Origin of the sequence: Clostridium sp. AUH-JLR23, assembly GCF_964238065.1 — a bacterium.
In the GTDB taxonomy this organism is placed as follows: domain Bacteria; phylum Bacillota_I; class Bacilli_A; order Erysipelotrichales; family Coprobacillaceae; genus Allocoprobacillus; species Allocoprobacillus merdigallinarum.
The window spans coordinates 1-57671 of record NZ_CAXSKY010000007.1 but is presented as its reverse complement, the minus strand read 5'-3'; the positions used below and the strand labels follow the sequence as shown (position 1 = coordinate 57671).

Sequence of the window (57671 nt, the reverse complement as noted above, 5' to 3'; positions counted from 1 at the left end):
GCTCATAAGTTTTGGCTTGTGAATACGAATAAGTTATTGAAATCTTATCAAGGAGCTGATGGATTAAAGACAGGTTATACCAAAGAAGCAGGCTATTGCATTGTTTCAACTGCCAAAAGAAATGGTTTAAGATTAATAGCGATTGTTTTAAAAGAAAGTGATCCTAAAGGCAGAAATCAGGAAGTATCACAACTCTTGGATTATGGATTTTCTTTATACGAAAACATCACTTTATTTCAAAAAAATGATGTCATTGAAAAAGTTAATATTGATAATGCCCGTATATCTCAAGTGGAAATCATAGCAAAAGTTGATATTCAGTATGTTCAAGATAAAAATGATACGACCAAAGTCACTTATCAGATGAATTATACAAATCTTGTGCCACCATTAAAAAAAGGTGAAGTGGTTGGTCATCTGTTATTGATGCGTGGAGATGTCAACATTGGTTCTTTTGATGTTACTGTGAAAACGGATGTTGAAGCCTTATCTTTTGTAGAAAAAGTCGTCAATCAACTCAAAGTTTTACTTTAAAAATCTATCTTGTGATGGATTTTTTATTTTGCATAAATATTCTAGTTTTGTTGAATAAGTTCTAGTTTTAGCGAAACGATTTTTTTTCATTTGGAATTGGTATATGATACCAAAGAAGGAGGAAGAGATATGGATAATCATATAGAGATTGAAAAAGCAAATCATCTGATTATTGTTCATTTTTATGGTGAAATTGATAGTGTTATGGCACCGGTTTATCGTGGACAGTTAAGTGATTTGATAGATGAGAGTGAAGAAGATGTGATTTTTGATTTTCAAAATACATCTTTTATAGATAGTTCAGGCATAGGACTTGTACTAGGGCGTTATAATCAGTTGAAATTTGAACATCGTACACTGATTTTAACAGGATTAAATCCTGTGGCTTATCGTCTTTTTGAATTAACAGGAATGTTTCAGATTATGCCTTATTATGAATCAATAGAACATTTAAAGGAGGGAACATTATGAATCAAATGGAAGTCAGTTTTAGCGCTATCTTGGATAATGAAAATTTTGCCAGAACAACGGTAGCGGCTTTTTTAACACCTTTAAATCCAACTATTGATGAAATTATTGAATGGAAAACAATTGTATCAGAAGCAGTCAGTAATGCTATTATTCATGGTTATAATCAAAATACAGAATGTTCTGTGGTTATGAAAATGAAGATTGATGGACGTCAGGTTCAACTGATTGTACAGGATTATGGTAAGGGGATTGAAAATTTAGAAGAAGTCAAAGCACCTTTTTATACAACTGCAAAAGACCTTGAACATGCAGGAATGGGATTAACCATTATTGAAACACTGGCGGATCAGTTAGAAATAGAAAGTGTTGTCAATATAGGAACAAAACTTATCATCACAAAAAGTTTAAAGAATCATGACACAATCTAAAACATTGGATCTTTTAAAAAAAGTCCGTTTAGGGGATGAACAGGCTAAAGAAGAGGTCGTTAAAGATAATTTAGGATTAGTTTGGTCAATTGTGCATAGATTTAAAAATAGTTATTATGATAAAGAGGATTTATTTCAGATTGGCTGTATTGGTTTGATGAAGGCTATTAATCATTTTGATACATCATATCAGGTTCAGTTTTCAACCTATGCAGTACCCATTATTATGGGTGAAATTAAACGCTATTTTAGAGATGATGGAACCATCAAAGTTTCTCGTTCTTTAAAAGAATTAAATATTAAAGTCACCAAAGCAAAAGAATACCTGCAAAGTCAAAACAATCAGGAACCAACGATTGAAGATGTCGCCAAGTATTTAGGTGTTGAACCACAGGACGTTGTAGAAGCCATAGATGCTTCTTATTATCCAACATCATTAAATGAACCAATTTATGAAAAAGATGGATCGACGATCAGTGTAGAAGATCGTCTGATTGATAAAAGTGATGAAATGTGGTTTGAAAAGATTGCTTTAGAAATGGAAATGGAAAAACTGGATGATAAAGAAAAAATGATTATTTATATGCGATATCAATTGGATTATAATCAAGATAAAATTGCGAAATATTTAGGTATTTCTCAAGTACAGGTTTCTCGATTAGAAAAGAAAATTGTGACAAAATTAAGAACACGCTTAAAAGATGGAAAATAGTATGCTATAATACATCAGAGGCGAGAAAAATGGAAAAAAGTGATTTTAAAAAATCTTTATTAGAATATATCAAAGTCATTATTATAACAGTGGTTTTCACACTGGGCGTTCTATATTTTGTTCAGATATCAAGAGTTGTGGGTTCATCAATGGAGCCGACTTATCAAAATGGAAATATCATTTTGGTTGATAAATTCTTTTATAAAAGAGGGAAACCCTCTTATAATGATATTGTTGTTGTGAAGTATCATGTGGCTGAGGGTGAAGATCAGATTATTAAAAGAATTGTTGGGTTGCCAGGTGATCGTCTTGAAATGAAAGATAATCAGCTTTATCGTAATGGTCAATTACTGAATGAAGATTATATCAATGGACCTATGGAAGGTAATGAAGATTTTTCTTATGATATTCCAGAAGGTAAGATTTTTGTGATGGGGGATAATCGTAATCACAGTGTTGACTCTAGAAATATAGGATATATTGATTTTGATGATCAGGTTGTTGGTCGTGTCTTTTTTAAGGTCTTTTGATAAGACCTTTTTCTTTTGGGAGGATTTATGAAAAAATTAAGATATGAACGTGTATTATTAGTAGGTGTGATTTTATGTTTACTCATTGGAACGATTGGATATATGTATTGTCATCGAAGTCGTTATTATGAATATCAGGGAGCTATGACAACTTATATAGGCACATATCATAAAGATGAAAAAATTTATACGTTTGATTTCAAAGGATTTCAAAAAGATAATCAATATTATTTATCTCTCAATGATTTATATAACTGGTTTGTGATTCAAGATCAAAATGCCAAGGTCTATGTTGACTATGGTAAACATACGATGGTTTATCAATTACATGATGTGACTTATCATATTGATTTTGGAAGAGATGAAATCAGATATAATGGAAATTGTATAAATGTAAGTAAAAATAATCAACATATTTATATTTCTCATAAAAATATATACCTTTCTGTCTATTATATAGAAAAAATACTGTTAAAAAATGAAAATCAAATCAAAATAGAAAATAAAACCGCTATCATTTCATAAATTTTATGATTTTTGTAGTCAAGATGGCATTTTTTTGATAGAATTGATTCATATTTGAAAGATGGAAAAACATCTCTCAAAGGAAAGGGTGAAAATATGGCATATAAATTTAATATTACTCGTGGTAATGCAATTTTAAATTTTTCTGAAGAATTCTGTCAAAGTCGTTGTCAATTAATTGAAAGTGAGTCTTTTGCGAAAGTTTTAGAAAAATATATTAAACATATTAAAAGAACTGATACAACTATTTACGAATATTTACATGCTATTGAAGAAGATGATGTTGACTTATTAAGAGATTTAAGAGATGTTTTTAAATTATTATTAGTCATGTCAGTAGAAGAAGTTTGTGCTATGCGTTCTCAGACAAAAGCATATTTTAAAGATCGTGATATGTTTATTGCTTTGGTTGAAGATATTTATTTATTCTGGCGTCGTTTACAAAGATATGCAATTGTTTTTAATGAAACAAAAAGAGCAGGTTATCAAAATGTTCAGTTTGCAGATGCACAAAGTGAATTTGAAGAATTGGTATTAGAAGTTTATCGTTCTATTCAATCAGCGATTGGAAAGAAAGATAAAGTTTTACGTCAGATTACTGCAGGGGTAAATGCTGGTTTAGCTGTAACGCATATGCGACCATTTTTACCATATGAATATCGTAATTTAGATGAAATTCCATTTATTGAATCTGTTGTTATTCATCCACCATTTATTGCTTATTCTAAACGTAATAAACGTGATGGAGTCTTTCCAGAAATCAAAACAAATCCTATTGAAGATAAAAAGTTCGATGCAGAATCATGGTTATGTTATCCTGCAAAAGTAGGAGATTTGTTATGTTTTGTTTACTTTAACGTGAAATTTATGGCACAAGGTGTAACATTATGTAACTTGTTTGATTTGGCTGATGAATCTGAATATCGTAATCGTAAACCAGATTTAATTTATGTTTATGGTTATGAAGATGGTGAAATGAATCAGGCTTTCTATCAGGATGAATCTAATGATATGATTGTTGCTTTATTATCAGCAAGTGATGATTTTGATTATTTTGGATATATGAAAAAAATGTGTTTAACATTGCATAATGTTCAAAAGATTAATCATCGTGAATTACCAATCCATGGAGCTATGGTTAAAATGACACTTCATAATGGTGAAACAAAAAATATCGTTGTTATGGGTGATAGTGGAGCTGGTAAGAGTGAAACAATTGAACAGATTAAAGTGATTGGAGCTGCTTATATTACAGACTTAAAGACAATCTATGATGATATGGGAGTACTTTCACTTGGTGATAAAGGAAAAGTGAAGACTTCAGGAACTGAAATTGGAGCTTTTGTCAGATTAGATGACTTGGATGCAGGATATAGCTTTAAAGAATTAGACCGTTCAGTCTTTATGAATCCAGATAAAGTCAATGCACGTATTGTCATTCCAATTACAGACTATAAAGATGTTGTGGCAAAACATGATGTTGATTTGTTCTTATATGCAAATAACTATGATGAAGATGGTGAAGCATTAAGTTTCTTTGATACACCAGAAGAAGCTTTAGAAGTCTTTAGAGCAGGAAATCGTATGGCAAAAGGAACAACAACAGAATATGGACTTGTAGGAAGCTATTTTGCGAATCCATTTGGACCAGTTCAAAGAAGAGAACAGACTGAACCTATTTTACAGGATTATTTTAAAAGAATGTTTAAGCAAGGTGTAAAAGTTGGTCAGTTGCGTACACGTTTAGGTATTAAAGGAAACGAACATCAAGGACCAAAAGATGCAGCTATTGCCATTTTAAAATATGTAACAGGTGAGGAAGAATTAAAAGAATTACCTGTTGAAGAATAATAGGAAACAGCAATGTTTCCTATTTTTTAAAAGGAGAAATATATGTGGATTATATTTGGAATATTAACTCTTATCATGACTTTATTGAATTTGTATATGTATAACGCTGGTAAAAATTATCATATTTTTATGGTTCTTTCCTTATTCTTGATGGCATTGACACTTTGCGATCAGTATCAAATGATAGCGTCTTGGAGTTTAGCAGGGGATTGGAGTGCTATTGCAGATGTTGCACCAACATTATCTATGATGCTATGGATATTTGTAATAGGTTCTTTTGTGGTGAATGTCATACCATTATTATTAAGTTATCGTAAGAATCGTTAATAAGTATGATGCTTTATTTATGAAAATAAAAAAGATTGTCTAAATATCAATGATATCTTGACAATCTTTTTTTATTAATAGATTCCTTGAGAAATCATAGCAGCTACAACCTTTTCAAATCCAGCAATATTAGCTCCTTTAATTAGGTCGTAACCTAAACCATATTTTTGAGCAGCTTTGACTGAAGAATCATGAATATCAACCATGATATCATGTAATTTCTGATCAACTTCTTCAGCGCTCCAGCTATAACGCATAGAGTTTTGAGCCATTTCTAATGCAGATACAGCAACTCCACCAGCATTTGCTGCTTTTGCAGGTCCTAAAGTTCCACCATTTTCTAAGAAGTAAGTAATGGCTTCAGGTGTTGTAGGCATGTTAGCACCTTCAATAATATATTTCACTCCATTAGCAACCAATTGTTTAGCTTCTTCTAATCCAATTTCATTTTGTGTTGCACATGGGAAAGCCATATCAACTTTTAATCCCCATGGTTTTTCACCAGCATGGAATTCACATCCAAATTTTTCAGCATAATCTTTAAGTTTGACATCATTTGAACTTCTGATTTTTAATAAGAAATCAATCTTTTCATCAGTTGTAATTCCATCAGGATCATAAACATACCCATCTCTACCAGAAATAGATACAACTTTTGCACCATATTCTCTTGCTTTTAAACATACACCCCAGGCAACATTTCCATAACCTGAACATGCAATTGTTTTACCTTCATAAGAATCATTAAAGTGTTTTAAAACTTCTTTACCATAATAAACAGCACCAAATCCAGTTGCTTCAGGTCGAATTAAAGATCCACCATATGGTAATGGTTTACCAGTTAAGACACCATTTTCATAGGCTCCTCTGATTCTTTTATATTGTCCATACATATATCCAATTTCTCTGGCACCTGTTCCAATATCCCCAGCAGGTACGTCAACGTCTGGTCCAATATGACGATATAATTCAGTCATAAATGATTGACAGAAACGCATGATTTCATTGTCTGATTTTCCTTGTGGATCGAAATCAGAACCACCTTTACCTCCACCAATTGGTAAAGTTGTTAATGAATTTTTAAAGATTTGTTCAAAACCTAAGAATTTAATAATTCCTAAATTAACAGATGGATGTAATCTTAAACCACCTTTATATGGTCCAATCGCATTTGAGAATTGAACACGATATCCTCTATTGACATGAACTTTTCCCTGATCATCTTGCCAAGGGACTTTGAACATAATGGCTCTATCAGGTTCTACCAATCTTTCTAAAATAGCCATATCCTCGTATTCAGGATGAGCTTCAATAACAGGTTCTAAGCTTTCCAAGACTTCTTCTACAGCTTGAATAAATTCAGGCTGATCAGCATTTTTTCTTTTTACATCTTCTAAAACTCTTTCAATATATTTCATAGTTTGAATCCTCCTTGAACTTATTATATACAATGATAAATAAAAAACAAGCATTTTAATAAAAAATTATTACATTTTTTGAAATTTAGATAAAATAATTCTTATTTTTTAGTATAAATAGAATTAAATGATAGATTTGTTTTGAAAATAATAATTTTTTATAATGTTATGAATAAAGTTTTCATTCTTTATAAAATATGTTAAACTACAAGAGGTGATAAAAAATGATGAAAAAATTTAAAGAATATCGTACATTTTTATTTTGTCTTTTCTTATTTATTATATTGATGATTTTGAGTCTTTATGCTTTTATGCAAAAAGCTTTACCACAGGCCATAGGTTGTCTTTTATTATCATTGATTGCACTTTTATTAATGACTGCAAGATATAAGATTATTTTATTTGATAATGAAATGATGATTTATGAGTGGAAAGTTGCAGCTATGTTACCAACATTGATTCCTTATCAAAATATTCAATCCATTCAAAAAAAGTCTAAGCATCATATTATTGTTGAGCATCAAAAAACAAGTCATATCTATGTTTTTAATAGTGATGCTTTTTTAAAAGCTTATAATGATTTCACTCAAGAGGATAAAACCAATGAAAATGAATAAACAATGTTTACCATGTCTGGTTAATCAGGTTGTCAAGATGGCAAGTATGACAGGATGTCTGGATCAGGATGAATTGTTTCACCAGTTTTTTGCCTATATGAGTCAGGTTGATTTTACAAAAACAAACCCTGAAATTATAGGTGAAGTTTTTGCCATGGTCAAAGCGTATATTCATCATGATGATCCTTACTATCAGTTAAGACATGATTATAATCAGATGTTTTTAAAACAACTGAATTAATTAGATAACCAGATTCATTCTTTTGAAGAGGCTGTTAAATATGCAATAGTAGGAAATATTATAGATTTTAGTCCTCTTCATCAAAATGTAAAACAAGATGTAACAAAGTATTTTCAAAATATAGATCAGTTATCATTAACTATTGACCATATTGAAGATTTAAAAGCTGATATTAAGACATCTTCATCTTTATTATATTTGGGAGATAATTGTGGAGAAATCTGTTTAGATAAATTATTGTTGAAAAGAATCAAGGATATCAATCCTGATATTACATTGTATTTTGCGACAAGAGGAGCAGCTGTGGTTAATGATTCTATATTAGAAGATGCCTATCAGGTAGGTATTGATGAATATGCAACCATTATATCTAATGGTGACAGTTCATTAGGAACAGTTCTTTCACGTGTCAGTGAAGAGTTTCTTGAAATCTATCATAAGGTGGATATAGTGATAGCAAAAGGACAGGCTAATTTTGAAAGCTTAAGTGAAGAAAAGAAAAATATTTATTTTTTATTGATGGTTAAATGTGGAGTGATCAGTCAATATATAGGTGCTTTAGAAAAATCGCTTGTCTGTCTATCTCAAAGAAAGAGAGGATAGCCAATGAAACTTCATGTGAAAAAAATAATAGATAGAGCTTCTTGGAAAACACAACAAAACAATCAAAAATACTATTTGATAGGGGCTTTGTTTTTATTTAGTTTACCAGTTGTCATGATCACTTATCATTTTTATATCATGTTTTTTCTTTTGTTTTTCATCATTATAATTGTTTTAATAGCTAGCTATATTCAAAATATAAAAAGCTTTTTTGATTTGAAAAGATTAAAGAGTGAAGTTGTGGATGTTGATGAAAACCAATGTTTTGTTTATCAAGATAAAGTTTTTGATTTTCATCAGTTAATAAAAATTCATTTACTGCGTCGCGTTATTTATTTGGAATTTGAAAATGATATCGTTGTTTTAGAGTATCAGAAAACTCTTTTCAATCAATTGAAAGATTCATATTCTCAATTGATTAATCAAAAGACAACCAAGATTGGAAGAATATCTTTTATGCTATTGATGATAGATATGCTTTTTGGTGTCATTATTATAATGAAAATAGTAGGGGGCATTATTTATTGTCTATCGACTTCAACAACGATTATAGATATCAGTCGATTATTTGGAGATATAGGGACTCTTGCTTTTATCTTTATTTGTGTTTTTTTAGCGAATATATTGAAGAAGTATAAGATTGTTTTTTATACAGTATCTGTGATAGTGGCATTTTGGTCATTGATGTCTCCAATGACACATGTAACACAATTGCTTGTTGATCAAGGTGCTATAGCTTATCGTGAAGATGTGAATGGGGTTCAGATTTATCGCGATGTTGCTTATGTGTTTGGAAAAGATGCGACCTTGATGTATGTAGATTCGATAGATGATATAGGAACTTTTCATGATGTTGTGTATGTTGAAAGTCAGCAACAATATCAATTCTATAGTTTAACGACACCACATCAAACACTTCAAGATTTATATGAGGAATATGAGGGTAGTTCTTATAGTCATCAGGATATCAATATAATGATTGATAAAAATGTCATTAAAATCAATTCAAAACCTTATCAGGCAGAGTTGATTGGTGATCATATGTTATATGTCAAGTTACAGCATCCTTATATCATTCAATTCAAAGATTTTCGATGTGAACTTTATCAGTTAGATAGAGGACATACAGTTGTTTTACAAGAAGATTATATGAATGATGTTACTTCTCAAGATAACGATATAGAAAATGAGGAAAAGAAAAGTCAAGAAGAGAACCAAGACAATGAAACAGTGACAGCTTCAACATCACAGCCAGAAGAAAAATCAGAAATAGAAAAAAGAAGAGAAAAACAAGATCAACAAAGATATCAGGCTTATCAACAGGCTATCCAACAAGATGATATGACATCTTTCCAGTCTACACAGGATGTTGTGAAAGTTCATGACGAAAATACGGATATTTATCGAGTGATTAAGTCATTGGATAGGGAAATCACACGAATCAATAATGAAGAAGGAACTATTCTAGATGTCCAAATTTTATCAATGTTGATTTATCATCAAAATAATGATGAATATGGTATTTATATTAATAGGCGAGTTGATTCTTCTGTTGAAGAAAGTCAGACGTTTCAAGAAATCATTTTCATGAAGAAATATGGTCATGATTATATTGGAACAAGACTTTATGATATAAGTTATATGCCAACTGATCATCCTACCAATAATGGTGAATATGAAACACGTCAAACAACTGACTATCTTTATCGCATTGATGGTCATCAGGTTGTGGAAAATGCATGGTAAAAAAAGAATTTTCAAAAAATTCTTTTTTTATTTATTAAAGTGTGTTAAAATGATAAAAAATGAGGTGATATTTATGAAAAAGACAATTTTAAATCAACAATTTCATCGCCATCACCATTGGAACACTTAGGGTTATATCTATGAAAGATACAGCCCGTTTTGCATATACTTTATAAATGGGTGTATCTAATGACTTATAGAAGGTTTGGACGAGTCATTAAGACTCGTCTTTTTTGTTAAAGGGGGATTGACATGGAAGAGTTTAAATATTTAATACCTGAAGAAAGTATTGATGCCATTATGAATAATGTGTCTAAGTTAAGAGATATTGAAAATGATTTAAGACATATTTTTGTTGAACATGGCTATTTAGAAGTTTTGATGCCATCATTTGAATATGTGGAACTTTATAATGATATGGATATTGGAATTGATGAAGAAAAGATGTTTCAATATATCAATTATGAAGGCAAAAGAGTGGCATTGAGAGTGGATTTTACAGTTCCACTAGCAAGATTGTATAGCTCACAAAAAGAAAATGGTGAAAAAAGATATTGTTATTTTGGGAAGGTTTATCGTAAAGAAAAAAGACATAAAGGAAGAAGCAGTGAATTTTTTCAGGCAGGCATAGAATTGCTTGGAAAAGCAGGTGTTGCGGGAGATTTAGAATGCTTAGAGCTTGTTTTAGAAACAATGCAGTGTTTAAGATTAAAGACATTACGCATTGAAATGGGATCGGCTCAATTTTATAACCGTTTAGTTGAAATCGTGGATGATGAGAAATTCATCAATATATTAAAAAGACGCGATTTAAGTGCTATGAAAGACTTTGTAGAGAGTCATCATTTTGATAATCATCTCCATGATTTGTTGTTGATGTTACCTCAAGCTTTTGGTGATATTCAAGTTTTATATCAGGTTCAATCACTGATAGATGATCCATTATTAAAAGAGGCTATTGAAGAGTGCATTCATTTATATCAACAATCAAAGATGAAAGACATTTTAACATTTGATTTAGCTATGACGCCAATGATGAAATATTATACAGGTATTATGTTAAAGGGGTATTCGCCTTATAGTGCTGAACCTATTATGAATGGTGGACGTTATGATAAACTCATGAATCATTTTCAAAGGCAGGTTCCTGCAATTGGATTTAGTTATGATTTAAGTCATATTCTCAAAGCTTTAGAAAAGGAGGAAGAAGCATGATTAAAATAGCCATTACAAAAGGGCGTATTGAAAAGCAGGTTTGTCAATTGTTATCAAAACAGGGATTTGATATGGAACCTATTTTTCATAAAGACCGTGAACTCATGATTGAAACTCCTGATGGTTTATCAATGATTTTTGCGAAAGCCAATGATGTTTTGACTTTTTTAGAACATGGGATCGTTGATGTCGGTTTTGTAGGAAAAGATACTTTAGAAGATAGTGATTTCCAGGATTATTATGAAATGCTGGATTTGGATATAGGAAAATGTTATTTTGCAGTCGCTGCTTATCCTGGTTACAAAGATAAAGTTTTTCATCGTCGTAAACGTATTGCTTCTAAATATACCAAAGTGGCTAAGGATTATTTTAACCAAAAACAGGAAGATGTTGAAATCATAAAGCTGGAAGGTTCAGTAGAACTGGGGCCTGTTGTGGGATTAAGTGATGCTATTGTGGATATTGTAGAAACAGGTTCAACGCTTAAAGCCAATGGTTTAGAGGTTATTGAAAAAATCAGTGATATTTCTACAAAAATGATTGTCAATAAAGTGAGTTTAAAATTTAAAAAAGAAGAAATCTTTGATTTGATTTATAAATTGAAAGGGGAGTAATAAGATGTTAAAAGTTTATGATTTACAAGGGCAGTTTAAGGATGTTGTGCAAAAGTTTTCATCACGTAAAACTGAAATGACCAAACAGGTCAATGATACTGTCATGAATATGATTGAAGATGTTGAAAAAAATGGAGATCAGGCATTAATGAAATATTGTCGAGATTTAGATGGTTTCATGATTGATAATCCTAAAGATTTGATTGTCTCAAAACAAGAAATCTTGGATGGTGTCACAAGTGTTGGTAAAGACTTTATGCGTATTTTAGAGCGTACTAAAGAACAGTTAATAGCTTTTCATCAACATCAGGTGGATAAATCATGGTCATTATATAAGGAAAATGGTGTCATGATGGGGCAATTGGTAAGAGGTTTGGAAAAAGTGGCTTTATATGTACCAGGAGGAACAGCAACGTATCCATCAACTGTTATGATGAATGCAATTCCTGCAAAGCTTGCAGGAGTTCAAAACCTGATTATCATCACGCCAGTAAAAGCTGATGGAAAAGTGAATCCTAGCATTCTAGCAGCAGCCTATGTTTGTGGGATTGATGAAATTTATAAGGTAGGGGGCGCTCATGGTGTTGCTGGAGTTGCGATAGGAACAGCAACCTTACCAAAAGTTGATAAAATTGTCGGACCAGGCAATATTTATGTAGCGACAGCTAAAAAATGCTGTTATGGCCGAGTAGACATTGATATGATTGCTGGACCTAGTGAGATTTTAATTGTGGCAGATGACAAAGCCAATCCTAAATATATTGCAGCCGATTTAATGAGTCAGGCGGAACATGATCGTTTAGCCAGTGCTCTTTTGGTCACAACATCGCCTTCACTTGTTGAAAAGGTCAATGAAGAGTTGAAACGACAGATACAGTTATTACCAAGAACAGAAATTATTGAAGAATCGTTACAGAACTATGGTGGAGCATTTATTGTGAATTCAATTGAAGAAGCTTTTCAGGTTTCTAATGAGTTTGCGCCTGAACATCTTGAAGTGCTTGTAGAAAACCCAATGAATACTTTACCACTGATTCATAATGCTGGATCTATATTTTTAGGTGAATATACACCAGAACCACTTGGTGATTATATGTCAGGAACAAATCATGTTTTACCAACCGGAGGAACAGCTAAATTTTATAGTGCTTTAGGTGTTTATGATTTTGTGAAATACTCATCATACAGTTATTATCCAAAAGCAGCTTTAGAAGCATTGAAAGATGATGTCATCACATTTGCCAAAAAAGAAGGATTAGACGGACATGCCAATAGTGTTGCAGTGAGATTTGAGGAGGATACATATGAGAAAAAGTCAAATAAAGCGTGAAACAAGAGAAACATCTATTGATATGTCCTTAAATCTAGATGGGCAAGGTATAGCTCAAATTGATACAGGTATTGGATTTATGGATCATATGCTTGAATTATGGGCTTTCCATAGTGGTTTTGATTTAAAAGTGATTTGTCATGGTGATTTAAACGTTGATAGTCATCATACAATAGAAGATTTAGGAATTGTTTTAGGAGAATGTATCAAAGAAGCATTAGGTGATAAAAAAGGCATTTATCGCTATGGTCAAATGGCTATTGTCATGGATGAAGCACTCGTCACAACAACACTTGATTTAAGTGGTCGTCCTTACCTTGTTTATCATGCACAATTGCCTTGTATGAAACTTGGTCAATATGAAACGGAGATGACAAAAGAGTTTTTTAAAGCAGTCAGTGATCATGCTATGATGACTTTGCATATTCATGAAAGCTATGGTGAAAATACACATCATATTATTGAAGCGATGTTTAAAAGCTTTGCACGTGCATTAAAACAGGCAGTCATGATTGATGAAAATCATCAAGATCAGATTGTGTCATCAAAAGGAGTTTTATAAGATGATTGTGATTATTGATTATCATGTTGGAAATTTAATGAGTGTGCAAAATGCTTTTTTGAAACTTGGTATGGATGTTGTGGTGAGTCGAGATCACGATGTGATTCGACAGGCCAAAGGAATTGTACTGCCTGGTGTAGGAACATTTCCAGTAGCGATGGAACATTTAAAGAAATATGATCTGATTGATATTTTAAAAGAAAGAAAAGAAGCGGGTATTCCAATATTGGGAATCTGTTTAGGAATGCAAATTTTATTTGAAAAAGGTTATGAAGTGACTCCAACGGAAGGATTAGGCTTTTTAAAAGGTGAAGTCAAACTGATGGATGTGCAGGCCAAAATCCCACATATGGGATGGAATGAACTGATTCTCACACAAGATCATCCCTTAATGAAAAATATAAAAAATGGGGATTATGTTTATTTTGTTCATTCTTATATGGCTTATCCAACCGATGATGAACTCATTGCCTGTTGTGAATATGGACAAGCCAAGATCACGGCTGTTGTCGCAAAGGATCATGTCATGGGATGTCAGTTCCATCCTGAAAAAAGTGGTGCAGTCGGAAGAAAAATTTTATTAGCGTTTAAGGAGATGGTGCAATGATTATTATTCCAGCAATTGATTTAAAAGATGGTGAGGCAGTGCGTTTATATAAAGGTGATTATCAACAAAAAACAGTCTATTCTTCATCACCAGAAACACTGGCTTTACAGTTTCAGAATATGGGAGCCAATTATTTACATGTGGTAGATTTAGATGGAGCTAAAGACGGGACAACAACAAATCTTTCAACAATTCAAAAAATTCGTCAGACCATCTCTATTCCTATTGAAGTCGGTGGTGGTATCAGAACAATGGATACCGTAGAACTATACTTAGAAAAAATAGGGATTGATCGTGTGATTTTAGGTACGGCAGCTATTGAAAATCCTGAATTTTTAAAAACAGCTTTAAAGAAATATGGAGCTAAACGTATTGTTGTGGGCGTGGATATCAAAGATGGATTTGTATCGACTTCAGGATGGCTTGTCAATACACAGATATATTACTTAGATTTTTTACAGGAATTAGAAAAAATGGGAGTTCAATATATTGTGTGTACAGATATTTCTAAAGATGGTACATTACAGGGACCATCATTTCCCATCTATCAAAAAATCAAAGACACAACATCTTTACATTGCATTGTTTCTGGCGGCGTAAAAGGAGCTGAAGATATTTTGGAAGCAGCCAGACAAGGTTATTATGGCTGTATTGTTGGAAAAGCTTATTATGAAGGTCAGATTGACTTGAAAGAGGTGATATCATGCTTGCCAAAAGAATCATTCCCTGTTTAGATATTAAAGATGGTATGGTTGTTAAAGGAGTGAATTTTGTAGGATTAAAAAATGTGGGTGATCCTATTGAAATTGCGAAAAGATATGATGAACAATGTGCTGATGAAGTTGTTTTTTTAGATATCACTGCGACTTATGAAAATCGTGATATTATCAAAGATCTGATTCAACGTGCAGCCAGTGAATTGTCGATTCCATTAACTGTCGGTGGGGGTATTCGTACTTTAGATGATTTTCGTATGATTTTATCCAGTGGAGCAGATAAAGTCTCTATCAATTCAGCAGCGATTTTAAATCCACAATTGATCCAACAGGCTGCAGATGAATTTGGTGTGCAGTGTGTCGTTGTAGCAATTGATGCCAAGATGCGTGATGATCAAAGTGGTTATGATGTCTATATGGCTGGTGGTAGAAAAAATACGGGATTGGATTTAATCACATGGGTTCAACAATGTGAACAGCTGGGAGCTGGTGAGATTTTATTGACATCTATGGATAAAGATGGAACCCGTGATGGATTTGATATTGATATGTTAAATGCAGTCCTTGACGTTGTTTCTATTCCCGTCATAGCCAGTGGTGGGTGTGGGAATCAGGAAGATATTGTGGAAGTATTTGAAAAAACAAATTGTGATGGGGCCTTGGCAGCTTCTTTATTTCACTATCAGGAAGCGACTATTGATGATGTGAAAGCATTATGTGCCAGTCATCACATTCCAGTAAGGAGGAATTGAGAATTGATGAAACCAGATTTTGAAAAAGGAAATGGGTTAATCCCAGCGATTGTACAAGATGTCAAAACAAAGGATGTATTGATGTTAGCTTATGTCAATGAAGAGGCTTATGAAAGAATGTTGACAACCAAAGAAACTTATTTTTATTCACGTTCACGTCAGGAACTTTGGCATAAAGGAGAAACATCTGGACATTTCCAATATATTCAGGGAATGTATTTAGATTGTGATGAGGATACTTTACTGATTCTGGTTGAACAGGTTGGAGCAGCCTGTCATACTGGAGCCTATTCATGTTTCTTTCAGGAAGTCATACCTTACATTTTTGAAAAGAATATTTTTCATGAAGTTTATGATGTCATTGCTGATCGACAGGTACATCCTGTTGAAAAATCATATACAAATTATTTATTGGAACAGGGTGTTGATAAAATCTGTAAAAAAGTAGGCGAAGAAGCCAGTGAAACAATTATTGCAGCAAAAAACAACAATCAAGAAGAATTAATTGGTGAAATCAGTGATTTGTTTTATCATGTATTGGTTTTGATGTATCAACAAGGTATTCAGGTTGAGGATATAGAAGAGAAATTGAGGGAAAGACATCAAATCAGTGGTAATAAAAAAGAATTTCATCAAAGAGGAGATTATTAGTGATTCTGATAATCTTTTTTTGTTTTGATAAACAAATAAATTTAATTTTAAGCGCTTTCAAACTATGTTATAATGAACATATGAAGAAGAAAGGAGTATGTGTATGGGTGGTTTAAAACAAGAGTATTTAGATAAAATTGACGCTATTGTTGATAAGCATAAAGATGAGCGTGGTCCCATGAAATTAATGCTTCATGATATTCAGGATGAACTTGGATATATTCCTTTTGAAGCAATGGAAAAAATAGCTGAAGCATTAAATGTTCCCGTTTCTAAAGTTTATGGTGTTGTGACATTTTATTCACAGTTTACAACAGAACCAAAAGGTAAACATATCATTTCTGTATGTTTGGGAACAGCCTGTTATGTCAATGGTGCTCAAACGATTTTGGATTTACTCTGTGAAATGACAGAATGTGAAGTCAATTCGACAAGTGAAGATGGATTATTTTCCATTGATGCCACACGTTGTGTTGGAGCCTGTGGTTTAGCTCCTGTTGTCAGTGTTGATGGCACTGTATTTGGATGTCAAAAACAACTGGAAGATTTGAAAATGCTGATTCTTGATTACTTAAAGGAAGAAGAACTATGTTGATGAAAGACATTATTGATATGCTGGATGCCAGGGTCATTTATATTGCTGATGAAAATATTTATGAAAAAAATTATGACAAGGGTTTTGCGACAGATTTAATGTCTGATGCTTTAGCATTATTGAAAAATGAAACTGAGGATGTTTTGTTTTTAACGGGTCTTTCTAATGTTCAGTCATTAAGAACTGCCGAAGTACTTGATTTAGATACTGTTCTTTTTGTAAGAGGAAAACCGATTGATTGTCATATTATCGAAACAGCAAAAGATTTGCATATCAATATCTTTCAAACGAATCAGACAATGTTTGAGGTATGTGGACAACTTTATAGACAAGGAATGAGATAATGAAAAAAGTTTATCAGGTAGAAAAAGATAATTATGAAGATGCTGGAAAAGTTTCTACAGATATTAAAAGAACTCTCAAATCTATTGGTATTGATCGCATTGTTCTTAAAGCTGTCGCAATTGCCTGTTATGAAGCAGAAATGAATATTGTCATCCATTCTGATGGTGGTACAGTTACTTTTGAAATTGATGATGAGGGATTGATTCAGCTCTTATTTGATGATATAGGACCAGGAATTGAAAATCTTGAATTGGCTCAAAAGCCAGGTTATTCAACTGCTTCTGCAAAAGCACGATCACTGGGATTTGGTGCAGGTATGGGATTATATAATATGAAAAGTGTAGCTTCTTCTTTTGAGATGACATCTTCAAAAGAGGGAACACATATTCGCATGACATTTCAATGAAACCTGTTATCCATTTTTTAGGTGATCACTGCACAAGTTGTATTAAATGTGTCAAATCGTGTCCTACAGAAGCTATATCTATTATCAATGGAAAAGTTGTAATTGATGATACACACTGCATTCATTGCCATGTCTGTGTTCAATCATGTCAACATAAACAGTTAAGAATAAGAGAAGTCAATCTGGAAAAAGCATTTCAACAACATGAGTATAATATTGCGTTAATACCAACATCAATACTTTCAGATTTTCAAAAATTCGATGAACTTAAAGATTTTGTTTATGCGATAAAAGAATTTCATTTTGATGAAGTTGTTCAATATAGTGATATTGAAGGACAACTTTATCAACAGGCATTACAGGATAGTTTAAACTCATCTCAGGTGATGCTGACATCATTTTGTCCAACCATTAACAGATTAATTAAGCAGGAATATCCAACATTGATTGATCATCTCTTGCCTTATGATTATCCAGTCGAAATTGCGGCTAAACGTTTAAGAGAAAAATACAAGGGAAAAGATATAGGAATCTTTTCACTCTGTGAATGTGTAGGTAAATTAACACTTGCGAAAGAACCGCTTGGGAAAATGGATTCACAGATTGATTATGCTTTGAGTATTTCTAGAATGTTTCCTCATTTTAATAAACGAAAAGGGAAAGGCAAGGAAGAGATGACTATAAACGCAGATGGTATCAAAAGTAATGTCAGTGATTTATTTGGTGATCATCGTTTATCTGTGATGAGTGTTGAAGGATTATCTCAGATTCGTATGGTTTTAGATTTGATTGAATTTGATCAGTTAAAACATATTCAGCTGATTGCCCTGTATCATTGTTATCAGGGGTGTATTGGTGGCTATTATTTATGGAATAACCCATTTGAAGGACGTTTTCGTATTGAAAGTATGGTATCTCAATGTGATGCACCTGCTGTTGCATTAAAACATAATGAATATTTTAAAAAGCGTCGTGTCAATGAACAAAAACAAACTTTTAAAGAACGTATGGCCTGGTTTCATAAAGTCAATGCCATTTTAGAAACTTTGCCACAATACGACTGTGGCAGCTGTGGCTTTGCCAATTGTCGTAGTCTGGCTATGCGCATTGCCAGTGGAGAAGTGGATGATTCATTGTGTCGTGTTAAAAAGAAGGTGAAATGATGAAAGTCAAAGAGATATTACAATTACCTTTACAATCTATTAATGATGTTTCTTTCAATCAGGATATTCAGGATGTTTATATTGGTGATTTATTGAGTGTTGTCATGGCAAGTGGTCAAGAAGGTATGTTATGGTTAACTGTACAAAAGCATTTGAATGTGATTGCGATTGCTGAATTGCATGATTTTGCAGGAATTGTCTTTGTTCAAAATAACTATCCTGACAGGCAAACGATTCAAAAAGCAACGGATCTACAAATTCCATTATTTGTCAGTCAACAGGATGCTTTTCATCTTGCTAAAGAGCTGATAGCTTTAGGTTTATAGTATGTATTATGATTTACACATTCATTCTGCCTTGTCACCTTGCAGTGATGACACAATGACAATTCATAATATTTTCAATATGGCTTATATCAAAGGGTTAGATCTTATTGCGATTACTGATCATAATTCTTTAAAACAACAATATTATTTAGAAAAAGTGATTCAAAGTCCCATATTAGAAGGAAAGATCAACTTTATACATGGTGTAGAATTACAAAGCATTGAAAACATTCATATGTTAGCGTATTTTCAAAGAGGCACAGATTTAAAACCTATTCAACAGTGGATAGAACAGCATCTTATCAAACAAGAAAACGATCGCCAATATTATGGCCATCAATATATATTTGATGTCAATGATGAGATTGAAGATGAAGAACAATATTTATTATTGAATTCTTTACGTTTAAATATTTATGAAATTGTAGAAGCTATTCATCGTTTTCAAGGGATTATTATTTTAGCGCATGTACTGGCTCAAAAATATGGCATTTATGAAGTTTATCATGGGATACCAGAAGACTTAGACTATGATGGTATCGAAGTGACATGCTTAAAAGAATATCATGATTTAAAAAAACTGTGTCCAAATGTCAAAGATGAATATGTTTTTATCAATAGTGATGCTCATCAATTGGAAGATATTCAAGAACCTATATATACCATTGATGAAGATAAATTAAAGAGATTATGGAGTCAAAGAATATGCAAGAAATCGCTATGACCATTTTAGATATTGTTCAAAATTCTATACGTGCTGGTGCTCATTTGATACACATATGGATTGTGAATAGTCAAAAAGAAAATAAAATTCATATTGAAGTTCGTGATGATGGTTGTGGTATGAATCATGACACATTACAAAAAGTGATTGATCCTTTTTATACAACACGAACAACACGTTCTATTGGTTTAGGAATTCCGATGTTTAAAGAAAGTGTGGAAATGACCGGTGGATATTTCTTTATTGATTCAAAAGAAAACAAAGGAACAACGATTATTGGTGAGTATGTCAAAAATCATATTGATACACCACCAATGGGAGATTTAGTGGAAACAGTTGTTTCCTTGCTTCAATATGATGAACATATAGATTATTGTTTTCGTTACCAGGAAGATGATAGGGAATTTGTTTTAGATACACAGGAAATTAAAGAATTGCTTGAGGATGTTCCTATTAATCAACCTGAGATTATACTTTGGTTAAAAGATTATATAAAGGAGGGTATGTGGAAATGAAGTCATTAGATGAATTAAAGAAGATTAGATATGAGGCTAAAGAGAAAATGGCTATGCGCGGCAGTGGTGATCAGGATTATCGTGTTGTCGTTGGTATGGCCACTTGTGGTATTGCGGCCGGAGCACGACCTGTTTTAAATACACTTGTTGAAGAAGTCGCAAAAGCCCATTTACCTGTAACGGTTATGCAGACTGGCTGTATTGGCATGTGTGCTTTAGAACCCATTGTAGAAGTCTTTGATAAAGATAATCATAAGACAACTTATGTATTGATTGATGCTAAGAAAGCAAAGGACATTGTTTTACGTCATTTGATACATGGAGAAGTGATTGAAGAATATACAGTCGGACAATATTCAAAATAGGAGGGTAGAAAATGCCATATAAGAGAACACAAGTTTTAGTTTGTGCTGGAACCGGTTGTACAATTGGAAATTCAGGCGAATTAATTGAAGAATTTGAAAAAGAAATCAAATCAATGGGACTTGATCGAGAAATAGAAGTCTTAAGAACAGGATGTTTAGGTTTATGTGGAGCAGGACCTAATATTTCCATTTATCCAGATAATATTATTTATAAAGGTGTCAAAAAAGAAGATGTGAAAGAAATCGTTATGGAACATCTTTATAAAGGAAGACCTGTTCAGCGCCTTATGTTGAATGAGGCTGATCAGGAAACAAAAGAAATTTATGATATTAATCATACACGTTTTTATGCCAAACAAAAGCGTGTTGCTTTGCATAACTGTGGTGTCATTGATCCTGAAAATATTGAAGAATATATTGGACAGGATGGTTACTTTGCATTAGGACAGGTTTTATCACAAATGACACCTCAGGAAGTTGTCGATGTGATTAAAAAGAGTGGTCTAAGAGGACGTGGTGGAGGAGGTTTTCCAACGGGCTTAAAATGGCAGTTTGCGCTTGATGAACCTGGTGAAGAAAAATATGTCATTTGTAATGCCGATGAAGGAGATCCTGGTGCTTTTATGGATCGTTCTATTTTGGAAGGAAATCCTCACAGTGTGATTGAAGCCATGATTATTGCAGGCTATGCGATAGGAGCGCATTATGGATATATTTATATTCGTGCCGAATATCCTATTGCAGTAGAACGTTTAAAAACAGCGATTGCTCAAGCTAAAGAATTAGGATTATTAGGAAATAATATTTTTGATTCTGGTTTTGATTTTGATTTGGAAATTCGTTTAGGAGCAGGGGCATTTGTCTGTGGAGAAGAAACAGCTTTGATTCAATCTATTCAGGGTGAAAGAGGAATGCCTATTTCTAAACCACCATTTCCAGCTCATAAAGGGGTTTGGGGAAAACCAACGATTATCAATAATGTTGAAACCTTTGCTAATATTGCGCAAATCATTTTAAATGGTGCTGACTGGTTCCGCTCTATAGGAACAGAATCATCACCAGGTACAAAAGTTTTTGCCTTGGGTGGAAAAATTAGCAATACAGGATTGGTTGAAGTCCCAATGGGAACGACGCTTCGTGAAGTGATTTATGAAATTGGTGGAGGATGTCTAAATCATAAGCGTTTTAAAGCTGTTCAGACAGGTGGACCATCTGGAGGTTGTTTGACTGAGGACCAATTGGATACACCTATTGGTTTTGATGAACTTGTTAAATTAGGATCTATGATGGGTTCTGGTGGAATGATTGTTTTAGATGAAGATAACTGTATGGTGGATGTAGCGAGATTCTATATGGACTTTATCGTTGATGAGTCATGTGGAAAATGTACACCGTGTCGTGTGGGAACAAAGCGTATGTTAGAATTGCTTGAACAGATCTGTGATGGTCAGGGAACAATGGAAACATTGGATGAGCTTGAAACATTAGCAATGACTATTAAAGATACAGCTCTTTGTGGACTTGGACAATCAGCTCCTAATCCAGTTCTTTCAACCATTACACAATTTAGAGATGAATATATCGCTCATATTGTGGATAAACGCTGTCCTGCTGGAGTATGTAAGAAATTGCTTCGTTATGAAATTAATAAAGATGAATGTCGTAAATGTGGTCTTTGCGCAAGACAATGTCCTGTGGGGGCTATTAGTGGAAAGATTGGAAAAGAAGTCTTTGAAATTGATCCAGAAAAATGTATTCGCTGTGGTCTATGTATGAAAGCATGTCACTTTAAAGTCATAGAAAGAAAGTAGGTGTAGATATGTCAAAAATAAAAATAACAATTAATAATAGAGAAGTTGAAGCTTATGAAGGACAGACAGTTCTTGAAGCTGCCAAAAATAATGGCATTCATATTCCTACTTTGTGCTATTTAAAAGATGTCACTGGAACAGGAGCCTGTCGTGTCTGTCAAGTAGAGGTAGAGGGGGCCAAGACATTATGTGCGGCCTGTGTTTATCCTGTGCGTGATGGTATGGTCATTAAAACCAATTCGCAACGTGCCTTGGATGCCAGACGTAGAGTTGTAGAACTGATTGTATCTAATCATTCTAAAGACTGCTTATCATGTATTCGTAATACCAATTGCGAATTACAGCGTTTGTGTCAGGAACTTGGTGTCAGAGAAGATGCATTTGCTGGTGAAAAGAGTGAACCAACATTTGATACCGTATCACCAGGTATTGTGAGAAATACATCTAAATGTGTTTTGTGTGGACGTTGTGTTGAAACATGCCTGAAAGTTCAGGGATTAGGTGTTTTAGGTTATATGAATCGTGGTTTTAAAACTAAAGTTGCGCCTATTTATGATAAAAGCTTTGATGATGTCAACTGTATGCAATGTGGACAATGTATTAATGTCTGCCCTGTTGGTGCTTTGCATGAAAAAGAAGAAATTCATTATGTTATTGAAGCCTTAAATGATCCACAAAAGCATGTTGTTGTACAAACCGCACCAGCAGTGCGTGGAGCTTTAGGTGAAGAATTTGGAATGCCAATTGGTACAAGAGTGACTGGAAAAATGGTACATGCCTTAAAATTAGTTGGTTTTGATAAAGTTTATGATACGAATTTTGGTGCAGATTTAACAATCATGGAAGAAGGATATGAATTTTTAAATCGACTACAAAATCAGGGCACTTTACCAATGATTACATCTTGTAGTCCAGGATGGGTCAACTATGTTGAACATGAGTATCCAGATTTACTTGATCATCTTTCTACTTGTAAATCACCACACATGATGCTAGGAGCAATGGTAAAATCTGTTTATGCTGAGGCAAAGGGAATTGACCCTCGTGATATTTATGTTGTTTCTATTATGCCTTGTGTTGCTAAAAAGGGTGAAAAACAGCGAGCTGAGAATAAAACATCTCCATATCAGGATGTCGATGCCGTTTTAACAACAAGAGAACTTGCGAAACTTATCAAGATGTTTGGTATTAATTTTAGAGATTTAAAAGATGATGATTTTGATCAGGATCTTTTTGGTGAATATAGTGGTGCAGGCGTTATTTTTGGGGCCAGTGGCGGTGTTATGGAAGCTGCTTTAAGAACAGTAGCTGATATCTTAGCTCATGAAGACCTTTCCATGATTGATTATCATGCTGTTAGAGGGGTAGAAGGAGTAAAAGAATCAACGATTAAAATTGGTGAACAGACGCTAAAAGTTGCTGTTGCGCAAAGTATGGCACTTGCTAAACCACTATTAGATGATATGAGAAATGGTGTTTCTCCATATCACTTTATTGAAATTATGGGATGTCCAGGTGGCTGCATTAATGGTGGTGGACAACCATATGTCAATGCAACGATTAGAAATAGTGGATTTAATTTCAAACAGGCCAGAGCCAAAGCTTTATATGATGAAGATATTTCATTACCTGTACGTAAATCACATAAGAATTCACAAATACAGAATTTATATAAAAACTATTTGGGTGAACCAAATAGCGAAAAGGCTCATCACTTGCTTCATACTCACTATACTAAAAAAGCAAGATTTAAATAATTAATGGAGGCTTTTATGAAGAAGTTAATGAATATATGTTTATGTATGATGACAAGTTTATTGATGGTGGGATGTCATCAGGAAAGGAGTGCTGTTCATATTTTATGTCCAACTGGAGCGCCTTCACTTGCACTGGTAGGTGAATATGAAAACATTACAAAAGATGGGAACATTCAGTTGGTTGATGGAACTGATCAGCTTATTGCTGAATTGACAAAAGCTGATAGTGAATATGACATCATTATAGCGCCTATTAATTTAGGGACACAGTTGATTGCTAAAGGACAAACAGATTATCGTTTACAGAGTGTATTGACATGGGGAAATCTTTATTATGTAGGAACATCACAAGATGCCCTCGAAAAAACAGGAGAGTTAGCTTTGTTTGGAGAAGGAGCAGTGCCTCAAAAGATTGTAGAAACAGTTGATATTCAAACACAGCTTGAACCACATTATTATTCATCAGCAACACTTGTTCAACAAAAATTATTATCAGGACAGGTGGAAGTAGGAATGCTGGCTGAACCTCTTGCCAGTGCGACTATTGCGAAAGCGAAGCAATCAGGAATGAATTTATCTGTTCTTGTTGATTTACAAAAAGAGTATGGAACACAAGGATATCCTCAAGCAGCCATGTTTGTCAAAGAAGGATATCAAAATGATGAATTATTCCAGGCTATTCAAGACTTTACAGAAAACAATTATCCTGATTTAAAAGAAAAACTGGAAAGTATTGGTATTGATCAGTTAGGTTTGCCTAGTGTTGATATAACAGTGGCCTCTATTGAACGTCAAAATGTCCATTATGTTGAAGCACATCAATGTGAAGATGAAATCAAACAGTTCCTTGAACTCTTCAACATCACTTATAGCTCTGATATGTTAGTATCATGAAAAGAAAATTAACGACAGTTTTTATTCTCCTTATTTTATGGCAGATGGCTTCCTGGATGATTCAAAAGGAAGTCATCTTGCCATTTCCTGGTGATGTTTTGATGCGTATGGGCAGTTATTTGTTTAACAAGTCATTTTATATCGCTATCTTCTATACAATGATTCGTATTCTCATCAGTTTTGTTGTGGCTATGGGGATAGGAATCACTTTAGGCATATTCAGTGGTCTTTATTCATCCTTTCGTCAGTATTTACAGCCGATAATGACTTTACTTCAGACTATTCCACAAATTGGCTATATGCTTATATTACTGGTATGGGTTGATAGTGATTTATCTTTATTATTGATTATCTTTTTTATGTTAATGCCAATCTTTTATTTCAATACTATGCATGGAATGATGCATATTGATAGTGATTTACAGGATATCATCACCTTGTATCATCATCCTTTGTACTATAATCTTCGTTATGCCTATTTACCATTGATTAAAGGTTATATTTTATCAGCTGTTGAGACATGTTTACCATTAAGTTTTAAAGTCGGTGTCATGGCAGAGGTTTTTGTTTCAGCCCAACATGGGATAGGCAAGCAATTATATCTGGCTAGGGTTCAAATTGATATGATTGGTATTTTTGCATGGATTTTATGGATGGTCATCATTGTTTGGATGCTGACAAAATTTTCAACACTTATTATGGGGTGGATTCAAAATAAAAATAAAAAATAGCGAATGTTTATGAAAATAATGTCCATACTCTTGATGAGGTGAAAATATGGATTTTAAAAATAGTCAGACAAAAGATAATTTAATGCGTGCTTTTGCAGGTGAATCACAAGCGAGAAATCGTTATACATTTGCGGGAGGATTGGCAGCCAAGAAAGGTCATCATATGTTGGCAGATGTCTTCTATTTTACAGCCAATCAGGAAAAGGAACATGCTGAAATTTTCTACAACCATTTAAAAGAGTTAACAGGTGAAACGATTGTGATTGATGGAGGATATCCTGTTGATACTTATGATGATGTCTTATCATTATTAAAGAGTGCCAGACATAATGAATATGAAGAATATGAAGATGTCTATCAGAATTTTGGAGCGATTGCAAAAGAAGAAGGTTTTCATAAGATTGCACAGGATTTTTTCAATATTGCTGAAATTGAAAAAACACATGGTGATCGTTTTGAAAAAATGGCGACGTTGTTGGAAAATGGACAACTTTATGCATCCAAACAGCCTTGTTATTGGATGTGTCTGAATTGCGGATTTATTTTTGAAGGAACACGTGCCCCTCAATTATGTCCAGTTTGTTCACATGATCAAGGTTATTTTGTCAGATTAAAAGATGCTCCATTCACTTGTGAAATAGAGCAGTAATAAAGAGAAAGAATATCTTGTTGATATTCTTTTTTTAATAGAATGATGTTAGAGCTATACTCTTATTTTTATTTAGTATATAATAATATTAATACTGTTTAAAAAGGAAGGGGGAACTATATGAAACTTATATTACATTATCTCAAAAGATATAAAAAGTTATTGATTTTAAATATTATATCTGTCTTTGGCTTTGCTTTGGTTGAATTAGGTTTACCAACAATCATTGCCAATATGATTGATAATGGGGTTACCAATCAAAATGTGGAATATCTTTATTCTATGTGGTTTCTAGCGATTGTGATTTCAATCATTGGGGTGGCAGGAACTATTGTTTTAGGATATTGCTGTGCGAAAATTTCAACATCTATTACAAGAGATATGCGAAATGATATTTTTAGTCATATTCAAACATTTTCACCACATGAATTTAATCATTTTGGGATTTCATCATTAATTACACGTACAAATAATGATGCTTTTCAAATTCAGCTGTTTGTCAATGTCATCTTGAGAACAGCTTTATTAACACCAGTTATGGTTATCATTAGTGTTTTTATGACAATGCGTACATCATTGGAACTCTCTTTGATTATTGCCGCAACATTACCAGTGATTGTTGTAGGGGTTATCGTTGTAGCCAAAATATCAGAACCAATGTCACAAAAACAGCAGTTATCATTGGATCGTTTAAATCGTATTACAAGAGAGAATTTATCAGGCTTAAAGGTCATTAGAGCTTTTAATAATGATGCTTATGAACAAGCTCGTTTTAATCAGACAAATGATGAATTTACAAGTTATACAAGAAAGATTTTTAAACTGATGCTTTTAACACAGCCCATCTTTTATTTTTTAATGAATTTGGTTACACTTGTTATTTTTTATGTAGCCAGTCATATGATTGATGCTGGAACATTACAGGTTGGAAAACTCATTGCTTTTCAGGAATATCTTTTCCATGCCATGTTTTCAATGATGTTGTTTTGTAATGTGTTTGTGATGTATCCACGTGCCGCTGTTTCAGCGAAACGTATTATGAGTGTTTTATCAACGCAAAGTGATATTAAAGATCATGTTTTACAAACACCACAATCTTCAACGTCTCAACATCATTTATCTTTTCGAAATGTGACTTTTGCTTATCCTGATGGTGAGGAAGCTGTTTTAAAAAACATCTCTTTTGAAGCCCATGAAGGAGAAACGATTGCTTTTATTGGAAGTACAGGATCTGGTAAAAGTACACTGATTAATCTGATTCCACGTTTCTATGATATCAGTAGTGGAGAGATACTTATTGATGGTATTGATATACAGGATTATCGTATTGATGATTTGAGAAATAAAATTGGTTTTATTCCTCAAAAGGCTATGTTGTTTACAGGAACAATAGCTGAAAACTTACGTTATGGAAAGGCTGATGCAACTTTAGAAGAGTTAGAACATGCTGCTAAAGTTTCTCAAAGCTATGATTTTATTATGGAAAAACCAAATGGTTTTGATGAAATGATTACAGAAAGTGCAACGAATGTTTCAGGAGGACAAAGACAACGTTTAAGTATTGCGAGAGCTTTAATTAGAAAACCTGAGATTTATATTTTTGATGATTCTTTTTCGGCTCTGGATTATAAAACGGATGCCATTTTACGTCATGCTTTAAAAGAAGAAACGCAACATTCTATTGTTTTCATTGTTGCTCAAAGGATTTCAACGATTAAAGATGCTGATCAGATTATTGTATTGGATGAGGGGCAAATTGTGGGGCATGGAAAACATAAGGAACTTTTACAGACATGTCCTATTTATCATGAAATTGCTTTATCACAACTCAGTGAGGAGGAATTGAACTATGAGTAAAAAATGGCAGACATTTAAAAAATCAGTCCAACAGATTTCTCCGTTTTTATCGCCCTATAAGTGGGAATTTATTATCGCTATATTCATGATTGTTGTGACATGTTTTGCATTATCTGTTGCACCTATGATTGAAGGAATGATGACTTCATTATTGATGGAAGATGCGATGGCTATGATGAATAATGTGCCAGGAGCACATGTTGAATTTGATCGTGTGATTCATATTATGGTGATGTTGTTTGGCATTTATTTATTAAAGACAATATCTCAGTCTATCACAATTACAGCCTTGACAAATTCTATTCAAAGAACTATGCATGATTTGCGAAATGCCCTGCAAGAAAAGATTAGAAAATTACCTGTTAGTTATTTTGACAAACATAAATATGGTGATGTTTTAAGTCGTATTACAAATGATGTAGATACACTTTCGAATGCCTTACAACAGACACTCACGGAAATCATAAGAGGTGTATTGATGCTGATTTTAGCTATTGTCATGATGGTGCGTATACATATTGTCATGACTTGCATTGTCTTATTGATTATTCCTGTGGCATTGATCATTACCAAGATTATTGTCAAACGTTCGCAAAAGAAATTCCAGGCCCAGCAGGATGCTTTAGGAAATTTAAATGGTGCTATTACCGAAATGTATGGTGGTTATCGAGAAATTCTTTTATTTAATAAACAACAAGATGCTATTAAAAAATTTAAAGATATCAATCAGACACTTTATCGTAATGCATTTCAGGCCCAATTTATGTCATCAATTATTTCGCCATGTATTTCTCTTGTGACATATATGGTTATTGGAACAATTGGTTTTGTTGGGAGCTTATTTGTTTTAAATGGCAGTATACTTGTAGGAGAATTGCAGGCTTTTGTCCGCTATATATGGCAGGTTAATGATCCTATATCTCAAGTCAGCAATTTATCTTCACAAATTCAATCGGCTTTTGCGGCTTTACATAGAATATCTGAAATTTTAAATGAAAATGAAGAAAAACCAGTTGAAAATCCACAAACCTTAACTCATGCAAAAGGGCATGTTCAATTTGATCATCTTTGTTTTGGATATCATGACAAAGAAGTTTTACACGATTTGAATATTGATATTCAAAGTGGACAGATGGTAGCTATCGTTGGACCAACGGGTTCAGGAAAAACGACTTTGATTAGTTTGTTGTTACGTTTTTATGATGTAACTTCTGGTAGCATTCGCATTGATGGTGTTGATATTCGACAGATTCCAAGAGAACAGTTACGTTCTATGTTTGGGATGGTTTTGCAGGATACATGGCTATTTCATGGGACTATTTATGAAAATATACATTATGGACGTTTAGATGCCAGAAAAGATGAAGTGATTGAGGCAGCTAGACAGGCTAATGTGGATCACTTTATCAGAACATTGCCAGATGGTTATGATATGATTGTAAATGAAGAAGCCAATAATATTTCTCAAGGAGAAAAGCAATTACTGACGATTGCCAGAGCGATGTTAAAAGATCCACAAATTATGATTTTAGATGAAGCAACATCATCGGTTGATACACGACTGGAAAAGAGATTACAGGATGCTATGCAAAATGTGATGAAAGGTCGTACAAGCTTTGTGATTGCGCATCGTTTATCCACAATTAAAAATGCTGATTTGATTTTAGTCATTAAAGATGGTTACCTTGTAGAACAGGGAAAACATGAAGAATTATTGGCTCAAAATGGGTTTTATAGTCAATTATATAATGCACAATTTGTAGAAGAGTAAGGTAGTTGTATTCAACTGCCTTTTTTTTGTGAAGAAAAATAATTTTTCATGAACTTCTTTTACAAATGATAGGAAGTTGTGTATAATGTTTTCAACAAGGAGATAGATTTATGGATATTCATGTCATTAAACAACAATCTAATCAGTTATATCAAAAATATAAAAAACAGATTATTCCTGAATTTTTCTATGTTGGATATGTTGGAATTTTAGCACAATATTTAAGAAGTGGTATTTTCTCTTTTTTTGTATCACTGTTTTTATGTCCAATAAGTCATGGTTATGTGAAATGTGCAATGAAACTGGTTGATGAAGAAAAGCCGGTTCTTGATTATCATGATTCATTGAATGGTATTTTCTGTTTTCCCAAAGTAGCTCCTGCATATTTAATGCGTAAAGCTATTATTGTTTTGTGTACGTTTATATGCTTTTTACCATCTTTTTTGGCAATTCATGAATTGATACCAGAATTTTCTATTGAATGGTTTTCGTCATTGGGGAATACATTAATACAAACAGAATATTTTGTACCTCAATTTGAATATATAGCATTGATTTTACAAAATATATTTCTAGTTGGTAATATTCTGATCTGTATTGCCGTTTATCTTTTTTTAACAGCATTATTTATGCCTGTTCCTTATATGATGGAATTAGAAGAACTTTCATGGAGCGAATGTATGAGCTATTCAATTCAATTGATGAAAACAAGAATTTTTCAATTTGCTCATCTGTATATATTATATATTTTACGTCATGCCTGTTATTGGGTTATAACTGGTTGTATTGTTTTATGGATTGGACATTTAAATGATATTTTGATGTTGTTTTGTATTGTGACATCTTTATTTTTATATATTGAAGTTTTTAAAGGAAGATTTGAAATCGCAAAATACTTATTTTATAAGGAAATGAGGAATGAGTATCATGAGAGAGATTAAAAATATCAAAAAAGTCATTATTAAGATTGGTTCATCATCATTGTGTCATGCCAATGGTTATATAGATCAACAAAAGATTTTGTATTTAGTGATGCAAATAGCGCAATTAATTGAACAGGGAATGACAGTTGTGGTCGTTTCTTCAGGTGCCATCAGTGCTGGAATGGGGGCTATGAAATTAGAGAAAAAACCTGAAACGTTACCACAAAAACAGGCTTTAGCGGCTATTGGACAGGCACAGCTGATGCAGATTTATGAAGAAATATTTCAACTGTTTCACTTAAAATGTGCACAGGTTTTAGTGAACCATGATGATTTTGATCATCGTCAACGTCTTTTAAATCTTTCACATACAATGAATGCTTTAATTGATTATGGGGTTATACCGATTGTGAATGAAAATGATGCTTTGGCAGTAGATGAAATTAAAGTAGGAGATAATGATACTTTATCTGCATTGTTAGTACCTGTGATAGATGCAGATTTATTGATTTTGGTTAGTGATATAGATGGTTTATATACGGATAATCCTCATCATAATCCACAGGCTCAGCTTTTAAAATATGTTGAACAGATTGATGAAAAGATTGAAAACATGGCTTCCGGTTCAACTTCAAAATTAGGGACAGGTGGTATGGCTACAAAAATTAAAGCAGCGAAAATTGTGAATGATTATGGTAAGCATATGGTGATTGTAAATGGTCAAAAGAAAGAGAGTTTGTTGCATATTTTTGATGAGTGTGAGGAAGGCACATGGTTTAATGGGAAAACGGGGAAACATCTTAATGCGAAAGCTCATTGGTTAACTTATCGAACACAATCTAAAGGTGAAATTATTGTTGATGATGGGGCGTGTCAAGCTTTAAGGCATCATAAAAGTTTATTGCCTTCAGGCATTAGTGATGTTCATGGACAGTTTTTAGCGGAACAGGTTGTGGATGTTATGAATCAGCAAGGACAAAGAATTGCAAAAGGGATTGTACAGTATACAAGTTTTGAAATCGCATTAATCAAAGGACATCATAGTCAGGATATTAAAAATATATTAGAAAGTTATGATTATGATGAAGTGATTCATGCTGATAATATGGTTATATTAGGAGGTGAATCTCATGAATGAACAACTTTTCAAGCAATTGACACAGGCAAAACAGGCTAGTCGTCACATGATGACAATGAATACGCAATCTAAAAATCAGGCTTTAATAAAGATTGCTCAAGCTTTAAAAGACCATGTCTTAGAGATTATCAATGAAAATCAAAAAGATATAGAACATGCAAAAGCATCAGGAATGTCAGATGCGATGGTTGATCGTTTGTTGCTGAATGAAGATAGAATTGTTGCAATGGCAGATGATGTTTTGAAATTAGTAAGTTTAGATGATCCAGTTGGTGATATAATCAGAGAGATCAAAAGACCTAATGGATTGCTTATTAAACAAGTGCGTGTTCCTATTGGGATTTTTGGAATCATTTATGAATCTCGACCAAATGTAACAGTTGATATTGCCTGTCTATGTATCAAATCAGGAAATGTCTGTGTACTAAAAGGTGGTAAAGAGGCTATTCATTCTAATCGCATTTTAACAAAGCTTATGCGAGAAGCCATCAAAGAGACATTACCTGTTGATTGTGTGCAATTGATTGACTATGGTGGAAGAGAAATGGTTGATGAATTGATTCATGCTTATGGTTATGTGGATGTTGTCGTGCCACGAGGAGGAGCTGGCTTAATTCAACATGTTGTGCAAAATGCAACTGTTCCTGTTATTGAAACAGGCGCTGGAAATTGTCATTTGTATATTGATAAAGAAGCAGATCTGAAAAAGGCCATAGATATCACTGTCAATGCAAAGATTCAAAGACCATCTGTCTGCAATGCCATTGAAACCATTCTCGTGCATCAGGATATAGCGGGTACGTATTTGCCATTATTGTATGAGGCTTTTCATGAACGTGTTGACATACGTGGAGATAGTAAAGTTCAAAAGATTATTCCATGTCAGTTAGCTACATTAACAGACTATGCGACAGAATATGACGATTATATTGTGGCTGTTAAAATTGTGGATAGTTTACAAGAGGCTATTGAACACATTTATCAGTATTCTACTAAACATTCTGAAGCTATTATTACTGAAAATCAGGATACTGCCCATATGTTTTTAAATAGTATAGATTCAGCATGTGTTTATCATAATGCTTCGACACGTTTTAGTGATGGAGGACAATTTGGTTTTGGTGCGGAACTTGGTATCAGCACGCAAAAACTACATGCCAGAGGACCATTAGGTTTGTTAGAAATGACATCATATCAATATAAAATCTATGGTCAGGGACAAGTGAGAGAATAAAGAGTGAATCATGATGATTCGCTTTTTTATTGACAATACTTAGTATACTAAGTATAATGATGAGTACGCTAAGTAATAGGAGGGATTTGATGGAATATGATTGTTTTAGTGAAATGATGGAGGAGATGCGAGAGATTCATAAAATGATTCAAAAGTTAACCTCTCAAAAATGTCATCATTTAACAGTGGAACAGGCAAAATTGATTTTTTTGATTGCTCATCAACAGATGAATCAAAAAGAGATTGCACAGAAACTTCGTATTACTGAAGCTACGCTTTCAGTAAGGATCAAAAGATTGGTGGATATGGGGCTTATTGAAAGAAAGCTGAATGAAGATGATAAAAGACATTATTATATTGTTTTATCTTCTCAAGGAGAAGCAGTCATTGACGAGATGAAGAAAGATTTTCATCATGTTCATCAGATTGTCTGTAAAGGGATGACAGATGAAGATTATATGGCTGTTTTGAATGTTGTCAAAAAAATAAAAAGGAATTTAAAGGAGGAAATCAAGTGATTAAGTTACGAAAATTTGCATATAAGTTTTGGTTACCAATCATTTTGTGTATTGGATTTGTTTTTATTCAATCTCAATCAGAATTGGCCTTACCAGATTATATGAGTGATATTGTAACAAATGGGATACAAGCTGGTGGATTTGATACATCAATAGGTGATGTTTATAGTCAGGATACTTTTGAACATCTCTTGATTTTTGCTGATGACAAGCAAAAAGAAACGATTGAATCAAGCTATACTTTGACTTCTTACGACGATTTATCACAAGATATAAAAGATAAATTTCCAAAAATAAAGGATGCCTATGTACTTCATGATCTTTCTCAAAAAGAAACAGAAGAATTAGAAAGTGCATTAATGAAACCTATGTTAATGGTTTCTGCCATTGATTCAATGGATCCCAATTCAAAGGAATATCAGCAACAATTTCAAAATATTCCTGAGGGGATGGATATTTATCAGGTTTTTGAAATGATGGATGAACAGACACGTCATCAGATGACAGAGAAAATTGATGCCCAAATTGAGACAATGGGTGAATCAACAATGCTTGTCGCTGCAGGTAATGGTGTTAAAAATGAATATATGGCTTTAGGAGCAGATGTTGACCAGATACAGACACAATATATTTTTGTAGCTGGGTTAAAGATGTTAGGCATTGCATTATTAGGCTCTTTAGCAGCTATGGCTTCAGCCTTTTTATCTTCAAGAGTAGGTGCTGGGTTTGCGAGAGATTTAAGACGAGCAGTTTTTAAGAAAGTTGAAAGTTTTTCAAATAGCGAGTTTAATAAATTTTCAACAGCTTCATTAATTACACGTACAACTAATGATATTACACAAGTTCAGATGTTAATGATTATGTTATTGAGAATTGTATTGTTTGCACCTATGATGGGAATTGGTGCATTAATCAAAGCCTTTACGCATTCATCATCAATGACATGGATTATTTTAATGATTCTCATTGTCATTACACTTGTCATTATGGTTTTGATGAAAGTTGTTTTACCTAAGTTTAAGGTCATTCAGTCTTTGATTGACAGATTGAATTTAACAATGCGTGAAAATTTAACTGGAGTTTTGGTTATTAGAGCTTTTGGAAATGAAAAGCACAGTGAAGAACGTTTTGATAAAGCTAATGATGATTTAACAACTGTTAACTTATTTGTTAACCGCGCTATGGCAACATTAATGCCAATCATGATGTTTATCATGAATTTTGCGACTGTTTTGGTTGTTTGGGTTGGTTCTCAACAATTAGATTTAGGAAATATTGCGATTGGAGAAATGATGGCCTTTATTCAATATGCAATGCAAATTATTATGTCATTCTTATTTATTGCGATGATTTTCATTATGATTCCTCGTGCCAGTGTGGCAGCCGATCGTGTTTATGAAGTCTTATCAACAGAATTAACAATTCAAGATCCAAAACAACCTGTTGAATTTGATTCACAACAAAAAGGTGTTGTTGAATTTAGGGATGTTTCATTTCAATACCCTGGGGCTCATGAAGCTGTTTTGAGTCATATTAGCTTTACAGCTAAACCTGGACAGACAACGGCTTTTATTGGTTCAACGGGTTCAGGAAAGAGTACATTAATCAATTTGATTCCTCGTTTTTATGATGTCACTGCAGGTGAGGTTATTGTTGATGGTGTCAATGTCAAAGATGTAAACCAACATGATTTAAGAGAACGTATTGGTGTTGTTCCTCAAAAAGGAGTCTTATTTTCAGGAACGATTCGTTCCAATTTAAAATATGGCGCTCATGATGCTACTGATGAAGAATTAAATGAAGTCATTCGTGTGGCTCAGGCAAAAGAATTTGTTGATGCAAAACCACATGGTTTAGATGAAGCTATTTCACAAGGTGGAACAAATGTGTCTGGAGGACAAAAACAACGTTTAGCTATCGCCAGAGCTTTAGCAAAAAATCCAGAAATTCTTATTTTTGATGATAGTTTTTCAGCATTGGATTTTAAAACAGATGCTATTTTAAGAAAAGAATTAAGTCAATTGATGGAAAAAAATCAAAATACTGTTTTGATCGTTGGACAAAGAATCGCTTCTATCATGGATGCAGATCAGATTATTGTTTTAGATGATGGAAAAATTGTTGGAAAAGGAACTCATGATGAATTGATGAAAAATTGTCAGGTTTATCAGGAAATTGCTTATTCACAACTTTCAAAGGAGGAATTAGCCAATGCCTAGAGGACATATGGGTGGTAGACAGATGTCTAATGAAAAAGCTAAGGACTTTAAGGGAACAATTAAAAAATTGTTTGCTCATTTACGACCTTATTATGTGAAATTTATATTTATTTTTATATTTGCTGCGGGTTCAACTGTTTTTTCAATCTTTGGACCAAAAGTTTTAGCTCAAGCCACAGATAAATTGAGCGAAGGAATTATGGCGAAAGTCACACATACTGGTGGTATTGATTTTGATGCTATTTTCCAGATTCTCTTTTTCCTGGTTTGTATTTATTTATTAAGTGCACTTCTTAATTATATACAAGGATTTTTAACTTCTGGTATTTCTCAAAAAGTCGCTTATGATTTTAGAAAAGAAATTTCTGAAAAAATGGATCGTTTGCCACTCAGTTATTTTGATACACATTCGAGTGGTGATACATTATCACGTGTAACAAATGATGTCGATTTGATTGCTCAATCATTGAATCAGAGTTTAACACAAATCGTGACATCTTCAGTAACGGTTATTGGAATTTTTATCATGATGCTGACAATCAGTATTCCAATGACATTATTAGCATTATGTGTGTTACCTGTTTCTATGTTTTTCATGTCAAAAATCATGAAAAGAACACAAAAATACTTTATTTCTCAACAGACAAGTTTAGGGAATGTCAATGGTCATATTGAAGAAATGTATGGTGCTCATCAAGTTGTCAAAGCCTTTAATGGTGAAGAGGATTCTGTTGCCAGATTTGAAGAATATAATGATGATTTATATAATTCAGCTTGGAAGTCACAATTCTTTTCAGGTTTATTACAGCCACTGACAACATTTGTTGGAAATATTGGATATGTTGGTGTCTGCTTATTAGGTGGATTTTTAGCAACAGGAAATATGATTTCTATTGGAGATATTCAGGCTTTTATTCAGTATGTGCGTCAATTTAATCAGCCTATTACACAATTGGCTCAAATCATGAATCAATTACAATCTACTGCCGCTGCTGCTGAACGTGTTTTTGAATTTTTAGATGAAACAGAAATGGAAGAAGAACACGCTTTAGTTACAAGTGAACAAGTTAACCATATGCAGGGAAGTGTCACTTTCAATCATGTTCAATTTGGTTATACGCCAGAAAAAACCATTATCCATGATTTCTCTATGCATGTTCATGCTGGACAAAGTGTGGCTATTGTTGGACCAACGGGTGCAGGAAAAACAACCATTGTGAAATTGTTGATGCGTTTCTATGAATTGAATGGTGGACATATTTTAGTTGACGGTGAAGATATTACTCATTTTGCTAGAAGTGATTTAAGAAGTCTATTTGGAATGGTCTTACAGGATACATGGCTATTTGGTGGAACAATCCGTGAAAATTTAAAATATGGAAAATTGGATGCTACAGATGAAGAAATGTATGAAGCTTGTCGTTTGGCGTATGCTGATCATTTTATTAATACATTGGAAGATGGATATGATACCATCATTAATGAAGAATCTAGTAATATATCTCAAGGTCAAAAACAGTTATTAACGATTGCGAGAGCTTTCCTTGCTAATCCTAAGATATTAATATTAGATGAAGCAACATCATCTGTTGATACCAGAACTGAAGTTTTAATTCAGCGTGGTATGGATAAATTAATGGAAGGAAGAACATGTTTTATTATTGCGCATAGACTTTCTACAATCAAAGATGCTAATACTATTATTGTAATGAAAGATGGAGATATTGTTGAATTAGGAAATCATGAGTCATTATTGGAAAAAGGTGGCTTCTATGCTGATCTTTATCAGTCACAATTTGAATCTAGTCATGAATAACTTACTCGTTTTGAGTAAGTTTTTTATATTAATTTTTAAATTATCTGTGAAGGATGAAGGAATGTTGTATTGGAATCTAAATATAGAAGAACGGTGGGAATGGGTATAAAGATAAAATCTTTATGTTTAAGATTGGAAAATATTTTAGCGAGAAATAGGATATATGTAAGACAAATAGATTGAAATAAAGAAATTGTAATTTATATCTAGAAAGCTTTTTTTGTGTTTAAATCTAACTTCAATTAAATGTTGGTAATTGATTTTAACTCCATAAAAACGGTGTTAAAGCCCTTTAAAATAAAACATGATATTTTCATCAGTGCTATACTTATATCGAGGTGAAGATATTATGACTGATAAAATGTTTAATGATATTATTGATTCCATTATCAATAATGCAACTGATGATGAAATTGAAATCATTAGAGAAAAGCTCAATAACCATATCATCAATCATATCTATGATGATGAAGTGCATAAGGAACTGTCAGATGAATTTGATAGTTCCTTTTGCCCTCACTGCGGTCATGATCATATCATTAGATATGGCAAGGATAAAAATGGAAATCAAAGATATTTATGCAAACATTGTCATAAGACTTTCTCGCCCATGACAGGAACTTTGTTTTCATATTCAAAGAAAGAAGCCTATCAATGGTATCTGTATATGGAATCACTCTTTCGTGGTGATACCATTGTACAGTCTGCTCATATTGCAGGTATATGCGAACATACATCTCTTGTGTGGAGACATAAGATACTGAGTGTATGTGCTTCTCTCACGGCTGAAGATCGCATACTAGATGGAGTTGTTTACCTTGATGAAAAACTTTCAGATGTTAAACATCCTGGAATAACAGTTGAAGATAAAGAATCAAAGAAGAAAAGAGGAATCAGCGATCAGAAGAGAAACATTGTCTGTGCCATAGATGAACACAACAATAAAGTGATACAGGTATCAGAAAGAGGAAGAATACATACCAAGAATCTCTATGAAATATATAAAGACAAAATTCCTTCACAATGTACAGTTGTCAGTGACAGCCTTCGCTCATATCATGGACTGATGAAAAAGTTAGGGGTTAAATGGATTAAGATTGCATTCGTCTATTGAATTGTTTTTGCATGGATATAGAGGGATATCAGACAAGTATTTAAAGAACTACATTGGACTATATAAGATGAAAGATTAAAATAAGAATTATTATGACAAAACGACTTTCAAGGGAATATACAAGAAGATTATGAACTCTATATGTGAGTTAAGATACAAAGATTTTATATATGAATTCTCATTTAAGACCATATAATTGATGTATTTCAAATATATTTACCAACATTTATCTAGGGTTAGATTTTTTGGATAAAAAAGATTAGGTAGAAGGATGTTTAAGATGTATGCATTTAGTAAAATTATATAATTTTACTAAATGCATACATCTTTTTATAAAAAATACTTATAATAAGTAAATAAAATAAAGATTTTAGTAAAATAATAGTAAAAATAATAGTAAAATAAGTAAAAAAATATTGAAATTTTATGTAAAAATAATTATAATAAAAATGGATATAAAACATCGATGATATCGTATCTAATATTGATAAAAAAGGAGAAAATTATGTATCAACAATTTATGGACTTCATGTCTGAAAAACTGCTGCCTATAGCAACAAAGATTGGATCACAAAAACATCTTGTTGCTCTTCGTGATTCTTTTATAGCAACTATGCCTGTTGTTATGACTGGATCAATCGCATTATTACTCAATGCATTTCTATCTGATTTTCCTTCTGAATTTGGGTGGACTCAAATTACAGAAACATTTCAATGGTTAATTGCAATTAATGGATTGATTTTTAATGGAAGTTTAGCCATTGTTTCGTTAGTATTTATTTTTGCTTTAGGTTATAACATCGCAAAAGTTTATGAAACTGATAAATTATCTGGTGGCCTGGTAGCCTTGGCATCTTTTGTTGTGTCATTGGGAACATCTATAACTCAAACATTCTCATTATCTGCAATAGATCATGGTTTGGCTGAAATGATTAATAAAGTCACAGGATTATCATATGTGGATGGTCAGCTATCTGTAACAATCAGTGGACTTATTCCAGGAAATCAAATAAATTCACGTGGGTATTTTACTGCAATTGTTATTGGTTTTATCGCTGTAGTTATTTTCAGCAAATGTATGCAAAAGAAATGGACTATTAAATTACCGAACTCAGTACCGCCAGCAATCGCAGTTCCATTTACTTCTATTATTCCAGCATTTATTGCCATGTATATTGTTGCTATAATTACATATGCTTTTAATTTGATGACAGGGCAGTTGATTATTGATTGGATTTATGATGTATTACAGACGCCTTTATTAGGTTTATCTCAAAATCCATTGTCTATTATTATGGTTGCTTTCTTGACTCAGTTGTTTTGGTTTTTTGGTATTCATGGTGGCAATGTTATGGCACCAATTATGGAAGGTGTTTTTGGAGTTGCTCTTTTAGCAAATTTAGAGGCTTATCAATTAGGAAAGGATATTCCGTATTTATGGACAAGTGTTTCATATGGAGCTTTTGTCTGGTATGCAACATTAGGACTTCTTATTGCAATATTCTGGCAATCTCGAAATAAACATTACAGAGAGGTTGCAAAGTTAGGAATTGCGCCTGTACTCTTTAATATAGGTGAACCTGTTATGTATGGTTTACCAACGGTTTTGAATCCACTTATGTTTATTCCATTTTTACTTTGTCCTATTGTTTTATCAACAGTAGCATATGGTGCAACAGCGTTAGGGTTAGTGTCACCTGTTACACAAAATGTGACTTGGGTAATGCCACCAGTATTATATGGATTCTTTGCAACTGGTTTTGACTGGAAATCAATTATACTGTCACTCATTAATTTAGGTTTGGCAATTGCTATTTATTTACCTTTTGTTAAACTTGCAAATAATCCAAAATTTGAAAAATTATAAAGGAGAGAAATCGCTTGGGAAGTATTGAAATCAAAAAGGATTTTTATATAAATGGTAAAGTTGTTAAAATCATTTCGGGTGCTGTCCATTACTTTAGAATTGTGCCAGAATATTGGGAAGATACGCTATTAGATCTTATTGATATGGGATGTAATACTGTGGAAACATATGTTCCATGGAATCTTCATGAGCCAAAACAAGGAGAATATGATTTTGATGGGATAAAAGATATTGAAAGATTTTTAAGTTTAGCTCATCAATTAGGATTGTATGTGATATTGCGAGCATCGCCATATATTTGTGCAGAGTGGGAAATGGGTGGCTTACCAGCTTGGTTATTAAAATACTCTGGAATAAGATTGAGAAGTGATGATGAGCAATATATGAAATGTCTTGAACAATACTTCTCTATACTGTTACCTAAAGTGTCACAGTATCAGATTCATAAAAATGGTTCTATTATTTTAGCACAATTAGAAAATGAATATGGTTCATATGGTGAAGACAAAGAATATCTCAAAAAGGTTTTTAAACTGATGCGTGATTATGGTATTCAAGTTCCTGTTTTCACTGCTGATGGCACTTGGAATGAAGCTTTAGAAGCAGGAAGTTTGATTAATGAAGATGTTTTTCCAACAGGAAATTTTGGTTCACATGCTAAAGAAAATATGGAAATATTAGAAAAATTTATGCAAAGACATGATATTGAAGCGCCTCTTATGTGTATGGAATTTTGGGATGGTTGGTTTAATAGATGGAATCAAGAAATTATTCGTAGAAATCCTCAGGAGTTTATAGAAAGTGTTAAGGAAATGTTAGAAATTGGAAGTGTGAACTTTTATATGTTTCAAGGGGGAACGAATTTTGGTTGGATGAATGGATGCTCTGCTCGAAAAGAAAAAGACTTTCCTCAAATTACTTCATATGATTATGATGCAATTTTAACAGAGTACGGAGCTAAAACTGAAAAATACCATCTTATGAGAGAATTGATTACTGGAGAACAGCATCGCCTTGAAAATCGTAGAAAAACATGCAGCTACGGAAGTGTAAAATGTAAAAATAGAGTATCGCTTTTTAGTGTAATAGAACAAATATCAACAATTATAGAGAATTCTTGGCCACTAACAATGGAAGAACTTGATCATTATTATGGATATGTTGTCTATCAACATGATTTTCAGAGTTATACAAAGCAGTCTAGACTAAGAGTTATTGATGCGCGTGATCGCATTCAAATATATGTGAATAATAAATTTATAGGTGTGCAATATCAGGAAGAAATAGGTGATGAAATCTTATTTGAAACATCTTTAGATAATCAAAATGATTTAAAAATTCTTGTTGAAAATATGGGCAGAGTGAATTATGGTGCTAAGTTGCAGGCTGATACCCAAAAAAAAGGGATTCGCACAGGGGTATTAATAGATATACATTTCACTAAAAAATGGAAACACTACTGCTTAAATTTTAATAAAACAGATGCTATTGATTGGTCTAAAGAATATATTGGTGGACCAGCATTTCATCAATTTGTTTTTACAATTGATGAAATACCGAATGAAACATTTATTGATGTGACAAATTTTGGAAAAGGTATCGTTCTTGTTAATGGTCATCATTGTGGGAGATTTTATCAAGTTGGACCAACAGGTTCTCTTTATATACCAGGACCGTTTTTAAAACGTGGTGAAAATATTATTGTTATATTTGAAACTGAAGGTGTTTTTGCTGATGAAATTATATTGAATGATAAACCCATATATATAGATATTCATAAATAATAGAGTATTGTTTATTGAAACCCTGTTTTTACATTTTTGTAAAAATAGGGTTTCTTATTTTTTGTTGTTATATCGCATAATAAGTATAGAAATTTCATTGGAATTCACTTATAATAAAGAATAATGAGAGGAGGGAGACATTGAAATGGTTACTTTAAAAGATGTTGCAAAATATGCAAATGTATCAATAGCGACAGTATCGAGAATATTAAGAGAAGATGATACATTAAATGTCTCCTTGGAAACAAGAACAAAAGTACAGGAAGCAGTAGCAAAATTAAACTATGTACCTAAACCAAGAAAAAACTCAAATCAAAATACCAAACTTGTTGTTGCTATTATTCAATGTTATACATATGAACAAGAAATTCGAGACACTTATTATATCACTTTGTTGCAATCAGTAGAAAAATATTTGAAGACACATCATATTGCAATGAGAAGAGTACGTGAAGGTGATATTGATGTGGAAAGTGTTTTGCAAAATGTACATGGAATAATTTGTATTGGTAAAATTTCTTCTTTTCATCTTGAAAAATTATGTGAGATGACAGAAAATATTATTTTTCTTGATATGGATATGAGTCCGATTACTGAATGTTGTATCACTTTGGATTTTGATGATGCTATGTATCAGGTTGTGAAATACTTTCATGATCTTGGGCATAAAAAAATCGGATTTTTAGGAAGAAGTGAGTATAATGAGTTAAACCATCATATTCAAACAAGAAAAAGAAGCTTTATTAAATATTGTCAAGAATTTCATATGGAATACCAAGAATTTTCTTTAGAAAAAGATTTGACGAGTGAAGCAGGATATAATTTGGTTTATGAAATGGCTCAAATACAAAAATTGCCGAGTGCATTATTTGCTGTTAATGATCCAATTGCAATAGGAGCTATGAGAGCATTACAAGATTTAAACATTCGCGTACCTCAAGATGTTTCTATTATAGGATTTAATAATATTGATGCAGGTAATTTTACATCACCATCTTTATCAACTGTCTATGCTCCAGCTGATGAAATGGGAGAATTAGGAGCTTCATTATTGCATCAATCATTACTTAATGGTAAAAAATTAAATTCAATGAGAATACAATTGCCATGTTACCTTATTGAGAGAAATTCAAGTATAATGTATCATGAAGATTAAAAATATGCAATGTGCATATTTTTTTTTATCAATTTTTTTCAATTCATATAGTCATTATTATATGTTCAAACAATGCTGATGAAAGTATTTATATTGAAGTATAGAACAGTAGAAAATATTGTTCTATCTTTTTTTGCAAATACTTTAAAAAATTTATATAAAAAATTTTAAATAAATTAATGAAAATCTATTTACAAATCTAAAAAAGAGGTGTATAGTAACATTACTTCAAAAATTTGAAGTAAGAATATAAAAAATTTTAAGTAAGCACATAGGAGGACATATCATGTTTGAACAAGTAAAAGATGCATTAGTAGAATCTTTAAATATTGATGGAGAAGAAATTAAATTAGAATCTAACTTAAAAGATGATTTAGGAATTGATTCTTTAGCAGCTGTTGAATTATCTTTAGATTTAGAAACAGAATTCGACGTTGAAATTTCTGATGAAGAATTAGCTGCATTAGTAACTGTAGAAGATATTGTGAAATTAATTGAATCTAAACAATAAGCTAAGGTTTCACTTAGCTTATTTTTCTAAGGAGGAACATGTATGGATACTGAAAAAATTAAATCAATTATGAAGATGTTTGAAGAAAGTCAAATATCTAAGATGGATTTAACTGATGGTGATTTACATATCACATTAGAAAAAGATATAGAAGCAAAACAAATCATAACACCTACCGATGTCAAAACACCTAGTGAACACAATGAAGAAACAATTCAGGAAACAGGTACACCTATCAAAAGTCCAATTGTTGGAACATATTATCAATCAAGTGGTGCAGGAAAAGAACCTTATGTCAAAGTTGGAGATATGATTCAAGAAGGAGACACGATTTGTATCATTGAAGCCATGAAAGTCATGAATGAAATTAAAGCAACTGTTTCTGGAAAAGTTTTATCTATTGAAGTTCAAGATGGTCAAACAGTTGAATATGATCAGACTTTAATGATGATAGGGTAAGGTGATAATGTGATTGAAAAATTATTGATTGCCAATCGTGGAGAAATCGCAGTCAGAATTATACGTACATGTAAAGAAATGGGAATTCAGACTGTTGCTGTTTATTCAACAGCTGATAAACATTCTTTGCACGTGCAATTAGCAGATGAATCTGTATGTATTGGTGGACCATTAGCTAATGAATCATACCTGAATATGAATGCGATTATTCAGGCAGCCTGCAATACGGGATGTGATGCGATTCATCCAGGATTTGGTTTTTTAAGTGAAAACAGTGAATTTGCCAGACTTGTTATTCAATGTGGATTGATCTGGGTAGGACCATCACCTGATATTATTGATATGTTAGGAAATAAGTCTGCCGCAAGAAAGATGATGAAAGAAGCAGGAGTTCCTGTGATTCCTGGTTCTAAAGAAGTCATTGAAACTGTAGAACAGGGAAAAAAGGTTGCTGAAGATATAGGATATCCCGTTATGATTAAAGCCAGCAATGGTGGTGGTGGACGTGGTATGCGTGTAGTTCATAATGAAGAAGAGTTTGAAACACAATATCTCAATGCCAAAGCTGAAGCCAAAGCTTGTTTTGGTGATGATGATGTCTATTTAGAAAAATTAATTGAAAATCCAAAACATATTGAAGTTCAAGTCATTGGTGATCATCATGGTCATGTGATTCATTTATTTGAAAGAGATTGTTCATTTCAAAGACGTCATCAAAAGATGATTGAAGAAGCACCATGTCATATTTTAAAGAAAGATGTGCGTCAAAGATTGTTTGAAGATGCCATCAAAGCTTGTCATCATGTGGGATATAATAATGTTGGAACAATTGAGTTTTTATTAGATAAACACGGACAATATTATTTTATGGAAATGAATACACGTATTCAGGTTGAACATCCTATTACAGAAATGATTTGTGGTATTGATTTAGTCAAGTTACAGATTAAGGTTGCTGAAGGATTAAAGCTTCCATATAAGCAAGAAGATATTCATCAAAATGGATATGCTTTAGAATGTCGTATTAATGCTGAAGATATGAATCGTGATTTTGCGCCAACACCTGGAAAAATAACATTTATGCATTTACCAGGTGGAAGAGGAGTACGTGTGGATAGTGCCATGTATAGTGGGTGTGAAATTTCACCTTATTATGATTCGATGATTTTAAAATTAATTACTTTTGCACCAACACGTCTAGAATGTATTAAAAAAATGCGTGCAGCGTTAAGTGAAGTCATTATTGATGGTATTTCAACGAATACAAAATTCCATTATTATGTTCTACATTCTAAAGAATTTATTGAAGGAAGTTATGATACAAGCTTCTGTGAAACATTTATAAAGGAGTTGAAAGATAATGGATCAATTGTTTAAAAAAAGAAATGAAGAATTAAAACAATTCTCATCATGGTTAAATAGACATAAAATTAAAGAAAAAAAAGAAATTCCTGAAAATATCTTTAAACAATGTGATCATTGTCATGAATCTATTCCTTATTTTTCACTTATCGAAAATGATTATGTTTGTCCTAAATGTGGTCATCATATGAAAATCAGTGCCAGACAGCGTATACGTGATTTAATGGATGAAGGCACTTGGAAAGAATATTTTGAAAAAGATAAAACATCTAACAATGAAAATTTTCCTGGTTACGATGAAAAGCTGAAAAAAGCCTGGATGTCAACCGGTATGAATGAAGCTGTCATTTGTGGTGTTGGTAAAATCAACCAGAGTCGTGTTGTCTTATGTGTCATGGATTCTCGTTTCATGATGGGAAGTATGGGAAAAGTTGTTGGTGAAAAAATATGTAAAGCAGTAGAACTGGCTACACGTAAAAAATTACCATTGATTATTAGCTGTACCAGTGGTGGCGCAAGAATGCAAGAAGGTATTGATTCTTTAATGCAGATGGCTAAAATCAGTGCTGCTTTAAAACGCTTTTCAAATCAAGGAGGTCTTTATATAGCCTTATTAACACATCCTACAACAGGTGGTGTCAGTGCCAGCTTTGCGATGCTGGGAGATATTATCATTGCTGAACCACAGGCCATGATTGGATTTGCTGGAAAACGTGTTATTCAAGATACAATTAAGCAGGAGTTACCTGAAGGTTTCCAAACTGCAGAATTCTTACTTGAAAAAGGTTTTATTGATATGATTGTGGAAAGACATGATTTGAAAAATGTTATTTCAGATTTATTAAAATTACATGGAGGAAAATTATGAGCCTCGTAGATAATGAAAGAAAAATAAAAGAGTTACAGGCGAAAAGAGCTGTAACAGAAGATCAAAAAGAGTTCGATGAACTTTCTCAAGAGATTGATACTCTCACAAAAGAAACATATCATCATTTAACTGCTTGGGATCGTGTGTCTATCGCAAGACATCCATCACGACCAAAAGCAAGTGATTTTATTGAGGGATTGTTTGACCATTTCTATGAACTTCATGGGGATAGATGTTATGGAGATGATCAGGCTATTATTGGGGGAATTGGTTATTTTCACGATATGCCAGTCACTGTTATTGCACAAGCCAAAGGAAAGACATTGGAAGAAAATTTGAACCGTCATTTTGGAATGTGTAATCCTGAAGGTTATCGTAAAGCTCTCAGACTTGCCAGACAAGCCGAAAAGTTTCATCGACCAATCATTACTTTTGTAGATACCGCAGGAGCTTATCCTGGTATCGAAGCTGAGGAGAGGGGACAGGCACAGGCGATTGCTGAATGTTTATACACTTTTTCTGATTTGAAAACACCTGTTATTTGTATTGTTTTATCAGAAGGTGGTAGTGGAGGAGCATTAGCTTTAAGTGTTGCCGATCGTATTTGTATGTTAGAAAATGCCATTTATTCTGTTTTATCACCTGAAGGTTTTGCAAGTATTTTATGGAAAGATGATAGTCGTGTTCAAGAAGCGGCTGAAGTGATGAAACTGACATCGTATGATTTATATGATAAAGGGATTGCTGATTATTTGGTCAAAGAACCAACAGGTGGTATGCAAAATGATTTAAAACTTGTATTAGATAATATTGATCAGTATTTACAAAAAGAATTAGATGTTTTAACTCATACAAAAGAAAAAGATTTATTGGAAAAACGTTATCAGAAGTTCCGTAAGATAGGAGTTATGTCATGAGTTCAATAGAAATATTAGGAACAGGGTTTGTTAAAGCTCAAAAGAAAGTAACGAATTTTGATTTAGAAAAAAGAGTTGAAACAAGTGATGAATGGATTGTACAAAGAACAGGTATTTCATCACGTTATGTGAGTGAAACTGAAAATACAAGTGATTTGGCTTATAAAGCCAGTTTACAGGCGATTGAAGATGCACATATTCAAAAAGAAGACATTGAAGTGATTATTGTCGCAACAATGACACCAGATTGTATGACACCTTCAACAGCTTGTCTTGTTCAGGCAAAACTGGGATTAAATGATTGTCCTGTCTTTGCTTTTGATATTAATGGAGCATGTAGTGGATTTTTATATGCATTTCAGATTGCCAGTGATTTATTAAGCAGATATCACCATATCTTAGTCATTGGTAGTGAAACAATTAGTAAGATGATTGACTGGAATGATCGTTCAACTTGCGTTTTATTTGGGGATGGTGCAGGTGCGATGGTCCTTGGTCGAGGAGATACAAAACTTTATCACTATGCCAATAGTGAAGGAGACTTACAGGAAGTCTTACATGCTCAAGGATTGCCTTTAGTTCATGATTTACAAAATCAGGGAGCATCAACACATTATTTAAATATGAAAGGAAATGATGTGTTTAGATTTGCAATTAGAGTTTTAAAAGAATCTATTGAAAATGTTTTGGATCAGTCAGGGCTTTCTATAGATGATATTGATTTGATTATTCCACATCAGGCGAATTATCGTATTATTTCTCATGTGGCAAAAAAGATGAAAGTCGATTTATCAAAATTTTATATGAATCTTCAAGAGTTTGGAAATACTTCAGCGGCCAGTATTCCTATTGCTTATGCAATGGCACAAAGAGAAGGAAAGATTCCTGAAAAGGGACGTGTTATTTTGGTTGGATTTGGTGCTGGATTAACTTATGGAGCAACTCTTATTGACAATAGAGGAGGACAATAAAGTGTTATTAAATGAATTATTAAATATAAAATACCCTATTATTCAAGGAGCTATGGCGAATATTGCAACTGCTTCCTTTGCTGCCTGTGTTTCTAATAGTGGTGGTTTAGGTATTATTGCGACAGGATCAATGGATGCAGCTCAAACACGTGAAGAAATCCAAAAATGTAAACAATTAACAGACCAGCCTTTTGGTGTCAATGTGATGTTGATGAATCCATATGCCAGTGAAATTATTGATGTTATTGTTGAAGAAGGCGTTCATGTTGTGACAACAGGAGCGGGAAATCCAGGACCTTATATGGCAAAACTCAAAGAAGCTGGAATTAAAGTTTTACCAGTTGTGCCTAGCGTTGGTTTGGCTAAACGTATGGAAAGAGCTGGTGCTGATGCCTTGATTGTTGAAGGTGGAGAATCAGGTGGACATGTTGGTGAAATGACAACAATGGCTTTGGTTCCACAAGTTGTAGATGCTGTCAATATTCCAGTGATTGCAGCTGGTGGAATTGGAGATGGACGTGGTGTGATGGCAGCTTTGAGTTTAGGTGCTATTGGCGTACAGATTGGAACATGTCTATTGGTTGCTGATGAATGTCCAATTCATGAAAACTATAAAGATGCTGTTATTAAAGCCAAAGATACTGATACTGTTGTAACTGGAAGAAGTGTGAATACACCAGTCCGTATTTTAAAGAATCAGATGGCAAGAGAATATTTAAAACTTGAAGGACATTTTGAAAGTCGTGAAGAATTAGAAAAATTAACACTTGGGGCTTTAAGAAAAGCTGTACAGAGTGGTGATGTGAAAACTGGATCTGTGATGATGGGACAAATTGCTGGAATGGTCAAAGAAAAGAAACCAATGCAACAGATTCTTGATGAAATGATGGCTTCAACAAAACAAGTTTATGCCAACCTGCAAAAAGTCATGGAGGAAATGCAATGATTCAAATCCAAAATCGTATCATGAAACTTCCTATCATTCAAGGTGGTATGGGAGTTGGTATTTCTTTATCATCATTAGCAGGAGCAGTTGCAAAATGTGGTGCTATGGGTGTCATCAGTGCCGCTCATCCTGGCTATAATTATGAAGGATTTAGAAAAAATCCAATTGCTGTCAATTGTCAGGCTTTAAAAGATCATATTCAACGTGCCAAAGAGCTTGCTAAAGGAAATGGTTTGATTGGTGTCAATATTATGGTTGCCAGTCAAAACTATGAAGACTTCGTGAAAGCATCTCTTGAAGGTGGTTGTGATGCCATTATTTCAGGAGCAGGATTACCATTAGATTTACCTAAGTTTGCTAAAGGAAAGGCCCTTTTAGCACCGATTGTATCGAGTGGAAAAGCGGCCAAACTGATTGCCAGAGTATGGGATAAACGTTATCAGTATACACCTGATTTCGTAGTGATTGAAGGTAGTGAAGCTGGTGGACATCTGGGATTTAAAAAAGATGATTTATTGGCTCATACGTGTCAAAAACTAAGTGATATTTTAGCTGATGTTAAAAAAGAATTAAAAGTTTGGGAAGACAAATACAAAAAGACAATTCCTGTTTTTGTTGCTGGAGGTATAGATTCTGGAAAGAAGATTGCTGAATTCATCAAATTAGGGGCAACAGGTGTACAGATTGCCACACCATTTATTGCGACTTATGAATGTGATGCAGCACAAGAATTTAAAGATATGGTTATTCAATGTCGCCAAGAAGATATTGAACTTGTCTCTAGTCCAGCAGGACTTCCAGGACGTGCTATTGTCAATGATTTTGTAAAGAAAACAAGACAAACTGGAAATATCTGTATGAAAAATTGTCTGCATTGCATGATTCCTTGCAATCCTGAAAATACACCCTATTGTATTAGTGAAGCATTAATACAGAGTGTAAAAGGAAATGTACAAAATGGTCTGGTTTTTGTAGGAAGCCAGGCAGCGAGAATTCATGAAATGAAACATGTTGAAGAAGTGATTCATGAATATATGAAAGAAATGGAGGAAAATCTATGAAAATAGGAATGATTTTTGCTGGTCAAGGTAGTCAATATGTAGGTATGGGAAAAGCATTTTATGATGAATTCCAAGAAGCCAGAGATGTTTTTGATCAGGCCAATATTGATATTGATGTCAAAAAAGTATGTTTTGAAGGACCTGAAGATGTTTTAAATGAAACATCATATGCACAGCCTTGTATTTTAACAACATCATTAGCCATTGCGAAAGTGATTGCAGCACAAGGTATTCATCCTGATTATGTGGCAGGTTTATCATTAGGAGAATATTCTGCTTTGGCTTATGCAGGAGCATTTGACACACAAGATGCGATTTCAATCGTGAGACGTCGTGGACAGATTATGAGTGAAGCCCTGCCAGCTGGAACAACATCTATGGCAGCTGTTTTAGCAATGGATGCTGAAAAGATTCAAGAAGTTATTGAACCTATTGATGGTGTCACAATTGCCAATTACAATTGTCCAGGACAAATTGTGATTACAGGAACAAAAGAAGCTGTTGAGATTGCTTCAGAAAAATTAAAAGAAGCTGGCGCAAAACGTGTCATTCCATTAAAAGTTTCAGGAGCATTCCATTCTCCATTATTAGAAGAAGCATCATATAAGCTGAAAGAAGAGTTAGAAAAATATGATATTCATGAAACAAAGATTCCAGTTGTTTATAATGTTTCAGGAAAAGAAGAAGATGGAGATCTCATTGATATTTTAACTCGACAAATCAAATCAAGTGTTTATTTCTATCAATCAATTCAATATATGATTGCGCAAGGTGTTGAAGCTTTTGTGGAAATTGGACCTGGAAAAGCATTAAGTGCCTTTGTTAAGAAGACAGATAGAAGTATTCCTGTTTATAGTGTAGATAGTATTGAAGGTTTAAATCAAATGTTAGGAGCGTTAAAAGATGAGTAAAGTAGCGTTAATTACTGGTGCCAGTCGTGGAATTGGTAGAGCCATTGCTTTAAAATTTGCAAGTGAAGGATATAATATTGCGATTAATTATATTGGAAATCAGGATGAAGCTTTAGAAGTCCAAAAAGAATGTTGTGCCCATGGTATTGAAGCTATGATTTATGAAGGTGATGTCACTGATTATGGTACCATGGATCAAATGATGAAAGCTGTTTTAGAACAGTTTGGTTCTATTGATGTCTTGGTTAACAATTCAGGGATTACAAAAGATCAGTTATTATTAAAAATGAATACACAGTCATTTATGGATGTCATTGATGTCAATTTAAAAGGAACATTTAATACCATTAAAGCTGTTTCTCGTATTATGATGAAACAAAGATCAGGTGTTATTATCAATATGGCAAGTGTAATTGGAATTATTGGAAATGTTGGACAAGCCAATTATGCAGCCAGTAAAGCTGGTGTCATTGCTTTAACAAAATCAGTTGCGAAAGAATTAGCACCACGTCATATTCGTGCGAATGCTATTGCGCCAGGATTCATTGCCACAAAAATGACAGATGTTTTAAGTGATGATACAAAAGAAAATATCTTAAAAAATATTCCATTGCAACAAATGGGTGAACCAGAGGATGTTGCGAATGTTGCATACTTTTTAGCAAGTGATAGTGCAAAATATATTACGGGTCAAGTCATCAATGTTGATGGCGGAATGGTCATGTAAGGAGGACAAAACATGAAAAGAAGAGTTGTCGTTACTGGAATGGGAGCAGTATCTCCAATTGGAAATACTGTTGAAGAAACTTGGAATGGTATTTTAAATCAGACATGTGGAATTGATGAAATTACACATTTTGATACAAGTGATTATAAGGTCAAATTAGCTGGAGAAGTGAAAAATCTTGATTTAGAACAATATTTTACAAAAAGAGATTTAAAATTTAATGATCGTTTTACGCAATTTGCCAGAGTTGTTTCTAAACAGGCTATTGAAAATGCAAAGTTGGATTTAGAAACAATGAATAAAAATCGTTTTGGTGTCATTATTGGTAGTGGTATTGGTGGTGTTGAATCTATTGAAAAAGCGGAACAAAGTTTATTAAATAGAGGACCATCAAAAGTTTCGCCTTATTTTATTCCTATGACTTTAATTAATTTAGCAGCAGGAAGTGTTGCGATTGATTTAGGTGCAAAAGGTTATGTATCTTCTGTTGTAACCGCATGTGCAGCTGGAACAAATGCAATTGGTGAAGCCTTCCATAAAATCAGAGATGGATATGAAGATGTTATGATTGCTGGAGGAAGTGAAGCTTCTATTACACCATTATCAGTTGCAGGATTTGCTTCTATGAAAGCTTTGCATACTGGTGAGGATAAAGATCGTGCTTCTATTCCTTTTGATAAAGATCGTAGTGGCTTTGTCATGGGTGAAGGAGCAGCTGTTTTAGTGTTAGAAGAATTACAACATGCCTTAGATAGAAATGCGACAATCTATGGTGAAATTGTTGGTTATGGAGCAACTTGCGATGCTTATCATATTACAGCACCATTATCTGATGGAAGCGGTGGTGGAGAAGCGATGAAACAGGCTTTAGAAGATGCTGCTTTACAACCATCTGATATTGATTATATCAATGCTCATGGGACATCTACACCATTAAATGATAAGACAGAAACAATGGCTGTGAAATATGCTTTTGGTGACGATGCATATCATTTGGCTATGTCATCAACAAAATCTTATACAGGACATTTATTAGGAGCGAGTGGTGCTTTAGAATCTGTTATTTGTGTAAAAGCATTACAGGAAGGATATATCCCAGCTACAATTCATTATCAAAATAAAGATGAAGACTGTGATTTAGATATCGTCGCAAATGTTGGTAGAAAAGAGGACATTCATTATGCTATGAACAATTCTCTTGGATTTGGTGGACATAATGCCTCATTGATTTTCAAGAAATGGGAGGATTAGAGATGTTATATAATTCTAATGATATTCAAAAAATTATTCCTCATCGTTATCCATTTTTACTTGTAGATTGTATTGAAAGCATTAGTGAAGATGGAAAAACAATTGTAGGAAGAAAATGTGTAACAGCTAATGAAATGCAATTTTTAGGACATTTCCCTGAAAAACATGTGATGCCAGGTGTCTTAATTATTGAAGCCTTAGCTCAAACAGGATGTGTTTTATTACTTTCTAAAGAAGAAAATAAAGGAAAGATTGCTTTCTTTGCTGGTATTAATAAAGCACGTTTTAGAAAACAAGTGATTCCAGGTGATGTTTTAACAATGACTGTCACTTTAACAAAAGAAAAAGGTGGTATTTACTTTGCTGCTATTGAAGCAAAGGTTGAAGATGAAATTGCTGTCACTGGAGAAATCATGTGTGCTGTTGGTGAATAATTCAATAGAGAACTGAAACAGAAAGATATCTTGTCTTTCTGTTTTCTTTTTTATGATAGTTATAAAAAGCTATTGGTTATATGATAAAACATATTTCCAATAGCTTTCTTATTATTAATGTTTTTTAAACTTATAGATGATTTTATTAGCATAAGGAATAGAAGAGAGTTCTTCAGGATGATCAGAATAGAAGTAGATAATAATCACAAAATAAACAATAACTCCAATACATACAGAAAGTATTAAAGGAATCAAAACTCTTCTTGTTAAAGCAAACAATCCATAATAAACAATAGCTACAATCACACCCATTAATAGAGAAGCAATAATAGGTAATAGGTAAGTTTTTCTTATGTCTTGTTTGTAATGAGTAATTTTACGTAACATTTTTTGATTGAGATAACAAACTTGTAAACCATAAAAACAATTAGCAATAACCAATGAATATAATCCTAAAGGCGTTAATAAAAGCAGAACAATTGTAATAACGATATGATAGATTAATGCAATGGCTGCATTTTTTAAAGGTGTATTGACTTGCCCTATAGCTTGTAAAATTCCATTAGTTAAAGTCGATAGGCCAAAGAAGACAACACCAGGACTACCAACAGCTAACATAATGGTAGAAATCATAACAGTCTCTTCTTGAGGGAAGAGAATACCAATGATTGGATATGCCAGAACGCTCATTCCTACGGCGGCTGGAATCAAAAGCATCATTGTCACACGAATACCAGAACGGATATGTTCTCTTGTTTCACGATAATTCTTCAATGACCATGATGATGAAATGGCTGGAATAGAAGCCGTAGACATTGCTGAAGCTAAGGCTACAGGAACGTTTTGTAAAACAATATATTGTCCTGAATAAACACCCCACATAGTTGCAGACTGTGGATCAGTACCAATGATAAATGAATAAATATATTGATCAATAACAGTAATCAGATTATAAACACATGTTGCAAAAATAATAGGTGTGACAATATGGATAATCATTTTGAAAATATCTTTATAGGAATCTTCATAATCATCAGGTGTATCTTTGATAATCAGGTGATTATGATTTTTGATATACATGATAAACATGAAAATGAGTCCCACAAGAACACCAACACCAGGACCAACAGCTCCACCAGCTGCACCAGCTGCAGCCATTTCACTGCCACCAGTTTCCATTAATGGACGAACAAATAAATAAGCACAGCCAATCGCAACCACAGCATTAAAGATTTGTTCAATAATTTGAGATACTGATGTATAGAAAGTTGTCTGATGAGCTTGGAAATAGCCTCTAAAGACACCTAATAAACCAGATAAAAAGATAGTTGGACATAAGATTCTAAGTGGTAATACAGAATGCCCTGTAACAAGCACTGGAGCTAATAGGTAAGCAATAATGGCAGCACTTCCCCCAATAATACAAATATAAATAAATGAACATTTTAAAATCTTTTGAACATTATTGTATTGATGTAATGCCAGTTTTTCAGCAATAAGTTTTGAAATGGCAGTTGGAATACTATACGAAGATAAAAGTAAAATAAGAGCATAAATATTATAAGCCATAGAGTAATAACCAATACCTTCGGCAGTAATTAAAGCCGTTAATGGACTTTTATATAAAGCTCCAATAATTCTGACTAATATTCCTGCTATAGCGAGAATAGAAGCCTGTTTAACAATTGAGCGTGACATGGGTAAACCTCACTTTCCAATAATTCTTTGTTTATTATATCATTAATTCGAATAATTGCAAAAAAACTTATGAAATTATACATAAAAAGACTTTTTTGTGGTTTTTACACATTGCTATGACAAAATTTTTGTAAAAAAGGGTAGATATAGATGTGAAAATATAGATAATGATTGTTGAATATATGATTATAGAATGTATTGTATTCTTGGAACAGAACACATAGTCAAGTTCTTTTAAAAATAGCTAAACGATAAGTTGTGATTGGGAGAGTTTTATTATTTGACTATCTATTGATAATGGTCAATTATATAATTAGTTTAAATTTTATGCAGTGGGAAAACAACGTTTCATATTTTAGCAGTTCAATAGAATATGAAACTTTCTTATTATATGTTGAAGTATGCCTTAAAAGTCCAAAAAGTTTATTTTTGAAGAAAGAGAGAATATTGAATTTAAGGGGGCTGTACAGTCTTAAGTTATTGTTATCCTTTAGATCATTATAATAATCAATGAAAAAATAGAAAATGAAAATTCAAATCATCGTTTAAACTATTGTGGGTTTTATGATAGTCGAGAAATGAAGTATATGAGATATAGCTTTAAAAATATTATACAATTGATGGTCATTATAAGAATTTTAAATATCAGGATTATGAGGTTATTTATAAAAAATAGATATAAGGTGAAATGAAAAACTAAATTCCACTTTGTATATTTAAATTCAACTCTTCTTGTGGGAGTTGAATTTCAAATTGCAAAGTGATTTTTTGTATTATAAAAATCACCTTCAGATATTGATTTTTGACACATCAGGTCTTAAAATGAACTTGTAAGAAGCAATTTGACTTGTTTTTGAGAGTATAGTAAAGCCAGGGTCAAATTTTCTGTTTTTTTTGCAAAGCAAAATTCCACCCCTGATGGTCTTGTTTATCTGTACATTATGGGTATCCCTGTGTTTTGTTTATGCTTTATCTTTGAGATAAGAGCGACTGAGTCAGATTGATCTTATCTGGGTCAATATGTTCGATTCCAAAGTAGCTTGCAACTTCTTTGGAAAACAGCAAAGCGAAGACAAAGAGTGGGGTTTTGTCATTCAGCTTTGGACGAGCATACGAATTAATGTGAGACATCATTAAATTGATGTCTTTTTGCGTATAAGGATCAAATGGTTTTCCTTTGGGTGCGATTCTTCTTATAAATTCATGATTGACTTCACAGTCACCTTTTTCAAACGGAGAGCTGGGGTGACAGTAAAACATATATGTTCTTCTGTTTCCATCTTCATCAAATTCAATGGCTTCTGGATTGGAGAACTCAGGTCCGTTATCTGTGAGAATGACAGGGAAAATCTTCATGAACATATCTCTTCCAAGATGGTTGTAAATGTCATTGAATATATCAATGACAGACTGTGCATCATTATATT

General features: G+C 33.0%; 57 protein-coding genes and 2 pseudogenes (1 of these 59 running past the window's edge). 56 read left to right on the top strand and 3 right to left on the bottom strand.

Features of this window, described 5'->3' with window-relative positions; all coding sequences use genetic code 11:
- From ACESR5_RS05005 to ACESR5_RS04970, 8 genes are all read left to right on the top strand, one after another.
- Nucleotides 1–534, top strand: partial view of a D-alanyl-D-alanine carboxypeptidase family protein gene (locus ACESR5_RS05005; protein WP_373154522.1) — the 3' end only. 612 nt of this gene lie to the left of the window's left edge; the window shows 534 of its 1146 coding nt (coding positions 613–1146); its start codon lies off the left edge, out of view; it ends in the stop codon at nucleotides 532–534.
- A gap of 129 nt (nucleotides 535–663) precedes the next feature.
- A complete protein-coding gene (locus tag ACESR5_RS05000) occupies nucleotides 664–1005 on the top strand; it encodes an anti-sigma factor antagonist (RefSeq protein WP_373154521.1) in 342 nt (113 codons plus the stop codon).
- On the top strand, nucleotides 1002–1433 hold the full coding sequence (gene spoIIAB, locus ACESR5_RS04995; RefSeq protein WP_087243294.1) for an anti-sigma F factor: 432 nt from the start codon (nucleotides 1002–1004) through the stop codon (nucleotides 1431–1433). Before ACESR5_RS05000 ends, spoIIAB begins: the two co-directional genes overlap by 4 nt.
- Nucleotides 1420–2145, top strand: coding sequence for a SigB/SigF/SigG family RNA polymerase sigma factor (locus tag ACESR5_RS04990; protein ID WP_087243293.1), 726 nt, complete (start codon nucleotides 1420–1422; stop codon nucleotides 2143–2145). Before spoIIAB ends, ACESR5_RS04990 begins: the two co-directional genes overlap by 14 nt.
- A 29-nt stretch (nucleotides 2146–2174) precedes the next feature.
- Complete coding sequence (gene lepB / locus ACESR5_RS04985) at nucleotides 2175–2675, top strand: signal peptidase I (protein WP_129737386.1); 501 nt, start codon at nucleotides 2175–2177, stop codon at nucleotides 2673–2675.
- 27 nt (nucleotides 2676–2702) lie between these two features.
- A complete protein-coding gene (locus tag ACESR5_RS04980; RefSeq protein ID WP_087298114.1) occupies nucleotides 2703–3200 on the top strand; it encodes a hypothetical protein in 498 nt (165 codons plus the stop codon).
- A gap of 96 nt (nucleotides 3201–3296) precedes the next feature.
- Entirely contained in the window at nucleotides 3297–5051 is a 1755-nt protein-coding gene (locus ACESR5_RS04975; RefSeq protein WP_087243361.1) for a phosphoenolpyruvate carboxykinase, read from the top strand.
- Between the two features lie 42 nt (nucleotides 5052–5093).
- Nucleotides 5094–5378, top strand: coding sequence for a hypothetical protein (locus tag ACESR5_RS04970; protein WP_087243290.1), 285 nt, complete (start codon nucleotides 5094–5096; stop codon nucleotides 5376–5378).
- 74 nt (nucleotides 5379–5452) lie between these two features.
- Here the strand turns inward: ACESR5_RS04970 and gdhA are convergent, their stop codons facing one another.
- A complete protein-coding gene (gene gdhA, locus ACESR5_RS04965; protein WP_087243289.1) occupies nucleotides 5453–6796 on the bottom strand; it encodes an NADP-specific glutamate dehydrogenase in 1344 nt (447 codons plus the stop codon).
- Between the two features lie 227 nt (nucleotides 6797–7023).
- On the opposite strand from gdhA, the gene ACESR5_RS04960 reads away from it, so the two are divergent.
- The 48 genes and pseudogenes from ACESR5_RS04960 to fabZ all read left to right on the top strand — a co-directional run bounded on the left by ACESR5_RS04960 (nucleotide 7024) and on the right by fabZ (nucleotide 54546).
- Nucleotides 7024–7413, top strand: coding sequence for a hypothetical protein (locus ACESR5_RS04960; RefSeq protein ID WP_373154517.1), 390 nt, complete (start codon nucleotides 7024–7026; stop codon nucleotides 7411–7413).
- Nucleotides 7373–8257 (top strand): annotated as a pseudogene (locus ACESR5_RS04955) (DUF89 domain-containing protein). The gene ACESR5_RS04960 and the pseudogene ACESR5_RS04955 overlap by 41 nt, the downstream one beginning before the upstream one ends.
- A gap of 3 nt (nucleotides 8258–8260) precedes the next feature.
- Entirely contained in the window at nucleotides 8261–10003 is a 1743-nt protein-coding gene (locus ACESR5_RS04950; protein WP_087936292.1) for a hypothetical protein, read from the top strand.
- 252 nt (nucleotides 10004–10255) lie between these two features.
- A complete protein-coding gene (locus tag ACESR5_RS04945) occupies nucleotides 10256–11218 on the top strand; it encodes an ATP phosphoribosyltransferase regulatory subunit (protein ID WP_373154515.1) in 963 nt (320 codons plus the stop codon).
- Nucleotides 11215–11832, top strand: a complete 618-nt coding sequence (gene hisG, locus ACESR5_RS04940; RefSeq protein WP_087243284.1) for an ATP phosphoribosyltransferase — start codon at nucleotides 11215–11217, stop codon at nucleotides 11830–11832. Before ACESR5_RS04945 ends, hisG begins: the two co-directional genes overlap by 4 nt.
- 4 nt (nucleotides 11833–11836) lie before the next feature.
- Nucleotides 11837–13162 (top strand): histidinol dehydrogenase, encoded by a 1326-nt coding sequence (hisD, locus tag ACESR5_RS04935; RefSeq protein ID WP_087243283.1) that lies wholly within the window; start codon nucleotides 11837–11839, stop codon nucleotides 13160–13162.
- Entirely contained in the window at nucleotides 13137–13724 is a 588-nt protein-coding gene (hisB, locus tag ACESR5_RS04930) for an imidazoleglycerol-phosphate dehydratase HisB (protein ID WP_087243282.1), read from the top strand. Before hisD ends, hisB begins: the two co-directional genes overlap by 26 nt.
- Before the next feature lies 1 nt (nucleotide 13725).
- Nucleotides 13726–14331: an imidazole glycerol phosphate synthase subunit HisH gene (hisH, locus tag ACESR5_RS04925; protein WP_087243281.1), complete on the top strand. Its 606-nt coding sequence runs from the start codon at nucleotides 13726–13728 to the stop codon at nucleotides 14329–14331.
- Nucleotides 14328–15065, top strand: a complete 738-nt coding sequence (gene hisA, locus ACESR5_RS04920) for a 1-(5-phosphoribosyl)-5-[(5-phosphoribosylamino)methylideneamino]imidazole-4-carboxamide isomerase (protein ID WP_087243280.1) — start codon at nucleotides 14328–14330, stop codon at nucleotides 15063–15065. The genes hisH and hisA overlap by 4 nt, the downstream gene beginning before the upstream one ends.
- The gene (gene hisF, locus ACESR5_RS04915; RefSeq protein WP_087936288.1) at nucleotides 15035–15799 is read left to right on the top strand and encodes an imidazole glycerol phosphate synthase subunit HisF; all 765 of its coding nucleotides are present in this window, start codon (nucleotides 15035–15037) and stop codon (nucleotides 15797–15799) included. Before hisA ends, hisF begins: the two co-directional genes overlap by 31 nt.
- Nucleotides 15800–15805: 6 nt before the next feature.
- A complete protein-coding gene (gene hisIE, locus ACESR5_RS04910; protein ID WP_087243278.1) occupies nucleotides 15806–16450 on the top strand; it encodes a bifunctional phosphoribosyl-AMP cyclohydrolase/phosphoribosyl-ATP diphosphatase HisIE in 645 nt (214 codons plus the stop codon).
- 103 nt (nucleotides 16451–16553) lie between these two features.
- Nucleotides 16554–17045: an NAD(P)H-dependent oxidoreductase subunit E gene (locus ACESR5_RS04905; RefSeq protein WP_087243277.1), complete on the top strand. Its 492-nt coding sequence runs from the start codon at nucleotides 16554–16556 to the stop codon at nucleotides 17043–17045.
- A complete protein-coding gene (locus tag ACESR5_RS04900; protein WP_087304046.1) occupies nucleotides 17039–17389 on the top strand; it encodes a hypothetical protein in 351 nt (116 codons plus the stop codon). The genes ACESR5_RS04905 and ACESR5_RS04900 overlap by 7 nt, the downstream gene beginning before the upstream one ends.
- The gene (locus tag ACESR5_RS04895; RefSeq protein WP_373154512.1) at nucleotides 17389–17796 is read left to right on the top strand and encodes an ATP-binding protein; all 408 of its coding nucleotides are present in this window, start codon (nucleotides 17389–17391) and stop codon (nucleotides 17794–17796) included. The genes ACESR5_RS04900 and ACESR5_RS04895 overlap by 1 nt, the downstream gene beginning before the upstream one ends.
- Nucleotides 17793–18959, top strand: a complete 1167-nt coding sequence (locus tag ACESR5_RS04890) for a [Fe-Fe] hydrogenase large subunit C-terminal domain-containing protein (protein WP_087304044.1) — start codon at nucleotides 17793–17795, stop codon at nucleotides 18957–18959. Before ACESR5_RS04895 ends, ACESR5_RS04890 begins: the two co-directional genes overlap by 4 nt.
- Nucleotides 18959–19285 (top strand): hypothetical protein, encoded by a 327-nt coding sequence (locus ACESR5_RS04885; RefSeq protein ID WP_087243273.1) that lies wholly within the window; start codon nucleotides 18959–18961, stop codon nucleotides 19283–19285. The genes ACESR5_RS04890 and ACESR5_RS04885 overlap by 1 nt, the downstream gene beginning before the upstream one ends.
- A gap of 1 nt (nucleotide 19286) precedes the next feature.
- Nucleotides 19287–20009 (top strand): PHP domain-containing protein, encoded by a 723-nt coding sequence (locus tag ACESR5_RS04880; protein ID WP_191340764.1) that lies wholly within the window; start codon nucleotides 19287–19289, stop codon nucleotides 20007–20009.
- Complete coding sequence (locus ACESR5_RS04875; protein WP_087243271.1) at nucleotides 19991–20524, top strand: ATP-binding protein; 534 nt, start codon at nucleotides 19991–19993, stop codon at nucleotides 20522–20524. Before ACESR5_RS04880 ends, ACESR5_RS04875 begins: the two co-directional genes overlap by 19 nt.
- Nucleotides 20521–20889, top strand: coding sequence for a ferredoxin (locus tag ACESR5_RS04870; protein WP_087243270.1), 369 nt, complete (start codon nucleotides 20521–20523; stop codon nucleotides 20887–20889). The genes ACESR5_RS04875 and ACESR5_RS04870 overlap by 4 nt, the downstream gene beginning before the upstream one ends.
- A gap of 11 nt (nucleotides 20890–20900) precedes the next feature.
- Entirely contained in the window at nucleotides 20901–22700 is a 1800-nt protein-coding gene (locus tag ACESR5_RS04865; RefSeq protein ID WP_373154509.1) for an NADH-ubiquinone oxidoreductase-F iron-sulfur binding region domain-containing protein, read from the top strand.
- A gap of 8 nt (nucleotides 22701–22708) precedes the next feature.
- The gene (locus ACESR5_RS04860) at nucleotides 22709–24457 is read left to right on the top strand and encodes an NADH-dependent [FeFe] hydrogenase, group A6 (RefSeq protein ID WP_373154507.1); all 1749 of its coding nucleotides are present in this window, start codon (nucleotides 22709–22711) and stop codon (nucleotides 24455–24457) included.
- A gap of 15 nt (nucleotides 24458–24472) precedes the next feature.
- Nucleotides 24473–25351, top strand: a complete 879-nt coding sequence (locus ACESR5_RS04855; protein ID WP_191492603.1) for a hypothetical protein — start codon at nucleotides 24473–24475, stop codon at nucleotides 25349–25351.
- Nucleotides 25348–26082 (top strand): ABC transporter permease, encoded by a 735-nt coding sequence (locus ACESR5_RS04850; protein WP_373154504.1) that lies wholly within the window; start codon nucleotides 25348–25350, stop codon nucleotides 26080–26082. Before ACESR5_RS04855 ends, ACESR5_RS04850 begins: the two co-directional genes overlap by 4 nt.
- 46 nt (nucleotides 26083–26128) lie before the next feature.
- The gene (rbr, locus tag ACESR5_RS04845; protein WP_191492605.1) at nucleotides 26129–26731 is read left to right on the top strand and encodes a rubrerythrin; all 603 of its coding nucleotides are present in this window, start codon (nucleotides 26129–26131) and stop codon (nucleotides 26729–26731) included.
- Between the two features lie 120 nt (nucleotides 26732–26851).
- Entirely contained in the window at nucleotides 26852–28588 is a 1737-nt protein-coding gene (locus ACESR5_RS04840) for an ABC transporter ATP-binding protein (RefSeq protein WP_087243264.1), read from the top strand.
- The gene (locus ACESR5_RS04835) at nucleotides 28581–30359 is read left to right on the top strand and encodes an ABC transporter ATP-binding protein (protein WP_373154502.1); all 1779 of its coding nucleotides are present in this window, start codon (nucleotides 28581–28583) and stop codon (nucleotides 30357–30359) included. The genes ACESR5_RS04840 and ACESR5_RS04835 overlap by 8 nt, the downstream gene beginning before the upstream one ends.
- Nucleotides 30360–30469: 110 nt before the next feature.
- A complete protein-coding gene (locus ACESR5_RS04830; protein WP_373154501.1) occupies nucleotides 30470–31300 on the top strand; it encodes a hypothetical protein in 831 nt (276 codons plus the stop codon).
- Nucleotides 31278–32420 carry a glutamate 5-kinase gene (gene proB / locus ACESR5_RS04825; protein ID WP_373154499.1) on the top strand — a complete coding sequence of 381 codons (1143 nt, stop codon included), beginning with the start codon at nucleotides 31278–31280 and terminating at the stop codon, nucleotides 32418–32420. The genes ACESR5_RS04830 and proB overlap by 23 nt, the downstream gene beginning before the upstream one ends.
- Nucleotides 32413–33654, top strand: a complete 1242-nt coding sequence (locus ACESR5_RS04820; RefSeq protein WP_373154497.1) for a glutamate-5-semialdehyde dehydrogenase — start codon at nucleotides 32413–32415, stop codon at nucleotides 33652–33654. The genes proB and ACESR5_RS04820 overlap by 8 nt, the downstream gene beginning before the upstream one ends.
- 89 nt (nucleotides 33655–33743) lie before the next feature.
- Complete coding sequence (locus tag ACESR5_RS04815) at nucleotides 33744–34172, top strand: MarR family winged helix-turn-helix transcriptional regulator (RefSeq protein WP_087243259.1); 429 nt, start codon at nucleotides 33744–33746, stop codon at nucleotides 34170–34172.
- Nucleotides 34169–36391 carry an ABC transporter ATP-binding protein gene (locus ACESR5_RS04810; protein WP_373154496.1) on the top strand — a complete coding sequence of 741 codons (2223 nt, stop codon included), beginning with the start codon at nucleotides 34169–34171 and terminating at the stop codon, nucleotides 36389–36391. The genes ACESR5_RS04815 and ACESR5_RS04810 overlap by 4 nt, the downstream gene beginning before the upstream one ends.
- Nucleotides 36384–38207 (top strand): ABC transporter ATP-binding protein, encoded by a 1824-nt coding sequence (locus ACESR5_RS04805; RefSeq protein ID WP_129737431.1) that lies wholly within the window; start codon nucleotides 36384–36386, stop codon nucleotides 38205–38207. Before ACESR5_RS04810 ends, ACESR5_RS04805 begins: the two co-directional genes overlap by 8 nt.
- Nucleotides 38208–38556: 349 nt before the next feature.
- Complete coding sequence (locus tag ACESR5_RS04800; RefSeq protein ID WP_373154495.1) at nucleotides 38557–39321, top strand: hypothetical protein; 765 nt, start codon at nucleotides 38557–38559, stop codon at nucleotides 39319–39321.
- 505 nt (nucleotides 39322–39826) lie between these two features.
- Entirely contained in the window at nucleotides 39827–41188 is a 1362-nt protein-coding gene (locus ACESR5_RS04795) for a PTS sugar transporter subunit IIC (protein WP_087298034.1), read from the top strand.
- A gap of 14 nt (nucleotides 41189–41202) precedes the next feature.
- On the top strand, nucleotides 41203–42972 hold the full coding sequence (locus ACESR5_RS04790) for a beta-galactosidase family protein (protein ID WP_373154494.1): 1770 nt from the start codon (nucleotides 41203–41205) through the stop codon (nucleotides 42970–42972).
- Nucleotides 42973–43117: 145 nt separating this feature from the next.
- Entirely contained in the window at nucleotides 43118–44128 is a 1011-nt protein-coding gene (locus ACESR5_RS04785) for a LacI family DNA-binding transcriptional regulator (protein ID WP_087298036.1), read from the top strand.
- Between the two features lie 286 nt (nucleotides 44129–44414).
- On the top strand, nucleotides 44415–44639 hold the full coding sequence (locus ACESR5_RS04780) for an acyl carrier protein (protein ID WP_087243256.1): 225 nt from the start codon (nucleotides 44415–44417) through the stop codon (nucleotides 44637–44639).
- 42 nt (nucleotides 44640–44681) lie between these two features.
- Nucleotides 44682–45098: an acetyl-CoA carboxylase biotin carboxyl carrier protein gene (accB, locus tag ACESR5_RS04775; RefSeq protein ID WP_087243255.1), complete on the top strand. Its 417-nt coding sequence runs from the start codon at nucleotides 44682–44684 to the stop codon at nucleotides 45096–45098.
- 9 nt (nucleotides 45099–45107) lie between these two features.
- Nucleotides 45108–46475, top strand: a complete 1368-nt coding sequence (accC, locus tag ACESR5_RS04770) for an acetyl-CoA carboxylase biotin carboxylase subunit (protein WP_373154492.1) — start codon at nucleotides 45108–45110, stop codon at nucleotides 46473–46475.
- The gene (gene accD / locus ACESR5_RS04765) at nucleotides 46456–47328 is read left to right on the top strand and encodes an acetyl-CoA carboxylase, carboxyltransferase subunit beta (protein ID WP_373154555.1); all 873 of its coding nucleotides are present in this window, start codon (nucleotides 46456–46458) and stop codon (nucleotides 47326–47328) included. Before accC ends, accD begins: the two co-directional genes overlap by 20 nt.
- The gene (locus ACESR5_RS04760; RefSeq protein ID WP_087243252.1) at nucleotides 47325–48245 is read left to right on the top strand and encodes an acetyl-CoA carboxylase carboxyltransferase subunit alpha; all 921 of its coding nucleotides are present in this window, start codon (nucleotides 47325–47327) and stop codon (nucleotides 48243–48245) included. Before accD ends, ACESR5_RS04760 begins: the two co-directional genes overlap by 4 nt.
- Nucleotides 48242–49216, top strand: coding sequence for a beta-ketoacyl-ACP synthase III (locus ACESR5_RS04755; protein ID WP_087298039.1), 975 nt, complete (start codon nucleotides 48242–48244; stop codon nucleotides 49214–49216). The genes ACESR5_RS04760 and ACESR5_RS04755 overlap by 4 nt, the downstream gene beginning before the upstream one ends.
- Nucleotide 49217: 1 nt before the next feature.
- Nucleotides 49218–50162: an enoyl-[acyl-carrier-protein] reductase FabK gene (gene fabK, locus ACESR5_RS04750; protein ID WP_087243250.1), complete on the top strand. Its 945-nt coding sequence runs from the start codon at nucleotides 49218–49220 to the stop codon at nucleotides 50160–50162.
- Nucleotides 50159–51223, top strand: a complete 1065-nt coding sequence (locus tag ACESR5_RS04745) for a nitronate monooxygenase family protein (RefSeq protein WP_087243249.1) — start codon at nucleotides 50159–50161, stop codon at nucleotides 51221–51223. The genes fabK and ACESR5_RS04745 overlap by 4 nt, the downstream gene beginning before the upstream one ends.
- Nucleotides 51220–52134 (top strand): ACP S-malonyltransferase, encoded by a 915-nt coding sequence (fabD, locus tag ACESR5_RS04740; protein ID WP_373154489.1) that lies wholly within the window; start codon nucleotides 51220–51222, stop codon nucleotides 52132–52134. Before ACESR5_RS04745 ends, fabD begins: the two co-directional genes overlap by 4 nt.
- The gene (gene fabG / locus ACESR5_RS04735) at nucleotides 52127–52861 is read left to right on the top strand and encodes a 3-oxoacyl-[acyl-carrier-protein] reductase (protein ID WP_373154487.1); all 735 of its coding nucleotides are present in this window, start codon (nucleotides 52127–52129) and stop codon (nucleotides 52859–52861) included. Before fabD ends, fabG begins: the two co-directional genes overlap by 8 nt.
- A gap of 12 nt (nucleotides 52862–52873) precedes the next feature.
- Nucleotides 52874–54112 (top strand): beta-ketoacyl-ACP synthase II, encoded by a 1239-nt coding sequence (fabF, locus tag ACESR5_RS04730; RefSeq protein WP_373154485.1) that lies wholly within the window; start codon nucleotides 52874–52876, stop codon nucleotides 54110–54112.
- 2 nt (nucleotides 54113–54114) lie between these two features.
- On the top strand, nucleotides 54115–54546 hold the full coding sequence (gene fabZ / locus ACESR5_RS04725) for a 3-hydroxyacyl-ACP dehydratase FabZ (protein ID WP_087243245.1): 432 nt from the start codon (nucleotides 54115–54117) through the stop codon (nucleotides 54544–54546).
- Between the two features lie 114 nt (nucleotides 54547–54660).
- On the opposite strand, the gene ACESR5_RS04720 is transcribed toward fabZ, so the two are convergent.
- Together ACESR5_RS04720 and ACESR5_RS04715 are read right to left on the bottom strand one after the other, a co-directional pair.
- Complete coding sequence (locus ACESR5_RS04720; RefSeq protein ID WP_129737445.1) at nucleotides 54661–56244, bottom strand: polysaccharide biosynthesis protein; 1584 nt, start codon at nucleotides 56242–56244, stop codon at nucleotides 54661–54663.
- A gap of 969 nt (nucleotides 56245–57213) precedes the next feature.
- A pseudogene (locus tag ACESR5_RS04715) lies at nucleotides 57214–57671 on the bottom strand (IS30 family transposase); the annotation flags it as partial.

Coding starts and splice junctions, on each gene's coding strand:
- ACESR5_RS05000 (WP_373154521.1), top strand. CDS start 664: ATGGATAATCATATAGAGATTGAAAAAGCAAATCATCTGATTATTGTT.
- fabF (WP_373154485.1), top strand. CDS start 52,874: ATGAAAAGAAGAGTTGTCGTTACTGGAATGGGAGCAGTATCTCCAATT.
- ACESR5_RS04950 (WP_087936292.1), top strand. CDS start 8,261: ATGAAACTTCATGTGAAAAAAATAATAGATAGAGCTTCTTGGAAAACA.
- ACESR5_RS04745 (WP_087243249.1), top strand. CDS start 50,159: ATGATTCAAATCCAAAATCGTATCATGAAACTTCCTATCATTCAAGGT.
- proB (WP_373154499.1), top strand. CDS start 31,278: ATGAGTATCATGAGAGAGATTAAAAATATCAAAAAAGTCATTATTAAG.
- ACESR5_RS04850 (WP_373154504.1), top strand. CDS start 25,348: ATGAAAAGAAAATTAACGACAGTTTTTATTCTCCTTATTTTATGGCAG.
- ACESR5_RS04840 (WP_087243264.1), top strand. CDS start 26,852: ATGAAACTTATATTACATTATCTCAAAAGATATAAAAAGTTATTGATT.
- hisH (WP_087243281.1), top strand. CDS start 13,726: ATGATTGTGATTATTGATTATCATGTTGGAAATTTAATGAGTGTGCAA.
- hisF (WP_087936288.1), top strand. CDS start 15,035: ATGCTTGCCAAAAGAATCATTCCCTGTTTAGATATTAAAGATGGTATG.
- ACESR5_RS04760 (WP_087243252.1), top strand. CDS start 47,325: ATGAGCCTCGTAGATAATGAAAGAAAAATAAAAGAGTTACAGGCGAAA.
- ACESR5_RS04780 (WP_087243256.1), top strand. CDS start 44,415: ATGTTTGAACAAGTAAAAGATGCATTAGTAGAATCTTTAAATATTGAT.
- ACESR5_RS04980 (WP_087298114.1), top strand. CDS start 2,703: ATGAAAAAATTAAGATATGAACGTGTATTATTAGTAGGTGTGATTTTA.
- rbr (WP_191492605.1), top strand. CDS start 26,129: ATGGATTTTAAAAATAGTCAGACAAAAGATAATTTAATGCGTGCTTTT.
- hisA (WP_087243280.1), top strand. CDS start 14,328: ATGATTATTATTCCAGCAATTGATTTAAAAGATGGTGAGGCAGTGCGT.
- ACESR5_RS04795 (WP_087298034.1), top strand. CDS start 39,827: ATGTATCAACAATTTATGGACTTCATGTCTGAAAAACTGCTGCCTATA.
- ACESR5_RS04905 (WP_087243277.1), top strand. CDS start 16,554: ATGGGTGGTTTAAAACAAGAGTATTTAGATAAAATTGACGCTATTGTT.
- spoIIAB (WP_087243294.1), top strand. CDS start 1,002: ATGAATCAAATGGAAGTCAGTTTTAGCGCTATCTTGGATAATGAAAAT.
- ACESR5_RS04800 (WP_373154495.1), top strand. CDS start 38,557: ATGACTGATAAAATGTTTAATGATATTATTGATTCCATTATCAATAAT.
- ACESR5_RS04835 (WP_373154502.1), top strand. CDS start 28,581: ATGAGTAAAAAATGGCAGACATTTAAAAAATCAGTCCAACAGATTTCT.
- ACESR5_RS04755 (WP_087298039.1), top strand. CDS start 48,242: ATGAGTTCAATAGAAATATTAGGAACAGGGTTTGTTAAAGCTCAAAAG.
- fabD (WP_373154489.1), top strand. CDS start 51,220: ATGAAAATAGGAATGATTTTTGCTGGTCAAGGTAGTCAATATGTAGGT.
- ACESR5_RS04885 (WP_087243273.1), top strand. CDS start 18,959: ATGAAAGTCAAAGAGATATTACAATTACCTTTACAATCTATTAATGAT.
- accB (WP_087243255.1), top strand. CDS start 44,682: ATGGATACTGAAAAAATTAAATCAATTATGAAGATGTTTGAAGAAAGT.
- ACESR5_RS04880 (WP_191340764.1), top strand. CDS start 19,287: ATGTATTATGATTTACACATTCATTCTGCCTTGTCACCTTGCAGTGAT.
- ACESR5_RS04805 (WP_129737431.1), top strand. CDS start 36,384: ATGCCTAGAGGACATATGGGTGGTAGACAGATGTCTAATGAAAAAGCT.
- lepB (WP_129737386.1), top strand. CDS start 2,175: ATGGAAAAAAGTGATTTTAAAAAATCTTTATTAGAATATATCAAAGTC.
- hisB (WP_087243282.1), top strand. CDS start 13,137: ATGAGAAAAAGTCAAATAAAGCGTGAAACAAGAGAAACATCTATTGAT.
- ACESR5_RS04865 (WP_373154509.1), top strand. CDS start 20,901: ATGCCATATAAGAGAACACAAGTTTTAGTTTGTGCTGGAACCGGTTGT.
- ACESR5_RS04990 (WP_087243293.1), top strand. CDS start 1,420: ATGACACAATCTAAAACATTGGATCTTTTAAAAAAAGTCCGTTTAGGG.
- hisG (WP_087243284.1), top strand. CDS start 11,215: ATGATTAAAATAGCCATTACAAAAGGGCGTATTGAAAAGCAGGTTTGT.
- hisIE (WP_087243278.1), top strand. CDS start 15,806: ATGAAACCAGATTTTGAAAAAGGAAATGGGTTAATCCCAGCGATTGTA.
- ACESR5_RS04970 (WP_087243290.1), top strand. CDS start 5,094: ATGTGGATTATATTTGGAATATTAACTCTTATCATGACTTTATTGAAT.
- hisD (WP_087243283.1), top strand. CDS start 11,837: ATGTTAAAAGTTTATGATTTACAAGGGCAGTTTAAGGATGTTGTGCAA.
- ACESR5_RS04960 (WP_373154517.1), top strand. CDS start 7,024: ATGAAAAAATTTAAAGAATATCGTACATTTTTATTTTGTCTTTTCTTA.
- ACESR5_RS04820 (WP_373154497.1), top strand. CDS start 32,413: ATGAATGAACAACTTTTCAAGCAATTGACACAGGCAAAACAGGCTAGT.
- ACESR5_RS04895 (WP_373154512.1), top strand. CDS start 17,389: ATGAAAAAAGTTTATCAGGTAGAAAAAGATAATTATGAAGATGCTGGA.
- ACESR5_RS04830 (WP_373154501.1), top strand. CDS start 30,470: ATGGATATTCATGTCATTAAACAACAATCTAATCAGTTATATCAAAAA.
- ACESR5_RS04900 (WP_087304046.1), top strand. CDS start 17,039: ATGTTGATGAAAGACATTATTGATATGCTGGATGCCAGGGTCATTTAT.
- fabG (WP_373154487.1), top strand. CDS start 52,127: ATGAGTAAAGTAGCGTTAATTACTGGTGCCAGTCGTGGAATTGGTAGA.
- ACESR5_RS04890 (WP_087304044.1), top strand. CDS start 17,793: ATGAAACCTGTTATCCATTTTTTAGGTGATCACTGCACAAGTTGTATT.
- ACESR5_RS04860 (WP_373154507.1), top strand. CDS start 22,709: ATGTCAAAAATAAAAATAACAATTAATAATAGAGAAGTTGAAGCTTAT.
- gdhA (WP_087243289.1), bottom strand. CDS start 6,796: ATGAAATATATTGAAAGAGTTTTAGAAGATGTAAAAAGAAAAAATGCT.
- ACESR5_RS04945 (WP_373154515.1), top strand. CDS start 10,256: ATGGAAGAGTTTAAATATTTAATACCTGAAGAAAGTATTGATGCCATT.
- ACESR5_RS04870 (WP_087243270.1), top strand. CDS start 20,521: ATGAAGTCATTAGATGAATTAAAGAAGATTAGATATGAGGCTAAAGAG.
- ACESR5_RS04785 (WP_087298036.1), top strand. CDS start 43,118: ATGGTTACTTTAAAAGATGTTGCAAAATATGCAAATGTATCAATAGCG.
- ACESR5_RS04720 (WP_129737445.1), bottom strand. CDS start 56,244: ATGTCACGCTCAATTGTTAAACAGGCTTCTATTCTCGCTATAGCAGGA.
- ACESR5_RS04875 (WP_087243271.1), top strand. CDS start 19,991: ATGCAAGAAATCGCTATGACCATTTTAGATATTGTTCAAAATTCTATA.
- fabZ (WP_087243245.1), top strand. CDS start 54,115: ATGTTATATAATTCTAATGATATTCAAAAAATTATTCCTCATCGTTAT.
- ACESR5_RS04815 (WP_087243259.1), top strand. CDS start 33,744: ATGGAATATGATTGTTTTAGTGAAATGATGGAGGAGATGCGAGAGATT.
- ACESR5_RS04975 (WP_087243361.1), top strand. CDS start 3,297: ATGGCATATAAATTTAATATTACTCGTGGTAATGCAATTTTAAATTTT.
- ACESR5_RS04855 (WP_191492603.1), top strand. CDS start 24,473: ATGAAGAAGTTAATGAATATATGTTTATGTATGATGACAAGTTTATTG.